Source organism: Nodosilinea sp. E11 (assembly GCF_032813545.1).
Taxonomy (GTDB): domain Bacteria; phylum Cyanobacteriota; class Cyanobacteriia; order Phormidesmidales; family Phormidesmidaceae; genus Nodosilinea.
On sequence record NZ_CP136515.1, the window covers coordinates 1 to 51,505 of the forward strand.

38 protein-coding genes and 2 pseudogenes are annotated in these 51,505 nt (G+C 54.7%); 19 read left to right on the forward strand and 21 right to left on the reverse strand.

Translation table 11 applies throughout. From position 1 onward, the window contains the following. Positions 1-82 precede the first annotated feature (82 nt). From RRF56_RS02035 to RRF56_RS02045, 3 genes and pseudogenes are all read right to left on the reverse strand, one after another. Positions 83-2,224 (reverse strand): annotated as a pseudogene (locus RRF56_RS02035) (protein kinase domain-containing protein); the annotation flags it as partial. Between the two features lie 183 nt (positions 2,225-2,407). Beyond that, a complete protein-coding gene (locus RRF56_RS02040; RefSeq protein WP_317033751.1) occupies positions 2,408-2,767 on the reverse strand; it encodes a hypothetical protein in 360 nt (119 codons plus the stop codon). Then, positions 2,767-3,315, reverse strand: a complete 549-nt coding sequence (locus tag RRF56_RS02045; RefSeq protein ID WP_317033752.1) for a site-specific integrase — start codon at positions 3,313-3,315, stop codon at positions 2,767-2,769. Before RRF56_RS02045 ends, RRF56_RS02040 begins: the two co-directional genes overlap by 1 nt. Before the next feature lie 330 nt (positions 3,316-3,645). Here RRF56_RS02045 and RRF56_RS02050 point away from each other — a divergent pair, with 330 nt between their 5' ends. The 3 genes from RRF56_RS02050 (at position 3,646) to RRF56_RS02060 (ending at position 6,332) form a co-directional block, all read left to right on the forward strand. Further along, complete coding sequence (locus RRF56_RS02050) at positions 3,646-4,245, forward strand: ParA family protein (protein WP_317033753.1); 600 nt, start codon at positions 3,646-3,648, stop codon at positions 4,243-4,245. Next, a complete protein-coding gene (locus RRF56_RS02055) occupies positions 4,242-4,556 on the forward strand; it encodes a plasmid partition protein ParG (RefSeq protein ID WP_317033754.1) in 315 nt (104 codons plus the stop codon). The genes RRF56_RS02050 and RRF56_RS02055 overlap by 4 nt, the downstream gene beginning before the upstream one ends. 705 nt (positions 4,557-5,261) lie before the next feature. Further along, positions 5,262-6,332 (forward strand): YhcG family protein, encoded by a 1,071-nt coding sequence (locus RRF56_RS02060; RefSeq protein ID WP_317033755.1) that lies wholly within the window; start codon positions 5,262-5,264, stop codon positions 6,330-6,332. A gap of 199 nt (positions 6,333-6,531) precedes the next feature. On the opposite strand, the gene RRF56_RS02065 is transcribed toward RRF56_RS02060, so the two are convergent. The 4 genes from RRF56_RS02065 to RRF56_RS02080 form a co-directional block, all read right to left on the reverse strand. After that, entirely contained in the window at positions 6,532-9,807 is a 3,276-nt protein-coding gene (locus tag RRF56_RS02065) for a hypothetical protein (RefSeq protein ID WP_317033756.1), read from the reverse strand. A gap of 721 nt (positions 9,808-10,528) precedes the next feature. Next, positions 10,529-10,867, reverse strand: a complete 339-nt coding sequence (locus RRF56_RS02070) for a hypothetical protein (protein WP_317033757.1) — start codon at positions 10,865-10,867, stop codon at positions 10,529-10,531. Between the two features lie 236 nt (positions 10,868-11,103). Further along, the gene (locus RRF56_RS02075; protein ID WP_317033758.1) at positions 11,104-11,616 is read right to left on the reverse strand and encodes a hypothetical protein; all 513 of its coding nucleotides are present in this window, start codon (positions 11,614-11,616) and stop codon (positions 11,104-11,106) included. Then, entirely contained in the window at positions 11,613-11,831 is a 219-nt protein-coding gene (locus RRF56_RS02080; protein ID WP_317033759.1) for a hypothetical protein, read from the reverse strand. The genes RRF56_RS02075 and RRF56_RS02080 overlap by 4 nt, the downstream gene beginning before the upstream one ends. A 138-nt stretch (positions 11,832-11,969) precedes the next feature. Between RRF56_RS02080 and RRF56_RS02085 the strand changes: the two genes are divergently transcribed. The 5 genes from RRF56_RS02085 to RRF56_RS02105 all read left to right on the forward strand — a co-directional run bounded on the left by RRF56_RS02085 (position 11,970) and on the right by RRF56_RS02105 (position 15,697). Continuing rightward, positions 11,970-12,596: a hypothetical protein gene (locus tag RRF56_RS02085; protein WP_317033760.1), complete on the forward strand. Its 627-nt coding sequence runs from the start codon at positions 11,970-11,972 to the stop codon at positions 12,594-12,596. A 129-nt stretch (positions 12,597-12,725) separates the two neighbouring features. Beyond that, a complete protein-coding gene (locus RRF56_RS02090; RefSeq protein ID WP_317033761.1) occupies positions 12,726-13,196 on the forward strand; it encodes a hypothetical protein in 471 nt (156 codons plus the stop codon). Positions 13,197-13,224: 28 nt separating this feature from the next. Beyond that, positions 13,225-13,890 carry a hypothetical protein gene (locus RRF56_RS02095; RefSeq protein ID WP_317033762.1) on the forward strand — a complete coding sequence of 222 codons (666 nt, stop codon included), beginning with the start codon at positions 13,225-13,227 and terminating at the stop codon, positions 13,888-13,890. Positions 13,891-13,940: 50 nt separating this feature from the next. Next, positions 13,941-15,371: a hypothetical protein gene (locus tag RRF56_RS02100; protein WP_317033763.1), complete on the forward strand. Its 1,431-nt coding sequence runs from the start codon at positions 13,941-13,943 to the stop codon at positions 15,369-15,371. A gap of 185 nt (positions 15,372-15,556) precedes the next feature. Then, positions 15,557-15,697 carry a hypothetical protein gene (locus RRF56_RS02105; RefSeq protein WP_317033764.1) on the forward strand — a complete coding sequence of 47 codons (141 nt, stop codon included), beginning with the start codon at positions 15,557-15,559 and terminating at the stop codon, positions 15,695-15,697. A 552-nt stretch (positions 15,698-16,249) separates the two neighbouring features. Here the strand turns inward: RRF56_RS02105 and RRF56_RS02110 are convergent. Then, positions 16,250-16,591 (reverse strand): metalloregulator ArsR/SmtB family transcription factor, encoded by a 342-nt coding sequence (locus RRF56_RS02110; protein WP_317033765.1) that lies wholly within the window; start codon positions 16,589-16,591, stop codon positions 16,250-16,252. 89 nt (positions 16,592-16,680) lie between these two features. Here RRF56_RS02110 and RRF56_RS02115 point away from each other — a divergent pair, with 89 nt between their 5' ends. The 4 genes from RRF56_RS02115 (at position 16,681) to RRF56_RS02130 (ending at position 20,003) form a co-directional block, all read left to right on the forward strand. Further along, positions 16,681-17,133, forward strand: a complete 453-nt coding sequence (locus tag RRF56_RS02115; RefSeq protein WP_317033766.1) for a protein tyrosine phosphatase family protein — start codon at positions 16,681-16,683, stop codon at positions 17,131-17,133. A 55-nt stretch (positions 17,134-17,188) separates the two neighbouring features. Next, complete coding sequence (locus tag RRF56_RS02120) at positions 17,189-18,604, forward strand: MBL fold metallo-hydrolase (protein ID WP_317033771.1); 1,416 nt, start codon at positions 17,189-17,191, stop codon at positions 18,602-18,604. Between the two features lie 124 nt (positions 18,605-18,728). Continuing rightward, entirely contained in the window at positions 18,729-19,244 is a 516-nt protein-coding gene (locus RRF56_RS02125; protein WP_317033767.1) for a DUF2243 domain-containing protein, read from the forward strand. Between the two features lie 18 nt (positions 19,245-19,262). Next, positions 19,263-20,003, forward strand: coding sequence for an MBL fold metallo-hydrolase (locus RRF56_RS02130; RefSeq protein WP_317033768.1), 741 nt, complete (start codon positions 19,263-19,265; stop codon positions 20,001-20,003). A gap of 259 nt (positions 20,004-20,262) precedes the next feature. Here RRF56_RS02130 and RRF56_RS02135 read toward each other — a convergent pair whose 3' ends face one another. After that, positions 20,263-23,439: an efflux RND transporter permease subunit gene (locus tag RRF56_RS02135; protein WP_317033769.1), complete on the reverse strand. Its 3,177-nt coding sequence runs from the start codon at positions 23,437-23,439 to the stop codon at positions 20,263-20,265. 147 nt (positions 23,440-23,586) lie between these two features. After that, a complete protein-coding gene (locus RRF56_RS02140; RefSeq protein ID WP_410510485.1) occupies positions 23,587-24,258 on the reverse strand; it encodes a cobalt transporter in 672 nt (223 codons plus the stop codon). Positions 24,259-24,385: 127 nt separating this feature from the next. Here RRF56_RS02140 and rppA point away from each other — a divergent pair, with 127 nt between their 5' ends. From rppA to RRF56_RS02165, 5 genes are all read left to right on the forward strand, one after another. Further along, positions 24,386-25,081: a two-component system response regulator RppA gene (rppA, locus tag RRF56_RS02145; RefSeq protein WP_317033773.1), complete on the forward strand. Its 696-nt coding sequence runs from the start codon at positions 24,386-24,388 to the stop codon at positions 25,079-25,081. Between the two features lie 5 nt (positions 25,082-25,086). Continuing rightward, entirely contained in the window at positions 25,087-26,457 is a 1,371-nt protein-coding gene (gene rppB / locus RRF56_RS02150) for a two-component system sensor histidine kinase RppB (RefSeq protein ID WP_317033770.1), read from the forward strand. Between the two features lie 1,827 nt (positions 26,458-28,284). Beyond that, positions 28,285-29,892 (forward strand): fdxN element excision recombinase XisF, encoded by a 1,608-nt coding sequence (gene xisF, locus RRF56_RS02155; protein WP_317033738.1) that lies wholly within the window; start codon positions 28,285-28,287, stop codon positions 29,890-29,892. A 633-nt stretch (positions 29,893-30,525) separates the two neighbouring features. Then, positions 30,526-31,065, forward strand: coding sequence for a site-specific integrase (locus RRF56_RS02160; protein WP_317033739.1), 540 nt, complete (start codon positions 30,526-30,528; stop codon positions 31,063-31,065). 158 nt (positions 31,066-31,223) lie between these two features. Continuing rightward, positions 31,224-32,474, forward strand: a complete 1,251-nt coding sequence (locus RRF56_RS02165) for a hypothetical protein (RefSeq protein ID WP_317033740.1) — start codon at positions 31,224-31,226, stop codon at positions 32,472-32,474. 211 nt (positions 32,475-32,685) lie between these two features. On the opposite strand, the gene pglZ is transcribed toward RRF56_RS02165, so the two are convergent. The 5 genes from pglZ to RRF56_RS02190 form a co-directional block, all read right to left on the reverse strand. Further along, positions 32,686-35,424, reverse strand: coding sequence for a BREX-2 system phosphatase PglZ (gene pglZ / locus RRF56_RS02170; RefSeq protein ID WP_317033741.1), 2,739 nt, complete (start codon positions 35,422-35,424; stop codon positions 32,686-32,688). Continuing rightward, positions 35,424-39,173 carry a hypothetical protein gene (locus RRF56_RS02175; RefSeq protein ID WP_317033742.1) on the reverse strand — a complete coding sequence of 1,250 codons (3,750 nt, stop codon included), beginning with the start codon at positions 39,171-39,173 and terminating at the stop codon, positions 35,424-35,426. Before RRF56_RS02175 ends, pglZ begins: the two co-directional genes overlap by 1 nt. Before the next feature lie 395 nt (positions 39,174-39,568). After that, the gene (locus RRF56_RS02180) at positions 39,569-41,167 is read right to left on the reverse strand and encodes an NfeD family protein (RefSeq protein WP_317033743.1); all 1,599 of its coding nucleotides are present in this window, start codon (positions 41,165-41,167) and stop codon (positions 39,569-39,571) included. Positions 41,168-41,179: 12 nt separating this feature from the next. Continuing rightward, positions 41,180-42,130 (reverse strand): DUF1822 family protein, encoded by a 951-nt coding sequence (locus tag RRF56_RS02185; RefSeq protein WP_317033744.1) that lies wholly within the window; start codon positions 42,128-42,130, stop codon positions 41,180-41,182. A 127-nt stretch (positions 42,131-42,257) separates the two neighbouring features. Continuing rightward, the gene (locus RRF56_RS02190; RefSeq protein ID WP_317033745.1) at positions 42,258-42,740 is read right to left on the reverse strand and encodes a helix-turn-helix transcriptional regulator; all 483 of its coding nucleotides are present in this window, start codon (positions 42,738-42,740) and stop codon (positions 42,258-42,260) included. A 200-nt stretch (positions 42,741-42,940) separates the two neighbouring features. Here RRF56_RS02190 and RRF56_RS02195 point away from each other — a divergent pair, with 200 nt between their 5' ends. Beyond that, positions 42,941-43,153 carry a hypothetical protein gene (locus RRF56_RS02195; protein WP_317033746.1) on the forward strand — a complete coding sequence of 71 codons (213 nt, stop codon included), beginning with the start codon at positions 42,941-42,943 and terminating at the stop codon, positions 43,151-43,153. Positions 43,154-43,281: 128 nt separating this feature from the next. Here the strand turns inward: RRF56_RS02195 and RRF56_RS26280 are convergent. Together RRF56_RS26280 and RRF56_RS02200 are read right to left on the reverse strand one after the other, a co-directional pair. After that, positions 43,282-43,386: pseudogene (locus RRF56_RS26280) on the reverse strand (type II toxin-antitoxin system VapC family toxin); the annotation flags it as partial. Then, positions 43,374-43,592 carry a hypothetical protein gene (locus tag RRF56_RS02200; protein ID WP_317033774.1) on the reverse strand — a complete coding sequence of 73 codons (219 nt, stop codon included), beginning with the start codon at positions 43,590-43,592 and terminating at the stop codon, positions 43,374-43,376. The pseudogene RRF56_RS26280 and the gene RRF56_RS02200, both read right to left, overlap by 13 nt. A 226-nt stretch (positions 43,593-43,818) precedes the next feature. On the opposite strand from RRF56_RS02200, the gene RRF56_RS02205 reads away from it, so the two are divergent. Continuing rightward, positions 43,819-44,793 (forward strand): IS110 family transposase, encoded by a 975-nt coding sequence (locus RRF56_RS02205; RefSeq protein WP_317033747.1) that lies wholly within the window; start codon positions 43,819-43,821, stop codon positions 44,791-44,793. A 115-nt stretch (positions 44,794-44,908) separates the two neighbouring features. On the opposite strand, the gene pglX is transcribed toward RRF56_RS02205, so the two are convergent. The 4 genes from pglX to RRF56_RS02225 form a co-directional block, all read right to left on the reverse strand. After that, on the reverse strand, positions 44,909-48,544 hold the full coding sequence (gene pglX / locus RRF56_RS02210; RefSeq protein WP_317033748.1) for a BREX-2 system adenine-specific DNA-methyltransferase PglX: 3,636 nt from the start codon (positions 48,542-48,544) through the stop codon (positions 44,909-44,911). 137 nt (positions 48,545-48,681) lie between these two features. Next, the gene (locus RRF56_RS02215) at positions 48,682-49,167 is read right to left on the reverse strand and encodes a DUF3368 domain-containing protein (RefSeq protein ID WP_317033749.1); all 486 of its coding nucleotides are present in this window, start codon (positions 49,165-49,167) and stop codon (positions 48,682-48,684) included. Next, the gene (locus RRF56_RS02220; RefSeq protein WP_410510484.1) at positions 49,164-49,433 is read right to left on the reverse strand and encodes a UPF0175 family protein; all 270 of its coding nucleotides are present in this window, start codon (positions 49,431-49,433) and stop codon (positions 49,164-49,166) included. Before RRF56_RS02220 ends, RRF56_RS02215 begins: the two co-directional genes overlap by 4 nt. A gap of 50 nt (positions 49,434-49,483) precedes the next feature. Continuing rightward, a partial coding sequence (locus tag RRF56_RS02225; RefSeq protein WP_317033750.1) for a DNA-directed RNA polymerase subunit alpha C-terminal domain-containing protein occupies positions 49,484-51,505 on the reverse strand: 2,022 nt, incomplete at its 5' end.

A 51,505-nucleotide genomic window follows, 5' to 3' on the forward strand; every position in this document is an offset into this window, starting at 1 on the left:
CACAGTCTAAATAAGTGGGGTCAGAGGCGTCATCGCCCCAGGTGGGCAACACACCAGTGGCCATTTCATAGAGGGTGACGGCGGCAGCATAGCGCTCAGCCTGCAAGTCCCACCGGGGGGGCTGCCGTACCGACAGCAGGGGATCTAGGTAGCCAGTGGTGCCCGCCCGAATGTTGTCCACCGGCGCGCGCGACAGGGAAAAGTCGAACAGCACCAGGTGCAGCTTGTCGGCCCGGCCCAGGTGCCCAATGGCAATGTTGTCGGGCTTGATGTCGCGGTGATTAACCCCCTGTTCCTCTAAATACTTGATGGCATCTAGCAGGTCATCCCCAAACCGCTGGAGCAGGTCAATGTGCAGCTGCCCTTCTCGCCGCAGGCGCTGCCCCAGGGTTTCGATCTGGTCTTCGTCGTTTTTGGTGACCACCACCGGCTTCATCAGCAGGGCCGCACGGTTGCCGATTTCGAGCTGCTCAACAAACTCAACGATGCTAGGATGCCTGAGCTTTTGCAGGATTTCGGCCTCATCCTCAATCTTGCTGTTGTGGTCTGGGTCGTTGGCCACTTTGAGCACGTAGCTCTGATCTTGCCCAGCCTTTTGCACCAGCAGCCCAATGGAAGAAGCCCCCTGCCCCAGGCGCTTCAGCACGGTGTAATGCCCTGGCAGCACATCCCCCTTTTGCGCATCGTTGGGGTTTTCGACGAGCTGAGTTTCGGGGGCGGTCAAGTCTTCTTCAACCAGATCGAGCCCGGCTAAAAAGTCAGCCACTTCCTCAGTGCGGCAGTTCACCACGGGGTGCGTGCTGTCTTTAATCAAGTTTTGCAGACTTTCAGGAGCTCCATTCAGCACCGCGCTAATTTGTAGCCCCTTGGTGTCTCGCAGGGTTTCGGCCAGTTCCAGGCCATTGATAGCGGGGGGTACCCCAGAAAAAACATGGAATGCGATCGCCCCCAGAGAAAAGATATCCAGATGCTCGCCAATAAACGTGGGATCCGTGAGGAACTCAGGGGCCATGTAGGCGGTGCTGCTATCATCCACCAGCTGATCAACGTGGGACGTGGCGGTAACCTCTTGGGTGGCCCCCATCGCCGCAGACCCAGCCCGATAGCCCAGCTGCCAGTTAAAAATCTTGATTTTGGGATGATTAGGGCGCGGCTCTGTTACCAAAATGCTGCGAGGGCTTAGGCCGCAGTGGATGGTGCGCTGCTCGTGAACAAAGCTGATTGCCTCCGCAATCTGCCGCACCAGGCTCAGGCGGACATCGACCCCTAAGGCATCCTGGTTCTGGGCCAGGTAGTGATCTAGGCGAATTGCGTTGGGGTCGTGCTCTAGAATCAGCGCTGGGCCGAGTTCGTGCTCTGTCAGACCAAAGCACCGCAAAATATTCGGGTGTTGCAGCCGGTCTAAGATTTGAAACTCGCGATTAGCCGCTCGCTCCACCACCTCCCGGTCTTGTTGAGAGGCTTCCTGGCGCACGAGATAAAACCGAATCCGCCGAGTGGTCTGGTCAAATTTAGCGTGGGCAGCCCGCCAGTCTTGGTAGCCCGGCCCCTCTTCCCCTTCCATAGGGCCTTCTAATAGGTAGTCACTGACCTTGCGGGAGCTCTGGGAAGGCCGAATCCCAGCTTGATCCATAGCCTGGGCCACAAGCTGACTAATGGGGCGATTGTGCAGATCCCGAACCTGAGGCTCTAGCCCATCGCACTCTCGCCGCAAAATAGCGGCCATGATGCCCGCTCGCCCTGGCTTGTCGCCCACCGGGGTGCGATCGCGCAGACAGACCCGCTGCCGCGCCCCCAAAGACAGTTCCAGCGTTTGCTTGGGGTCAGAGCAGAATACCAACGACTCCACAAACGGCACTTTGCCCTTATTTCTAAAGGCTCGCTGACGCTCTAGCAGAGAGCGCAGTTTTTTGGCCTTGCGATTGGTAAGAATCAGTGGACTATCGTAGGTGCGGCGTTTGCCGTCGTTTTCCCACGTCCAGGTACCCTGATCGCCCACGATTTTGCCAGGACGACTCTTAATTTCAATCAAGAAAAATCCCTGGGGGGTAAAGACCAGCAGGTCTACCTCATTGATCGTGCCGTCCCCAGCGATGAACTCAAAATTTGCCCAGGCTCGGTAGGGTTCTTGCTGAGGAAACTGACGGCGGATGAATTCCAGCGCTTCCCGCTCCCAGGGAAACTGAGATTCAGCAACGGTGATCCAGTTAGACGAGGGAGGCATTGGGGTCTGAGTAGGGTATTTGAGATCCTGCGGAAGCTAAGGCTCAATGTTAAAAGGATGAACTAGCTGGATTCCATGGTACCTGGCCCCATCCCTGTAATGTCCTGAGATATTTATCAAACAACCTAGGCCAAAAGCACTGCCCCTTAAATCTGGTCTAAGGGGTAGTGGTGTTGTATTGGCTCAATCATCAACTTCAGGCAGGTAATCAATCATCGGCTTAGCACCGGGTAAAGCATAAGGCTCTAGCTTTGCCTCCAGGGTGCTAAACTCCATCGGATCTAGTAGCCCGCTCTGGAAGTCTCGCCCCTGGTACATGTCTAGCGCAAAAGCTAGCCACAGACGGAATAGGTTTGGGTCGTCAGAGCCCTCTATGGTCGTACCATCAGGCAGCTTAGCGCTATAGCCAGTTACCGCTACAATCCCATGACGTGTGAGGGTAGGCTTCTTCTCAGCGAGCAGCCTGTGGGTCTTGCCGTCGATGGTCAGCACCAGGAGGGTGTAAGGATGATCGATCTCGACATGGGGGGTTGTGATTTTCATTAGTATGCCAATGCTGCGATCGCAGCCCGCTTCTGCTCAGGGCTCACCTCCAGATACCGCTGCAAGCTGGCCAATGACCGATGCCCGCTAATCTCCTGAATCACCCGCAGCGGTACCCCAGCATTACTCAGGTTAGTTAGAGCCGTGCGCCTAAAGCTGTGGGTGCTAATCCCCAACCCTTCCAGCCCGATATAGGCCAGCGCCTGGTCGAGCAGCCAGTCAGCCGACGATCGCGCCAACCGGCCCCGCCCATGGCGACCCGGAAACAGGTGTTCCGCCCCGCCATGGTCATAGGCCGCCAGCAGCGCCGCCAACTTGGGGTGAATGTCGATCTGTCGGGTGGCCAGCTTGCCCTTTGTGGCCTTCGCAGGTAACACCAACACATCCCCCTTAATGTCGCCGGGCAGGAGGGCAATCGCCTCACTCACCCGCAACCCGCAGTAGAGCATGATGCCGAACAGGGCTTTATCCCTGGAGGAGTCCATCGCCGCGAATAGCTGGGCAATTTCGTCCTGGGTCAATACCTTCGCCTGGCCATTGGTGCTCATCGGATCCGTTATGCTCTCCCCCATCCTACTAGACGTAATTTCTATTCTGTTGAGTAGAAAACAACGGTTTATCAGGGTTTCAGGGCGTTAGGCCATGGGGCAAGCTAGCGTCTCAGGTGAGATAGCCGAAAAGCATTGGTTTTGCGTTGCACTGTCTCAAAACTGGAATGGTGAGACAGAGGGTAAATCGTTGCGAGTCTTACCTGCATCGAAATGAGTTTACTGGATGCTTAAATGTTTGAATGTTTAAGCATCTAGATTTTCAGACATTTAAGCATCCAGGCTCTCAAACATCTGGTATCCTCACGACATAATTTAGGAGTTGAGGCAGTGATCATAACCGTCGTCAGCTTTAAGGGTGGAGTGGGCAAGACCACAACCGCCATTCATCTGGGAGGATACCTGCAAGGGCTAGGAGAAACACTGGTAGTCGATGGCGACAGCAACCGCTCTGCTCTCCAGTGGGCTGCTAGCGATCGCCTACCCTTCACCGTGGCCGATGAGATGCAAGCGCCCAAGCTGCTAATGTCTGGCAAGTTTTCCCACGTCGTCATCGACACCGCCGCTCGGCCATCGTCTGATGAACTGGCCAGCCTTGCCCAGGGGTGTGACCTGCTGATTATTCCATGCAGCCCCGACGCGCTCAGCATGGGGGCTATGCTCCAAATGGTGGAGCCGCTGCAAGGGCTTAAGGCAGAATATCGAGTGCTACTCACCATCATTCCCCCCAAGCCCAACGCAGCTGGGGCAGAGGCTAGGGCGTCGCTGATAGCCTCTGGTCTCCCACTGTTTGATGGAGGCATTCGTAGGCTTAACGCTTTCCAACGGGCTGCGCTTGATGGATGCCTAGTTAAGGATGTAAAAGGCGATAGCTACGCAGGTATCGCCTGGAGCTGCTATACCGCGATCGGAAAGGAGATATTACCGTGAGTGACCAAAACCGATTTGCTAACCTACTCAAAGCAGCCCAGCAGCAGCCTGAAGTAGCAGAACCCACCCAACCTGAGCCTTTGCTAGATGTTCAAACATCTGAACGTCCAGATGTTCAAGCTTTTAAGCAGCCAGACATCTCAACATCCAAAGCCAAGAGCAGCAGCGGCGATTACAAACGCACTACTGTTTATCTGACTCAGGAACTGCATCGCCGATTGAAGCGGGCCAGCCTTGATAAAGGAATGGAGATGAGTGACATTGCCGAGTCTGCGATCGCGGCATGGCTCGAAGAGCATTCAGATATTTAGATGTTTGGACATTTAACATAGGATGAACGGCTTTGGCTTTTGTTCGCTGTTTGACTACTGTGGCGTAGTTTGATTCTGAAATGGCTTGAGAGTAGCGATACAGAAATGCTCACCCCTAAACCTTTTCAGATATCTAAGCACTCAGACATCTAAACGCTTAAGCATCTAAACATTCAGATGCTTAGATGCTTAAGCCCAAGGGCGGCAGCGACTAGGAGAGGACTACCGTTTATTTGGCACAAGAATTACATCCCATGAAAAGGACATGCCTTGACGAGGGAATGGAAGTGTATGGTGGCCAAGGCTACAATCGCAGGGCACTCAGACATTCAAATGTTTAGACGCTTGAATGTCTGAGTGCTTAAATTAGAATTAATGGCTTTGTTTTTGCTCGCTCGCTCGCTATTTTCCCGGTTTGGCATAGTTAGACCTGGGGTAGCCGGAGAGTAACGGCACAGAAACACTAACCCACCCCTGGAATCATCCAGATATCTCAATGCTTAGACATCTGGATGATTAAACATCTAAGCAGCTCGTCATTTAGAGCCAGAAGGAGCAGCGATTGTCAGTGGGGCATGGCACCGATTCATGTAAAAATGGGCCGCATCTCTTGAAACCCTTATAGAACAGTGGTTACAAGATTCAGGATTTCTGCACTGGGCAAGTCTCTCTATTGCGTCTGATCCACCAAATCACTGTTGCTTTATGCCTCAACCTCCTGCCCTGTTTCCCGAAGACGAAAATTACTTTGCCCTGATTAATGGCCTAAAGCAACGCATCCGTAGAGCGCAACTCAAGGCTGCCCTGGCGGTCAACCAGGAGCTGATCATGCTTTATTGGCACATAGGCCAAGAGATTATGGAACGCCAGCTATCGCAGGGTTGGGGCAGCAAGGTCATTGACCGTATCTCCAAAGACCTCCGCCGCGAGTTTCCAGAGATGAAGGGATTCTCTCCCCGAAACCTGCAATACATGAGGGCTTTGGCCGAGGCCTACCCCGATGAGCAAATAGTGCTACAGGTCATAGCACAAATTCCTTGGGGGCATAACCAGTCGCTACTCAACAAACTCAACAGCCCGGAACAACGTCTCTGGTACGCCCGCAAGGTTGTTGAATTTGGCTGGAGCCGAAACATTCTGGAGCTACAGATCGACACCAATCTGTTTGCACGGCAGGGCGGTGCCATTACCAACTTTGAGCGCACCCTGCCACCTGAACAGTCAGACCTAAGCCGCGAGCTGCTGAAAGACCCCTACAATTTCGAGTTTTTAGCCCTTGCTGATGAGGTACAGGAGCGTGACCTAGAGCGGGCTCTAGTAGAGCGCATCCGTGATTTTTTGCTAGAGCTGGGGGTAGGGTTTGCCTTTGTGGGTAGCCAGTATCGGCTTGAGGTAGACGGCGACGAATACTTTATTGACCTACTATTCTACCACCTGAAACTACATCGTTACGTGGTCATAGACCTCAAGGTGACGGAGTTTAAGCCGGAGTACGCAGGCAAGATGAACTTCTACATCAGCGCTGTCAACCACCTGCTATGCGACGAGCGGGACGAAGCCACCATTGGCATCATCTTATGCAAGTCCAAAAAGCGCACCACCGTTGAATTTGCCTTGGACACAGTGCAGAACCCCATTGGCGTGGCCACCTACAAGCTGCGCGAAGAGCTGCCGCCAGCCTTACAGGGATGTCTGCCCACCGCTGAGCAGTTGGAGATGGAACTAGATGCAGCTATTAGGGAAATTGGGGCTGAGCAAGACAACTCGTATCTATGACAGCGATAGGCTAATAGCAAGCAACCACCATCTTTCACAGTAATTTAGGCCACCCTAAAAAGACGGGTGGGTGAGAATTTGGGGTACCTACACGCGCAGACGATAGAGCAGCAATAATCGCGCATCCTCCGTCAGCTCAGACCCGCGCTTGCTCTCCAATCGATTTCCATTACTACTCAACCCCCATGCCACTGGGTGGTCAGGCGGCTGTGGCCAGTGCCTCTCGCCAGAGGTCGGCGTAAACCGGCTTGATTGCCTGCCGCAGCTGGTGGAAAGCAGTAGCCCCTGCTTGCCTGGCCGCTGTAATTAGGTCAGCGAGGTCAAGAATATCTGGAGAAACGTCTAACCGGTTTGGTGGGGCAGTTACAGATTTGTTAAATGGTTTCTCTAACAAATCTGTAACGCGGCCAGAAGCCTTGGTCTGTAAAGCTTCCAGTGCTTTACCCCTGGCCTCTATCAACGCTTGCCACAGCGGCGGGGCGGTGACGGTGTAAGACCATTGCCGCTTGCAGCCCACCTTGCGATAGGTTGAGCGGGTCAAGGTCAGGCCAAACTTGCGCAGAATTTTATGGGCGATTGCCTGGTCGCTGTGGTCGTCGCTGGCAACGATCCGCAAGTAGCGGTAGAGGTCATCGCCTATAGCCCGCGCCATGGCCGCTAGCCGCCGTACAAGGGGGCATCCTGGTGAGGTTTGGCCACTGGCTAGGAGCTGCTCACACAGGGGCCGCATCGGGGCCAGAATCGCCAGCTTGGCTCCGTACTCGGGGAGTAGGCTGATTGAGCGCAGCCGCTGGGCTAAGATAACCATCGCCTCATCGGCTGCTTTGCCCTGGAGGATGTCAGCAGCGCCGCATTCAGCCCAAAGGGATGCCCCAGGGCCGATGGGGCCGTGGGTCTGTTCACCCTCGGCATAATGCCGGGGGGCAAACCAGGCCTGATACCAGATTTCTGAGTTATCCCAGTCGATGCCGGGGAATTTCTCCAGGGTGCTGAGTTTGCGCAGGATGCCGCGATCGCGGTAGGTCGCCTCGGCATCGTCGCGCTTGGCCTTGGCCCACTCGGAGGTGTGTAGTGTGGGATCAATGGCCAGGCCCGCATGGAACTGAGCCCGCTGCTGGGCCAGGGTTTCCCGGTAGGTGGCGCGGATGGCTTGGGTGACCTCATCGGGGGCTAATTCCCACGGGATAACGGTATGACCGGCCCGCTCTAGCATCAGGGTCAATGCCTGGCCGGGGATGACTTTTTGAGCCCAGGCCCGTTCCCACCGTGCCGCCAGATAGTCGTCGATGGCAGCCTGCTCGGGGCCAGCGGGAGCCGGTGCAAACCCATGAGCCGCCCATCGCCCTAGCTCATGGTTGATCTCAGCTAGGACACTCTCCTGGCGGGGCTTTTCCCATCGGCTGGGGGTGATAAAAGCCGGTACCCAGACATAGCGGGGACAGGGACGCCGGTAGCGGCCCAGCATCTGGTAGATGACCTCTACCGGGAAGCCGGGAGCGTAGCCGTAGAGGGCATCGAACCAGTAGCGCTCAACCGATAGACCGGTTTGGGCCGATTGGGTGGTGATGAGCAGCTGCACCTGTTGCCGCTCTAGTTCGGAGTCGGGGTCACTGAAAAAGGCATCAAAGGCCCCGGCTTCGTTGGTTTCGCCGGTGATCAGCATCGTGTTGATGGCGTTGTCCTTGGCCCAGAGCGCCCAGGCGTTGGCCTCATTGAGGGAGGTGGACAGCAACCACACCCGCTCACCCCGTCTAAGCTGGGCCATCATCTGGCTAAACATCGAGTCGGGGCTACCGCCGACGGCCAGGTGAACGTCCCAGGGGGCAACGGCCCCCTGGTGGCGAATGACGGCCAGACGTTTACCAGACTGTCGCTGCACAAAGTCTAAGGTCGCCTGGTCTAAGCCCGATTCTGCAATGTGCAGCGCCCTAGCGCCCTGCATTTTGGCAATGAGTTGGGCCATGGTGTCGGCGTAGCGCCCCTTGAGGGTACCCCCGGTGCAGGCCTCCGTTAGGGTGGCCATAACCTCATCAATGACAACGACGGAGCCCTGGGGGATGTGCTGAGCGGCCCGTGGCAGGGAGTTGGGGCACAGCACCAGGCCGCCCTGATCTCGGGCCATGGCACCGAGAGCCTGGTTGCTGGCTTTGTCGGTGGCAAAGGCATGAATATGAACCAGCTCGTGCTTTTCAGCCGCTTGCTGCCCTAGGGAGTTACGGGGCTCTAGCTCAATGGTGAAGCCGCCCGCTGCCCGAGTCGGTGCCACGATGTCGCGCCCGATGGTGGTGGTTTTGCCCGCTCCTAGTCCCGCGTCAATGGCGTACCCATCGATGCCGGGGGGCAGCGGGGGTAGCTCGGGCAGGTAGCCACCGGAGGTCTCGCGGTGGGCCTGGGGCAGGGGCTGGTTGAGAATGGCGATCGCCCGCGCAACGGTCTGTTGCCGCCGCAAGACTTTGATGTCTTTGGCGCGTTGCCGCTTGATCTTAGCGGGGGTGGCCAGGGCTTGAAATTCGTCCCAGGGGAACAGTATCGCCGCCTGGTAATGTGCTGGGGTGATTTCGTCTACGTCGCCGTGCGCTTTCTCCCACTGTCCCCACCAGCGCACCGATAGGGGAATGCTCCAGGACTCCAGCAGCGCCGCCAGGCGGCTGTAGGCTCCCATCACATGGGGGTTAGCGATCGCCCCGCTGTCGGCATTGAGCACCACTTGCTGGCAACCCAGAGCATCGAGCGCCGCCCTGAGTTGCTGGGGGCTTGATGCCCAATGGCCACCCGCTGCCCCAATCCAGACCCCGCCGTGGCGGGCTGCTGATAGTGCAGGCTTAAAAAACCCCTCGCCCAGGTTGACCACGCCCGCCGCTGGTGAACCGTAGACACCGAGGGGCAGCTCACCGTTGGGTAGTTGTACCGGGGACTGGTCGGCATGGCTGGCCCAGAAATAGCCGCCCTGGGGATTTTTGATCTGAGCCCCAATGATCTCACCGCTGGCGTTGGGAATGGCGATCGCCCAACCTTGCACCCGAGGCCAGAGCTGCCCCGCCACGATGCCGGGTAACCCCGCCGCATTTTCTGGTGCTGTGGCCCCGCCTTGCCAGCTAAATAGCAGGGAAGCAATGTTTGCTATCTCTGCCTCGGTGATGTGGGGTCGTTGGGCCAGGGCCGCCCGGTGCTCGGGCTGTAGCCCGGCCCAGTCTATTAGCGCCCGGTAGCCCTTGTTGCGGGCTGCTGGATCCAGGGTGGCAATTGGGGCTTTAGGGGGAATGACGGTGACCCGCAGGGGGCGATCGGCTGATTCGCCCTCCCCCCAGGCCCACACCCCAAACCCGTGGGCATCGTCCTTGATATAGCGCCACTGGCCGCCGGGGTTGGCCTCGGTGTGGCGACAGAACACAAAGCCGGTGGACAGGGATTCGCGGCAATCTCGCCGAGCCCCCTCACAGATGGGGCAGCTGCCCCTGAGTGACTTGAAGCTCACAGGGCTACCTCCTCTACCTGGGGAGTTAGCGGCTGAGTGATGATGTGCAATTGCGGGTGGGTTAGGGCGTTGGCCTGGGGCGATGATGAATCGGAGTAGGACGGGACATAATCGGAGCCGGTCCAATGTGCAAAGCGTTGGTTGGTACTAAAAATAGGAATCATTGTTTGCTACGGGGGAGTGGCTGCCTCAGCCCGAGCAATCGCTCACATTGATCCCTCTGTTGCCCGCCAGTGCAGGCAAAACCAACGAAAACACGCCACTTCCGGCTAAGCCAGGAGTGAGATGTTTTCTGGAGAGATAGGAAGATGAGTGCTCGCCTGAGGCAACGCAGGTCTAAAGGTTTTGGCCTCAAAGGATTGCCGGAAATCGGCCTCAAATGGCGGATATACGCCTCCAACCGAGCCCCTAATGTGGGGCGGTTTACCGGGTTGGGAGGTTGCAAAGCTGCGATCGCCATCTCAAAGCCAAAAAAAGGCAATAAAATACGTGCCCCTCTGGACAAGAAGATCCAGAGCGATTAGAATGGCGAGAGAAATTTAAATAAACGAATGCCCTTTCACGTCTCACGGCGTGTTTGGTGGTAAGCGGGAAATCGACGTTTTGCTTGGCGGCTTGGTCGATTTTTTGCTTTTAAAGGGTTCGTTTCAAAGGGTCTACATAGGTCATCACCTCCTTGGGGACTAAGTTTACAAGATCTGTCTTTGGGATGGGATGTCGGTCATTCCCTTTCCTCTGGCAGCTCCCACGGCTCAATGCCCGCGTCTCTAAGCTGCTGCTCTAACCTGGCCTCGCGCTCTATCCTGAGGTCTGGCTCTGCTAGGGCGTCAACGGCTGCCGATAGCGCTGTCTCGGTTTGCTGTAGCCGTTGGGCCAGTAAGATCTCGCGATCGCTCTCGCTACGCTCCACACCAAAGGCAGCGTCAAAGCGGCGTTCTAGGGATTCCTCTAATAGGGCATCTACTAAGGCAAAAGCTTGCTTATTCCCTCGGTAGGACTGCCAAAGCCAGTACTTGCTGACCACACTCAGGGGAATAGCACTAATCCGAGTTTGACCCACCTTTTGCTCTGGAGCAGACTCTACCTCTATCTCAAAAATCGAACCCGTAAAACCCTCTCCTAGCAACTGTTTAGCTGCCTTCGAACGCAAAAATTCGAACGCGTTCCGGCGTAATAAGCCGACTGCTTCAGCTGCGCTGTTGAGTGACATCCGATAAGAGCCATCGGGCATCTGGAACCCATCGACCGACAACGAGCCGATCGCAACTGTGGCGCGTTTGGCTTTGTCTCCGGTGGTCATCCGGCCACCCGCTGCCACAGCCGAGCAATTTCGGCCAGCAGCACCTGAATGTTTTGGGTGAACGCCCGGTGCTCTTCAGAATTGGCGGCGATCGCCTGGTCAAAGCGCTGACGGTCTGCCCTGGCATCTTGCAGGAAAACCTCAAAGCGCTGGCTATGCTCTGCATTAAGCTGGTCAGAGCGCTCTCTTGCTGCCTGCTGCTGTCGGCCCAGGTCGGCAATCATTTGCACCGTGTCGGTAATAGCCTCTTCCATGCGCCGGTTGGTATTGGCCGCAGTGGAGCTGCTGACCGCTTCGGCCTCAGCAATGCCGTCTTCAATGCGAGATGACCATGCCTCAATGGCGCGGGCATTACTTTCTGCTACCTGCTCTGCACGGGTTAGCCGATCAGCGGTGGCCGCTAGCACGGATTCCACACGGTCTAAGCGTTGGGTGCTGGCGGCATTGGACTCAGCCACGGTGGCTAGTAGAGCCTCTATCCGGTCTAGGCGATCGCTGCTGTAGGTCATTTTTTATCAACCTCCTCGGCGGTTAATGATATTTCCCCACTGGCGATCGCAGCTTCAACCGCCTCAATAATCAACGTCTCAACATAGTTGCTCATGCTGCGATTCTGAGCTGCTGCAAGCTTGGCCAGCCCCTCTTTATAGGGCTGGTCCATGTAGACCATCAATTTCGCCTTGTCTGTTGCCATGGGCAAATCATAGGCGCTTTCGCTGGGCATGGGCACACCTCAGTAGTAAAAAACAACGAGATACAGCCTTAGTATACACAAAGTATTAACACTATGCTATTACTGTACCAAGACGCGAAACGGTATAGGTACAGGGCTGGGCCTAGTTGGCTCACCGTTTGCCGTGCCATGCCGCGCCCCACCCGTACCCGCAACGGTTCAAAGGAATTTTTAGCTATGACCGAACCCGTCAGCCTTCACTCGTTCTGCAAAGAGAACGGCAACCTGCCCAAAACCTCCGTGCGCCGCTGGCTGAATGACCACGGCTACAGCACTAGCGATGGCCTCAGCCCCGCAGCTGTCGAGGCGGCGCTCGCGCAGTTCTGCCCAGCGCCTGCACCCGCTGCGCCCACTATGGCTGACTTGACCATCCATGCCGGCAACCACTGCACCACCATCGACCTACCCAATTACCAAGGGCTAACTGTTGACCTAGGGCAGTTTCGAAGTTCTGAGGCGCTGGTCATAGATGACCCCTTGGCGGTGGCTGAGCAGTTTTTGCAGGCGGCCGACCTGATTCAAGGTGCCCTGGCCGATGACCTGGCCGCCCGTGAGCAGCGGCTACGGGCCACCAAGCAGGCCCAAGGCGCGATTGCCGCCAAGGCGCAGGAGCTAGCCCTAGAGCAGCGCCTCTACCGCTTACAAACGGCACAGATTGACCAGGCGCAAACCGACGAAACGACCGCCCTAGCCGATGCCCTGGCGCAATTGCAAAGCCTGGGAAAGCCCGCCGCCGAGGCCAATACCACTACCTAATCTTGTTGGCCCTAGCTACAGCTGGAGCGGCGCTCGCGCTGTTCATCGCCCCCTAGAAACCCCCAGCCGGTTGGCAGACCAGGGCTGAGGGCTTGCCCGAAAACCATGACGTAAACGGACACCCACATTATGAAACCGATCCACGGTGTATTTGCCCTGGCCATCATTGGCACCGCGATACCCAGCATGAGTAACCTCGGCAACTTCGCCTCAAACGTCAATACCGCCCGAGCCGAGGCGGGCCGCATTGGTGCCGACATGACCGAGCTAACGCTGAGCCAACAGGAGCAGGCCCAGAAAAACGAGGTAGCGATCGCCCGCTACCAAGCGGGTTGCATCCCGGTCGTCAGTGCCGACCAACAGCGCTACGTCTCCCTGGTGCTCAACCTGCCGGTGCTCGATAGTGCATCGGGGCAACCCATCCCGGTGGGCTCGACCGTCTGCGATGCCCACGGCAATACCGGGGTGATCGTCGATGACGACAGCGACCCCAATACCCCAGGCGTCACCCAAAAGATCGCCTTCACTGGCGATAAAGCGATCGTCGACTGGCGACTCAACCAGTACCAGGGTGCCGCCTACTACATGCCCTCCAACTAAGCCCAGCAACCCCTTAGAGGCTCAACCCATGACCACCTATTCCACTAAAAAACGCTCCACCCGTGCCCAAAACTCAGGGGCCAAGACCGCGCGACAACTGCTCTACTGGCTGGCGATCGGCGTCGCCTGCGTGGTGGCCGCCGCCAACATGTTGCCCTATTGCCGCGCGGTATCCCTAGCCCTGGTCGATATCTTTGACCTGCAAGGCGTCGTTGGCTTTTTTGGCAATCGCGCCCTGGCCCTGATCTCAATCCCCGTTGGGGTGGTGCTGTGGGCCTTCATTCAGACCGCCGAGGCTTACCCGATTCTGCTGAAGCACGACCGCAAGCTAATGCGCTTAATTGCCCTTGAGGCCGATGCCGCCGACCAACTCCAAGTGCATGAGGACGACGATCCTGCCCTCGTGCGGCTGAAGGACTGGTACAACCGCTTCCCGCTGCTCAGCATTCGCACCGCTAACCGAGCCAGCCTGGTTGCCTACCTCGTGGATACCTTCATCTGCTTAACCGTCTTCCCGCCTGTCGATGGCGGGTTTGGGCAGCTGATGTTTGTGATTTTCACTGGCCAATGGGGCCTGATCAACTGGGGCAGCGTGGGGCTGATCGTCACCATGCTGTTCTGCTTTGAAATCATGGTGCGCTTCATTCTCTTTTTGGGCCTCCAGTGGCACTACCTCAAACGTGCCCACAGCTAACAGCCACAGCAACCGGGGGCAACAATGCCCCCTTACTTTTAGGTGAAACCATGACCAACTTAGTAACCCAACCGCTTTGGATCGACACCGCCGAGGATGCCGCCGAGGGCATGCACAACCCCAAGCTCTATATCGGCGGTGGCCTGGCCGGTGGGCTCGTGCTCGGCAGCCTGCTGAATCCGCTCACGGGTCTAGTCGCCCTGGCCTATGGCCTCTACCTAGCCTGGGATGCCAACGAACGCAACAGTGACCAGATCGAGGCCGTATCCGAGGGCCTGGTAGCCCACCTACTGGATAAAAAGCAGCTGCGAGAATACCAAGCCGATGTCGGGGCCGACCAGGTCCAGGCAGAACTAACCCAGGCGATCGCGCGGGAACTGCGCCTCTCTGACGAGGCCGAAACGCTTGCTAAGTCGTTGGGGCTGCTGGGTAAACCAAAGGCACGGCCACAACTGCCCCCAAAGCCGCTGGAGGCAGCAACACCCAGCCCCTCAGCTGAGCACGCAGCGGCTGATGCTGCCCCGGTGCCGTTTGCCCCCATCAAACTTGACCCAGACTGCCCCCACTTCCTGCTGCTGGCCGGTAGCAGGGAGGGCAAAAGCAACGCCCTCCGCTGTCTGCTCAACGGCCACGCTCGCGTCAATTACGTGAGCACCAAGGCCACCGACCAGGTGCCCGCCCATTGGGAGGGCTACGTTCTCTGGGGGACGCCGGAGGAGAAGGGTAAGCAGCTGCAATGGTTACTCGCCCACTGGGGGGCCAAGCTGGCCGCCCATGCCGAGGGCACCGATACCGAGCCCGAGTGGTTCGTCTTCGATGAGGCGATCCAAATTCGGACCTACGCCAAACGTTCAAAGGTTAAAGGCCTGGCTGATGCCATCGCCGGGCTACAGATTGAAATTGCGACCCAGGGTGCAGCGATCGCGGCCTACGGGGTACTGTTGGCCCAGACCAAAAATGCGGGGCCGTTGGGCATTGACCTCGACCTGCTTCAGCAAAATTTCAGGATGGTTCTGCCGCTGAAAAGTAAGCGGCGGTTGGCCCTGTCAGTGATTGAGAAGATGGGCGGGCTACGGCTCACTCTTGAGCAGCGGGAGGACATCCTCAGCAACCCTAACCGCTACTTGCAATTGTGGCTAGGTGAGGATGAGGATATCTACCACGATGTCCTGCCCGAGTTTCAAGGGAAGTTGAAGCCCCTGGTTAAATGCCCTGTAGAAGATGTCGATCCCGTCCCTCAACGGCCCCAGAAAGCAACCGAACCTAAACCCCTGGGCGTGAGGATTTTGGATTACCTGAAGGGGCACGGCGAGGCAAAAACCGCCAGGGAGATTCGCAACTCCTGCACCCGTCCCACTGATAACCCCAGGGCCTCGACAGACGAGGTTAAAGACTTGCTCTGTCTGATGATTTCTGAAGGGCAAATTCAACGACGGGATGAGGGCAGTACCGAGCGCTACCAGGCAATCGGCACAGTGTAGGTGTAGGCATAGGTGGATCATAAAAAGGGCTGTAGGTGCCCTCCCCTACGCCGCCTACACCCACCTACGCCGCCTACGCCTACACCCCCTCACCTACGCTACCTACACTCCAACTGTCACACACCCCGCCGAGCTATTTAGGAATAGCGAATATGCCCTAGCAATGCCCTTACACCCCACTCGAATTGCACCAGTTTAACCCCCACGATTTTGCCTATGGCGATCGCGTTATGTTGCCCAATGGCCGCACTGGAACCGTGTCTAAGGTGGGCTATAAATACGGCCACGTCGATGCTGATTCCGGGGCTGATTGGGAGGCTACCTGAGCGAGCTAAGACCAGCGATACCCGATGAAGTGGGGCAGCCCAGGGTGCAGCAATTGAGCTTGCTGTAGCGCGATTTCGCAGAGGCCAAACAAAAACCCCCACCGGCACCGCTGGCCTGTAGGGGTTTTTAGGGTGCATCTACGATTCAGGACGTCCTGCCCGCTGCTTGCCTAAGGTTCCCTCGCCGGTGGGGGCGGTAGCAGGGGTAAGCTATTTGGCGTAAATGGAATTTCACATCCGTCCCTACTGACGAGGGCTCTGTTTTGCTCTGCCCTTAATCGAAAGTCGCGAATGGGCAACCCAGCTAGCTGCGCGCGCAGGCAACGATTCAACCCACAAGCCTTCAGCAGGTTAAGGCCCTTGAGCACTCAGCTGATCGATGTCACCTCAGCTACCTCCCAGCAGTGTCATTCTGCCCGTTCAAAGTCGATATTTCAGGAAACAGGTTGATTGCAGGGGGTTTAACGGCCCAAATCAGCGGCGGTAGGTAGCCTAAAACTCAGCACTAAGGGCTTTTGACCGTCCGCTGTATTTGAACTGTCATGATGCTCTTTACAGGCGGAGCGATTTGAGTTGCTCAATCTGCTGGGTCTGCTCTTGTAACCGGATCGCTAAACGATCGCACACCAGTTCGCAGAGTTCAAAGATCATGGGGTCTGAGATCTGATAGTAGACATTGATCCCCTCTGGGTGGCGAGTGACCATGCCCGCTTGTACTAAAACTTTCAGGTGCTTGGAGACATTTGCTTGACCTAAGCCAGTCGCTTCAACAATTTCCGTCACATTTTGGGCACCTGGCTTAAGGCAACACAGCACTTGCAGCCGACTTACTTCTGATAACACTTTGAAATAATCAGCAACAGGAGACAGCACTTGAGGTGTGGGGTCAATCATACCGATTTGCGAAAAAACTCTCTCTAAGGTTAGATGCCTATATATTACCACATGGTAATTTAGTAGTGAGCACGTACCCAGGAAAAACAATGGAAAATACTAAGCAGATTAATGACCAGTTGGCAGTTGCGATGGGTCAAGTGACACCAGAGGAATTGCAGCAGGCAGCCCAAGAAGGATTCAAATCGGTGCTGAACTTGCGATCGCCTGAAGAAGAGGGCTTTGTGAGTGACGAGCAGCAACAGGCGGAAAAGACAGGACTCAAATACGTCAATGTTCCGGTTAAGCCAGATGGCATGAGTGATGAACTAGCGGATCAGGTGCTCCAAGAAATTGACCAATTGCCTAAACCTGCTCTCATTCATTGCAAAAGTGGAATGCGTTCTGGAGCGATGACGTTAATGTACGTTGCTACTCAGCAAGGAATGACAGCGGACGAAGCAATGCAAAAAGGGAAACAGATGGGATTTGATTGCGATTCCAGCCCTCAGATGAAGCAGTTTTTTGAGAATTACATTTCAGGACACTCTAAAGCTAGCTGAAGTCTGTCAGAACCACATCATTGCAGTTTTATCGTTTGAGCGAGGAGAAAAATTCGTGGCACTAGTTTTAGAGCAAATTAACGTTGAAGGACTGGCGCAGTTGTCGTACATCGTAGGTGACGATAAGGCAGGAGTGGCAGCTATTATCGATCCTCGTCGAGATATTGATTTTTACTTGCAGCGAGCTAGAGAACTGGGTGTGAGGTTGATTGCCAGTGTGGAAACGCACATTCACGCGGATTTTGTCTCCGGTGCTCACGAACTGAAAGCCCGGATGAACGTTCCGATCTACGGCGGCAAAACAGACGACTATCAGTTTGAATTGCATCAGCTTCAGGAAGGTGACGAGCTAAAAATTGGCAGTGTGACACTGCGTGCTCTGCACACCCCAGGACATACTCCTGAGCACATTTCGCTGCTGATTCATGATTCTAAACAGGGCGAGGAACCATTTGGGCTGTTTACTGGGGATACGCTGTTCAACTTGGATGTAGGTCGTCCTGACTTATTAGGCGGCGGCACCGAGCAACGGCTAGCCGCGCAGCTTTATCACAGTTTGTTTAATAAGGTGTTGCCTTTGGGCGATCGCATTGAGGTTTATCCCTGTCATGGTGCGGGTTCCTCCTGCGGCAAATCCATTGGCGATCGTAGACAAAGCACGATTGGCAACGAACGCATTTTCAACCCCGCGCTTAAAGAGCGTTCAGAGGAAGAGTTTGTGGAGTGGATTATGAGTGAGATGCCAGAACCTCCACGTCATTATGCTCGGCTCAAGAAGGTCAATGCCAAAGGCGCACCGATTATGGGCTGTATTCCCACGCTGCAACCGCTGACACCTAGTGAGTTTCAGCAGAAGATGCAGGACGAAAATACGGTAATTATTGACGCGCGATCGATTCTGGCATTTGGGGGTGGACATATTCCAGGTGCAATAAACATTGCCTTGCGTCCAGAGTTCCCAAGCTGGGTCGGTTGGATGGTTGAACCAGAGCAGTCACTGCTAGTTGTAGTTGAAAGCGAACGGGATGTGAAGCTGGTTACAGAGCAGCTTTTCCGCCTCGGCTACGACAATTTAGCGGGTTACTTGCACGATGGGATGACAAGTTGGCAGAATGCTGGATTACCACTAGAACACCTGGGCGAGTGGACAGTGCAGGAATTGAATCAGCACAAAGATGATTCAAAGGTCACGGTGCTTGACGTGCGCGGTGATGATGAATATCAAAAGGGATTTGTCCCTGGCGCTAAACATCTCTTTGTAGCTCACCTAGAAGAGCATCTCGATGAGTTGGATAAAAACCAGGCGATCGCAACCTACTGTGGCAGTGGCTACCGAGCTTCCATCGCTGCCAGTATCTTACAAAAGCACGGGTTTAAGAACGTGATCAATATCCCTGGTTCTTGGATGGCTTGGAAAGCCGCTAAACTGCCTGTGCAGCAACCAGAGCAATCGGAACCTGTTCCAGCTTAGTTCTGTTTCAAGTTGGTCTTGTGCCCAGTCAACGAGCAAATCATGTCTCGCCAACCCAACGATCGTCGATGTGAACACCAATAGTCTGATTACAGGGCTTAGCTTTAGACAGGGAGACCTACCTATGAAAACAAATCCTACCCAACCGATAGAGGTAAGCCAAAGACAACATCAGGAGCGCAGATCGGTAATTACTGCTGGAGTTCTATTTGGCTTAGGGCTTGGTGGATTCTTTGACGGAGTCGTACTGCATCAAATCCTTCAGTGGCATCACATGCTAACCAGTGCAGGGTATGCTGATTCGACTGTTGCTGGGCTAAAGGTCAATACCCTGGCAGATGGACTCTTTCATACAGTAACCTACTCTTTTACGGTAGGCGGACTGCTGGTATTATGGCGTGCCATAGAGCGTGGCATTCTGTCTTGGTCTTCCAAAATTTTCGGTGGAGCTCTGCTGATTGGTGCAGGAACGTTCAATCTTGTCGAGGGAATCCTCGCTCATCATATCCTTGGCATCCATCATGTTAAGTCGGGACCCAATGAACTTGCCTGGGATCTAGGGTTTTTAGCTGTTTGTGCACTTCTAGTAGTGATTGGCTGGCTGCTGCTTCGCCTTGACCAACAACAAACGAATTCTTGACCTATCGAGCCGAAAAAGATGCTATTTCGTCAATTGTTTGATAAAGAATCCAGCACCTACACTTATTTGATTGCGGACCCAGAAACCAAAGTAGCAATCCTTGTCGATCCAGTGCTAGAGCAAGTCGAGCGAGACCTTAAGTTATTGCACGAGTTGGGATTGAGTTTACGTTACTGCCTAGAGACGCACATTCATGCCGATCATATTACAGGCACTGCTAAAATCCGTCAGGCAACAGGCTGCCTTAGTGTGGTGCCACAGCACGCCCAAGCGGGTTGTGCAGATCGTTATATTCAAGACGGTGAAACACTGCAATTAGATAGTATTTCGGTTAAAGCGATTGCTACGCACGGTCACACTGATAGCCACATGACGTATCAAGTCAATGGTGACCGAATCTTAACAGGCGATGCTTTACTGATTCGAGGTTGTGGACGCACAGACTTCCAGAGCGGTGATGCTGGTATGTTGTTTGATTCCGTCACGCAAAAACTCTTTACCTTGCCAGAAGAAACACTGGTGTATCCAGCCCATGACTACCGAGGGCATACTGTCTCCACCATTTTGGAAGAAAAAAGGCACAATCCTCGGTTTGTCGGGCGAAATCGGGCTGAGTTTATTGAATTCATGGAAAGCCTGAATCTACCCGATCCCAAAAAGATCATGGAAGCTGTGCCAGCTAATGAGCATTGCGGCAATCTTGTTGAGGGAAGAACGAACAAAATATCTAGAGACCCTACCTTAAGCAAGCAAGGCTAATCTTGGGTTCGCTCTTACATCTGACATTCACAAATTTCTAACGTTGCCAATGTATTCAGCGAAGCTGTTGTGCGACAGCGTGCGGGTACGCAGGACCTCCTATGGGTATGGGGGTGTGGTAAGCCAGCTCGGCTAGTTGCTCGCGCAGGCAACTACTCAAACCACCCTGCCCTTAACTCACGGAAGGCCGTGGTGCTAGCGCGATCGCATTCCCGCTAAAGAGAACCCAATCGCGCCTTCAGGTCAGTGAACCGCTGGACTACGACCTGTCAATGATCTGCAAGGGGGGTGCGTTATTGTGAGCCCACGCCGCTTCCAGATCGCTCCGGGCAAGCTTGGGCATCAGCCACTTGCCAAACTTGGCGTAGAGAGCCGGAATCACCAGCAGGGTTAAGGCCGTCGAGGTGAACAATCCCCCTAGCACTACAATCGCCAGCGGTTGCAGAATCTCATTCCCGGCTCCGCTAGCGATCGCCAAGGGTAGCATCCCCAGTGCCGAGGTCAGCGCCGTCATCAAAATGGCGTTGACCCGGTCGAGAGAACCCGTGACGATAACCTCTTTAAGCGGCATACCCTGGGCAAATTTGCTGTTGTAGTTGTCCACCAACAGCAGACCATTGCGCACGGCCACCCCAAACAAGGTAATGAAGCCAATCAGCGAGGCAATCGACATCACGCCCCCAGTCAGCAGGATGGAGATAATGCCCCCCACCAAGGCCAGGGGCAGGTTGATCATGATGGCAACGGTGGCGGGCAGCGACTTGACCGAGAAGAACATCAGCACCGCGATCGCGATCGCTGCCAGAATGCTGTAGACCAGCAGGTTGCTCGTAGCCCGCTGTTCAGACTCAAACTGGCCACCGTACTGGATGAAGTAGCCGCTGGGCAGCTGCACATTCTGCTGAATCTGAGCCTGAATATCGCCCACTACACTGCCCAGGTCGCGCTCGGCCACGTTAGCCGAGACGACAATTAGCCGCGATACATCTTCCCGGTTCACCACGTTGGCCCCCATGCCATAGTCAACGGCGGCCACATCCCCTAAGGAAATGATTTCCCCGGTGGGAGTGCTAATGGGGATAGCGCGAATGGCATCGAGGTTACTGCGGGCGGCTTCTGGCAGAGACACCGCGATGTTGATCAGCTGCTGGTTCTCAGGCACCTGCGAGACGATGCGACCGTTCAGGGCCGTCTCGACGACCTCAGAAACCTGCTCCATTTGCAGGCCATAGGTGGCAGCAGCAGGGCGATCATACTGAATCTGCACCTGGCGAATAGGCAACTGCGGCTCTAGCTGGAGGTCAACAACTCCTTCAATCGGTTCAATGGTGTCGCGCACCTGCTCCCCAATGCGGCGCAGTTCTGCCAGGTCGGGGCCAAAGATTTTGATCGCGATCGCGCTTCTCACCCCCGACAGCACCTCATCCATGCGGTGAGAGATGAACCCGCCAATGTTCGGGGCTACACCGGGCAGCGCCAAAAACGCCTCCCGCAGTTGTTGAATACTGGCCTCCCGATCTTCCAGAGCCAGGTCGCTGAGTTCCACATCCACGTGGGCCATATTCACTCCGGCCCCATCGGCATCACCGGGGGCACGCCCCGCCCGCACCTGCACCCATTCGTACAAGGGGTTGTCTTGCAGCGTTGTGGCCAGTGCTATCCCAGCCCGATTGGTGATATCTAGCGACACACCGGGGAACAGCACCATGGAGTTGACCAGAGATTTCTCCTGAAATTCCGGCAAAAACACCCGCCCTAGCGACGGCACAATCGCCAGGGTTGCCACCAGCGCCGCCAGCGCCAGCGCCAGAATGAGCTGGGGTGCCCGCATCGACAGGTTCAACAGTGGACGGTAGAGCCGCTCGGCCCAGCGCGATACAACCGTCCCCTCCTGTGGCAGGGTTTGGTTGGCCAACAGAATGGCACAGAGGGCCGGTGACAGCGTCATCGCCACCAGGGTAGAGGCCGCAATAGACAGCAGATAGGCCAAACCCATCGGCGCAAAGATCCGCCCTTCCACTCCGGTCAAACTAAAGATCGGCGCAAACACCACCACGATAATCACGGTGGAAAACATCACCGCCAGCCGCACCTGCACCGAGGTGTCATAGACCACCTGAAAGGGGTGCTTGGGGTTGCCCTGGGCCTGGTTGGTGCGCAGACCGCGATAGCAGTTCTCCATATCCACAATCGAGTCATCGACCACCGAGCCAATGGCCACCACTAAGCCCCCCAGGGTCATGGTGTTGATGCCCAGGCCAAAGGCTTTCATAAACATCAGGCCAATCAGCAGCGACAGGGGAATGGCGCTGAGGGTGATGATGGCGGTGCGCCAGTTCATCAAAAACAGCAGCATGATGATCGAGACAATCACGATGCCCTGGATCAGCGATGTGCTGACGTTGCCAATGGCCGAGTCGATAAAGTTCGCCTGGCGGAAGGTGCGGGCCATCTGCACGTCGGGTGGGAAGGTGGGTTGTAAATTGGCGATCGCCGCTTCCACCGACCGGGTGACCGTAGGGGTATCCACATCGGGCTGCTTGTTGATCATCAGCACCACAGCGGAAGCACCGTTAAAGCTGGCCTCGCCTCGCTTTAGAGCGGCCCCGGTCTGCACCTCAGCCACGTCTTGCAGCAGAATGGGTTCGCCATTTTCGACCTTCACCACCGACTGCTGAAGGTCATCAATGGATTGAATTTGACCAATGCCGCGCACCAGCAGCTCTTGGCCACCGCCGATCAAAAAGCCGCCGGGGGCGTTGGAGTTTGCGCCTTGGGCCGCATCGGTGACTTCGTTGAGGGCGACATTGCGATCTCGCAGCTGATCGGGATTCACCAAAATCTGCTCTTGCCGTTCATCACCGCCGTAGACCGTCACCTGCGTCACCCCCGGCACCGACAGAATCTGCTGACTGAGGGCACCGTCTACCAGGCGGCGCAGATCCATCATGGAGGTCTGGCCCTGGCCGCTGTTCTGACTATCGAGCGTAAATGCGTACATCAAAATCGTGCCCAAGGGCGAGGCCAGGGGCGATAGCTCGGGGGTGTGGGCACCGACTGGCAGCTGGCTATTCACCTGTTGCAGTCGTTCGGTGACCGACTGCCGCGCCTGGGCAATATCGGCCTCTTGGTCAAACACCACCTGCACCATCGACAGCCCCACTTTTGAGGATGAGCGCACGGTGGTGACCCCTGGCAGGCCATTCACCGCGCTTTCGATGAGCACGGTGATTTGGGTTTCTACCTCTTCTGGGGCCAGGCCAGGGGCTTCGGTGTGAATATCCACCTGGGGCGGCGCAAACTCAGGAAACACATCCAGCGGCATTTGGGTGACGCTAAACACGCCCCAGATCGTCACGGCAATGGCGGCAGCCACAATGAACCACCGCTGGGCAATGGAATTTTTGAGGGTCTGATTGAGCAGGACGTTAAACATCTAGGTCAGATTTGTGAAAAGACACCAGCTAGCGCACAAGGCTCTGGCTGGCAGCGCAGATTCCTCAGCGGCCAGTGAAGCGCTACGTCAAGGCAACCATCTGAGTCAGTAGCCTTCCCGGTTGCCGAAATGGCTACCCCCAGAGCATTAGCTCTTCTTTCTGCGGCTACTCAAAACGGCCATCGTTCCGGTGCCTGCGGCAGCCACGACCCCTAAGCCAACTAACAGCACCACGGGAAAGCCGCGAGATGGCTGAGCCTCGACATCGGCCTGCTGGACAAATTCATTGGACGCAACGGTTTCGCTAGACTCCACCAGATTGCCGTCGGCATCGTGGCTGTGGGGAATGCCCTCGGCATCGGCCTGGGCATGGGCCTCATCAACGGCGGCTGGGATGGCCTCAGCGGTCTGGGTTTTGCGCGATTCGGCATAGAGGGTAAGGCTCCCCTGGGTTACCAGTTGTTCGCCCACTGACAGCCCATCGGTGACGGCGATCAGATCGCCCTGGGTGCTGCCGATGGTCACATCCACCGGCTCATAGAAGTTTTCGTACTGCACAAACACCAACTGTCGCCCGTTGTCATCCACCAGGGCCGTTACCGGAATTAGCACTGCCCCGCTGCCATCGGCGGCAGCCTCGATGGGGTTGACTTCGATGCCCAGCAGGGAGTCGGTCTCGGCCTTGACCTCAACTCGGTTGACGCCGCCTTCAGCCTGAAATTCATCGCCGTGACCCACGTGGGCTAGGGCGGCAGGAGCACTTAGGGAGAGGCTGAGGGTCAGCAGAACAGAACTGAGCAATGGAGTCGGTTTCATCATGTTTCCTCACGACAACTGAGATGGGGGCGGTCAAAATCCTCCATAGGTTGCCACAGGGGGGGTGAAATCGAGATGAAACCGCCGTCAGTTCTGTAGGATCAACCTCGTGGTCGATGGGGCTAGCGCCATGCGCGTGCTGCTGGTGGAAGATGAAGAGGACTTGGGACTGGCCATCAAGCAGGTTTTGATGGGCGAAAAGTACGTGGTGGATTGGGTCAACGACGGTGCCCAAGCCTGGTATTGCTTGGAAAATCAGTGGGCCGACTACACCGTGGCCATTGTGGACTGGCTGCTGCCGGAGCTATCGGGACTGGAACTGTGTCAACGGCTGCGGGCACAGCAGAATCCCCTACCCGTGCTGATGTTGACGGCCCTGGGGCAGCCAGAAAACCGGGTGGCGGGGTTGGATGCCGGGGCGGATGACTATCTGGTGAAACCCTTTGTGATGGCGGAACTGCTGGCCCGGCTGCGGGCGCTCCAGCGGCGATCGCCCCAGCTGCAACCCCAAACCCTGACGGTGGGTCGCTTTGCCCTCGACGATGCTAATTCGGCTCTCCAAGTGGCGCAGGACGATCAACCCAGCCAACAGATTCCCCTGACGCTGAAGGAGTTTCAGGTATTGGCCTACCTGATGCAGAACTGCGATCGCATTATCCCCGGCAGCAAACTTCGCGCTCAACTGTGGGATCTAGACGACGAGCCCGTGAGCAATGTGGTCGCGGCTCAGATTCGCCTGCTGCGGCGCAAACTGGCTAGCCACAGCTGCGACTGCCCCATCGAAACCATCCCTGGTCAGGGCTACCGCTTTAACTCCTCTTCCTAAGGCCCATGGACAGCCAGTCGCTCTTTCGTCGCAGTCGTACTCGCCTTGCCCTCTGGTACACCGGGGTGATGGCCGTGATTTTGGGTCTCTCGGGCTTTGGCCTCTATCGTGCTCTGGTGCTGGCCAACTGGGTCGCCCTAGAGCGCGAAGTGGAATCGATTGCGGGTACCCTCCACGACAGCATCGAACCGCTGCTGCTGCCCGCCGAGAGCCCCACGGATCTGTTGCAGCAGATTTTCCCTGACCTGTGCATGGCCGGAGAGGTTTGCGATCCACCGACCACCCTGATTCAGCGGCACACCCTTGGCATTAGCGATCGCCGCAGCTACTACATTCGCCTGTTCGACCACCACGGCACCCTACTCGCCTACTCGCCCAACCAGCCCCTGCCCCTGTCCCAAACTCTCAACCCCTCTCCCTGGCAAACCCTCCAGGCCGACAACGGCCCCCGCTATCGCCAGTTCACCACCATTCTGCATGCCGCCCACACCCATCCAGACTCGGGCGAAAGCCACAGCCATGGCTCCTGGGGCTATCTGCAAATTGGCCGCACCCTGGCCCCCTTTGATGCCGAAGTGCAGCGGCTTCAGTGGGTTCTAGCCGTGGGGCTGCCTCTTGCCCTGGTGCTGGTGGCGCTCTCTGGCTGGGGGCTGGCGGGGTTGGCCCTGCGGCCCCTCTACCAGGCCTACCAGCGACAACAACGATTCACCGCCGATGCCGCCCACGAGTTGCGATCGCCCCTGGCCAGTCTACTAGCCACGGTAGAAGCTACCTTGCGATTGCCTACCTCCCAGTCGCAGGATGTGCCCTCTATGCTTCAGACGGTTGAGCGCCAGGGACGCCGCCTCAGCCGATTGATCGCCGACTTGCTGTTGCTAACCAGTCTGGAGCAAGACATCTCCCCCCCATCGTTTAAGCCCTGCTGTCTAAATGATTTGGTTACTGACTTAACTGAAGAACTCTCCGAACTGGCCACCGCCTCGGATATTCATCTAGCCCATCACCTGCCCGATAGTGAAATATGGGTTTTGGGTCACGAGTCTCAACTCTATCGGCTCGTCTCTAATTTGATGGCCAACGCCATTCAGTACACGCCCCCAGGGGGATCGGTGCTGGTGAGTTTGGAGGCTCACGACCACAGGGCTGTCATTGCCGTCAAAGATACGGGCATCGGCATTCCACCAGCTGAACAAAGCCGCATTTTTGAACGCTTTTACCGGGTGGATAGCGATCGCTCTCGCAAAACTGGTGGCACCGGGTTGGGGTTGGCAATTGCGCAGGCAATTGTGCAACGGCACCAGGGGCAACTTTCCGTCGACAGTGAGATCGGGCAAGGTAGCCTATTCACCGTTTCACTTCCCTGTACACCCGCTTGAAGTCAGTGCAGCCCCCTTTTTGGGTAGTCGATCAGGCTAGTTGCCCGCGCCGCAACCATGCCGCGGCCGCATCTCCTGCCCAAACCCTCTCTACACAAGGCATCTAAGTTAATCGAGAGGTTTGGATGCGACTTTTAGATAGAACGGCGAAACTAGGCTTTGAGACAACTGGCACAAGCCATTACAGGCCAAATTCAATTAATTTTTCAGCGTTACTGGCACAGAGTATATTTGCTTATGGCTTATGAAGTGGGGTACCGAAGCGCACTGGTCTTCCCACCTAGCTGGTCCTCTGCTTGAAAATGCTCGGCAGAGTTCTGCCAGAAAGTAGGTATATCTCGGCAGGATCCTGCCGGAGCAAGGCCATTCTCGGCAGAGTTCTGCCGAAGAGATCGCTGAAAGCCTTATACATCAATACATTTGAAGCGCTACAAACAGTATTCAAACAAGATCTTTAAAGCAACAAACAGCTGTGTTTTTTTTAAAGGAAAATTTGGACATTTCCCTATCAGCTTGGGATTGCCATCTCCGCTCATCTGCAAATATGCATCATCTTCAGGTCGGCAAGAGCAGCCACACTTAAGCTGCGGAGTTAAGGGTATGCGCCATAGATCTACTAAATTCTTTTTTCGTGCGTGTCGTCCAAAATTTGTGTTTTAAACTTCAACTTTTCTTTCGAATATATTATCCAAAATTGCGTTTTTGCATCTGAAAATTTTCGTGCGTGTTGTCCAAGATTTGTGTTTCAAAACTTGATTTTTTTCGTGCGTGTTGTCCAAGATTTGTGAAAAGACGGATCATAAAGATTTGTTAAGTTAAAAAAATGCGCTTTTCTTCTACTACAATCAAAGTGCCGAGGACAAAATCACGCCTTTTACTTCGCCCTAGACATCTGCTCAGGGACAATCAAAAGCAACCAGCCGTTCATGGCTACTAAACCAGGATGTGTCTCAAGCCCAAAATAATGAAGTGACAATTGACAGCTACTCCAAACCACTTCATCACTATGTTCGCTACGGCTGGAATAGCCGTTAGGAACGAGCAGGTAGCGGTGCAGTGGGGAAAGTGGCTCTCGACCTAGTTATGAATAGGAGAGAAACATAAAGATGAATCGCCCAAGAAACAACAAACCCTAAAACCCCTTCACAGCAAGGCTTTCAGGAGCAATAGCCTATGAGTAAACTAAGCTCATTTTGCCCGACGTATAAAATCCTGCCCTCTTATAAGACGTCTTACAGCTATATGACGCTCTTATAAGACGCCTGTATTGAATACTGTCACATAAAATCCCTTTTGCTAATCAAGCTCAAGGTTGAGCTGTTGTGCTGCAATGGCTTCTAGTTTGTCATGCCCTGACTTTTTGTATCCTTCTTGAAGTTCTTCCTTGCCTATCGCATTCTCCTCAAATTCGTCGCCAAAAAATGCTTCTCCAACCTCTCCTTCAACGGGTGGTAACCCAACCCTGGCGCGGATTTCATTACGTGTGCTGAGGCCGCCCTGGAATATCTGGACAGCGGTATTAGCTTCCTCTTGCTCACCCCTGGGTTCGGTGTCGCTGATCTTACAAATAAAGCCGGGTTCGTAGTAGTCAACGACCTCGGTTGACCAGTGTTCTTCCAGTGTTAAAGAGTAGGGAAGGATGGCGTCTTGAAAAGAGGCATCCGCCGCAACTCCAGCGGTCGCCCTATTATCTGGTTCCGCAACATTCTTTTAACCCAAGTTGTGCGAAACCTGCACCTAGGGGATTCGCACAACTTAGTTTAAGATTGGATTCAGAGAAAGAGGTTAAACCAATACCTCATTAATTAAATTAACTAATGGAATAGTATGAACGAAAGATTCTCGATTGAAAGACTTGAAGATGTTTCTCACGGTGAGGATTCAGCGGGTTACCTTCGGCTGTCAAAAATGGAGCAAGCTGTCAATACAAACGCTTTGAAGAATCAAAAACAAAGAGTTAAAGAGGCAGGCGTTTCTGTCATTATTACTGATATTCAAAGCGGGAGAAGAGACGATCGGCCTGGCTTAACCGAGCTCATCAGTATGGTGAAGCAGGGACAAATCAAAAGAGTTACAGTTACTCGGCTTGATAGACTAGGCCGAACTGTGCCCATTATTCGTGACAATATTGCCATTCTTCAGGAATATAAGGTCGACCTTAAGGTCATAGACCAAAACATTGAGCTGAATACCCCTGAAGGCATGTTCATGGTCAACCTTTTGGCTAGCCTAGCCGAAATGGAAATTGACCAAGTATCCAGTCGAATTAGTGCAGTGAAAGCATATCGGCGCAACAAAAAGATTGCCTGTGATGTTGCTCCGTTTGCTTATACTACTCGGGAAGGAAAATATCAAATCAATAGGTCTCCGTATCTCTGCTTATTAAATCAACGACCTGATAACTTTGAGGATTTAGGCCAGCAAAACACCGTTGAAGATTTGCTAGGGATGACAGTTGAAGATATTGCACTAGACTGTATCGAAATCTTCAAGCAGGAAAAAGGGCTAACTCCGACAGTAAGAGCAATTGCTGAAAAGTACGGATTGGGTTACACCGTTGCTAAGCTTTACAGCAATAATTCTGTTTTGTACTGGAGCGGATCTGGCCTTAAAAAATGGCTATTAAATCCAGTGTTGAGAGGAAATACCGTTTACAACAAACGAAAGCAATTGGCTAACGGCAAACGTGAGACTCTACCGTCTGAAGATTGGCAGGTAATTCCAAATACGCATCCTGACCAACGACTGCTCTCAGATTCTGAGTTTCATGAAATTAAAGAAATCCTAGATTTTAACGCTGTTCGCGGCGGGTATCGCCTATATAATCGTAATCCTTTTGAGCATGACGCCTACAGTGATTACGCTTATCAACGGCGTTTAGTCTTCTGTGATGATTGCGGAACAATGTGCCGAGCGACTTCTCGACACAGCAAAGACGGAAATACGATCTATCACTACTACTACTGTCAAAATCGTCACCGTGGATGCAATAACAAGAAAGGAACTCGCAGAGACTTAATAGAACGTCGTTTGATAGATGATTTATTGAAACAGTCTCAGACTCTTAACAAACCAGATTTGAACGGAAGGCAGAGTGACGATACGCCAACGGCTGTACCTTATAATGCCAAGTTGGATAGGCTTGAGGAAAAACTAGCTAAACTGGATTCTTTTGATGGTTTTGATACTTATATTGAGGCATCCAAGGAAGAGACACGGAAGCAGATTGAGCAGGAGAAGCAGCCTTTATCTAAAGAAAACTTACCAAATAAAACCGCTGAAGAAATTATCCTTGCTGGAAATAATCTGTTACTCTGGCATACGTTTTCGCACGACGAAAAGGTTGAAATCTATCCACGGTTGATTGATCGGATACTGGTTTCTAACGGAAAGGTCAATTCGGTTAAGTTCAAAAAATCTGACAGTTCGATTTAATTCATTGAGACTAATAAATTCCGGAAAGAGCATCTATCATGACTTTACAGGACGTATTTCAGATCAGTCAATTGCGTTACGAGGTAGCGACTGCGCGAGCAATAAAGCATTGGCAACCTGGGCATAAAGAATACGGCTACAGTTGTCCATTCTGTGGTGCTAAAAACTATAAAAAGCATTCAGTGGAAAACGGCCTTCAGCGCTATCGCTGTGAGGAGTGCCAGCGTCGCTTTAACCAGAGGCCAAAGTTTAAATGCGACTGCGAGGTTCCAGGGAAGCTGTCCAAGTGCCACGACTGCCCAGCGATGGAGGCGTTTCTTAAGGTCCTCAAAACCCACACCGAGGAATTACGTCCGCTAGGGCGATCGGAGCTGGAGCAACTGCGAGCTGAGCAGGAAGCTTAGCTATGCGATCTATCGAGCCGTCATTGATACGATTCTGGATCCAGTATTTTGACGGCTCCTTATTCTCAACAAGCGACCTCTATTCTCAACAAGCCCTGCTGTTTTGGTCGCTTTGCGTTCTCGAATAGCTGAAACCCTTGCTATTCCGATAAACTGAACTTGCTGAAATTAAAAAAAGAGCAAGTCAAGATTTGCAAGGCTAGTTTGGATCCAATTCTGAGGTAAACCGGTGCCGAAGCAAAATCGCCACGACCAGGCGGAGATTTGGTCGGCGGATCAGTTCGAGCAGGTGATGGGGGAGTTGAATCCAAAAATGCGATCGCTGTTCTCCATCTGCTACTACACCGGCTGCCGGGTCAGTGAGGCGCGACAGCTGCGGGCGGAGGATGTGGTGGGGGAGACGCTGGTGCTGCGCAAGGCGACGACGAAAACGAAGCGGACGCGGGCGGTGCCGATTCACCCGAAGCTCAAAGCTATTTTGGGGGAGTCGGGTTTACCGGATCGGGGGTATCTGTTTCCGGGACGGAGTGGAGAACAGCCTATTACTCGGCAGGCTTGTGATTTGGCGTTGCGGAAGGCATGCGACCGCCTGGGTCTACGCGGCTACAGCACCCACAGTAACCGGCGCACCTGGGCGACCCGGTTGGATAAGGCGGGGGTGCGGTTGAAGGCGATTCAAGACCTGGGCGGGTGGTCGTCGATGGCGGCACTCCAGCGATACCTCGATGTGTCGGAGGAGGAAAAGGTGGAGGCGATCGCAACCCTATGACCACCCAAGTAGCTCCCTTATTCCCTCTGTTTGTGAGGACTCTGCAAAGGGTTTGGCAATAGCGGAATCCCGCTGATCTTCAAGGGCAGTCTAGTGGCAGGGAAGCTATCCCACCTAGACAACACTCTTTTGTCACCTGCGCTTGGGGAGATAACTCAATGAACCTTTGGGACCACGCTAAACAGCTTGCAGACGCGGCAGCAGAGACAAATCAGCAGATCGGCAGCCAAATTGATAAAGCCGTTGCTGCAACCAAGCAGGCCACTGAAGAGCTAGTGACTACCAGTGCACAGGCCTTACAGCAGGCCCAGCAGGTTGCCCAAAAAACGGTTGAGCAAGGGGCAGAGGGGATAGACAGTGCGCTTGGATACGTCAAGACGGTTGGCGAAGGCGCTCAGCAAACCGCTCAAACGCTGACCGTGCCCAGCCTGGCCACGGTTCATGAGTTACAGAAGACGGGGCAGCAGCAGTCTCAGCAAAGCCTGGAGGCGATGGGTAAGGCGCTAGAAGAGTGGCAGGGGACGATCGCAGCCCTTGGCACCTCTGGCATGGTGACGGCCAATGCGCTTAAAGACCTGCCCCGCACGGCTCAGGAGCTGGCCCAGGAAATGCCTGCCCTGGCGCGGCGATTGCAACGGGCGGGCACCCGGTTGGGCGATGCGCCGCGATCGGAGGCTGACATGATGGGGCTATTCGACAAAATTCCGGGTACGTCTAAACTCGGGGCCAGCGAGCGCGATATTCGGGTCTTTTTGTCAGATAAGCATGGCAGCCACATTCACGCTCACTCTAAGGGGGGCAGCAATGGAGCTGAGAATATTGTGTGGGAGCTGGGCGCAGACAATATTCGACGCGGCGCGGCCACGATGACGGGGGGCGAGCAGACCTACATTCGCTTCTACAATGCAGTGGATTCGGTGCTGAAGAACTCGACGACAATCGCGCGGTTGGGTCTAACGGCTACGGGCACGGCGGTGCTGACTCAGGCGCTGGTGACGGCGCTGGCCTATACTCTCGACCTCTACCGGGGCGACATTACGGCGGATGAGTTTCGCGACAAAATTGTGGCGGCGGCGGTTAGTGCTGGCATTGCTACGCCGATCTTTTTTCTGATTTTGGTGGGGGTGATGGCGCTATTCCCAGAGGTGGTGGTGGTTTTGTCGGCTCCTGCGGTGATTGTGGGCTTCAATGCGTTATTTGGGGTGGGCATTGCGCTGCCGATTGTGCAGTCGATGGTTCGCCATGTGGAGGCGGGGGGCTGTGGGGATGAGGCCCAGGCTCAGTATGCGGAGGCGATCGCCCAGGGGAATGCGCTGCTAGCCACCTCGTCACAGGAGGTGCAGCGGTGGTGGAACCAGTTGTTTACCGCCGCCCCTGAGTTGAATGCATCTGATATGAAGTCCGTTTAATTAACCAACAGAAAACGGCTTACCTGTCATTCCCGCAGAGGCGGGAATCCATTTTGGAGTAACTCATCAACCATGGATTCCCACTTCCGTGGAAATGACAGATTAGGAGCATTTAAGCGGACTTGATATGAGGCTGTGTAGCTCGTGTAGGTGGGTCGGTATAAACAGCGGCGAGGTTTCGCCGTAGTGCCACTTTTTGGATTCAAGGCACCTACGTCGACAGGCCAAATTGCTGCAACAACAGGTCGTGGTTCAGGGTTACGGTTGAGGAGTTGTGATGGTCAAGGGCCTGCACTAAATGGCCGTTGCAAGTCAGCAAAGCATAGCCATCGATATTGATAATTCTTTGGAGAGATGGCATGAGCTGCTGAAGCTGAGCAGGCGATTGGTTTAGCCTACGGGCTAATGATGCTAGGGGAATGGTGTGCCTCTGACGATCAAAGCTGGCTAGAAAATGAGTCAACACCACTTCATCGGGGGCAAGACGTCCTGCCAGCTGTTTTTGGGCTTGGTAACTGGACGATTCTAGAAAACTGATGACCCAGATAGGCAACTCTAGATCAGCTTTGGTAGGAGCTACTTGCTCAGGCTCAATCAGGCTAAACAATGGCCCCAGATAGGCTTGATCACTCTCTATGGGTGCGCTAGGCATAGCAGCCGGTGCTTCTAAGACTGGTAGCTCTGGTGCGTAGGGGTGCCACCATAGCGGTGTATCCAAGGGCGCTTCAACCCAGCCTTTGGGGCCGGGGGCTGAGGAGGGACTAAGCACCGCAACGGGCACCACCATTTCTTGAGGGTTGATGCCCCCGTGGTAACCCGTTTTTTTGGGCTTGTAGCGTAGTTTTTCAGACCATGGAGCAATGAGCTGATGAGACTCTGGAATCACCACCCGTTGGCCCTGAATTTTTAGTTCTTGGTCAGTGAGTGCGCTATTGGCGTTACGCCAGCGCTCGCCTTCACTGGCGGCGGTGTAGGTCATACCAGAGTCAAGCACGTGGCCATGATCGCTGAGGAGAATCACCCAGCGACCGGCCATTTTGGCTTCGTGGAGCAGCCCAGGCAGTACTTTAATCTCTTGGGGAGTCCAGCGCACATCAATTTGCTCCCCTTTAGCAAGGTAGTCATCTACCGCATTGATCACGACGCCAATCACGCGGTTTTGCAGGTTGTTAATGGCCTCTCGAATGGAGGCTGTGAGCCCAGCATCATCGCCATCTTGCAAGGCCCCTTTGTGGAACAACAGGGGTGGATGTCTGGTACGACAGGCCTTGAGCAAGGCGCTGTGGGCCGTAAATTGCCTTTTCTCTAGGGCTTGGTCGCCGGTGGTGAGGTGGCCACAGAGTAAGCTAGTGCGTGAGGTTTCGGTAAGGGAAGGAATAGTCGCTAGCCCGGCCATAATGGCAGCGGTCTGCCCAGGGGGAGTGATGGCGACCCAGTCGGCGGCCTGGAGGCTAGCCATGAGTTCTCGCCCAACGGCAATACTCATACCGTCCAGCACGATCGCCAGTACAGGCCCCTGGCTGGCGAGGGGAGCAACGACGGTATCTAAGATGGTTTCAATGGGGAGAAACCCATTGTGCCCTGAACCCAGCTCGACCCAGTTTTGCAGTAGCTTGGCGAAATGATGACTTTGGGTCTCTCGGGCGGTGGTAACCCGGCCAAACAGCTTTTGATAGGCCGCTGATAGCTCGCCAATGGGGTCACCCGATCGCAGCGATAGTCTGGCCCAGTCGAGAAACCCGCCTTCCAGCAGATGGTGCTGAACCGCCTGCTCTAAATCTTGGGGTAAAGGCGCTGGGGTAGTGGTTTCTTGTACTAGCCAGCGAGCTAGCCGCATCGCCATAGCGGCCTTTTCCAGCCGCCGTTGGTGCTGAGCTTGCCCTGCTTGCCGGTGGGTTTGAATCGACTTATAGGCGGTGGTTAAGGTCTCTATAGTGCTGGCAGTGGGGGAGGCAAGAAGCTGGATCAGACCTTGCCCAAACTGGGCTAGTCGTTGGGCAAAACCCATTTCTGAAGTCGTGCTTAGGTGAGCCAAGGGCTCTGCCCCGAATTCTGTCAAAATCTCGTCTGCCCGCTGCACCAGGTGAACTTGTTGCGCAGCGGGGATGACGGCTGATCGCACCAGCTGCACGGCGGCTTGACTCCACTGCTCTAGGTTGGCCGGTGGGGGAGAAGTGCCCTTGAGGAAACGTTCTTCTAGTTTGCCTTTGGCCTTATCGAGCTGATGACCTAGGGCAGGGTTGAAAATGACCTCAGCGGCCAGACCCACGGGCACGGTATCGGCGCGATCGCAGGCTTCTACACAGGTCAGCAGAGTCTTGGCTGTTGCACCAGCCACCTCACCCAGCCAATCGACAGCAGCGACCCTAAACTCGGGGCTAGCGCTCTGGTATTGGGCTACATTATCGGGGTTTGTAGACCATTCCAGTAGGGCCAGCAAGTCAGGCCGGGGAGTCGCCAGGCCAATGCCTTGGCGCAGTAAGATAGGCCATACCGTTTCGGCGTCTAAAAACCCACCGTTGACGATGGGGTAGTCTCCGGCAGGCATCCATTCCAAGAGCGTGTCGGCCATCCAGCGGTGCTGGAGCAACCGTGGATCAACGGTGGTGGCCCCAAACAGAGACTTGGCAATCTGCCAGCTATTAATGGGAAAAAGCGTAGATTTAGCCAATCGAAGCAGGATGTCTTGATCGAGGCTTTGCTCGTCCAGGCTGGTGATTAGGACTTTGACCGCCGTCTCCTCGACAGGGTCACGCAGAGCCAGGCGAAAAGCCAGGGGAGAGTCACACTGGTAAATCAGATATCGATGGCCGTTGTCTTCTTGCTGGTGTGCCCCTGTCCATCGCCCCAAAGCATGAATGCCAATGGCGGCATAGGAGGATGAAGCTTTTTGCTGAATCGCCGCCACCTGGGCTTTGATTTGGCTGAATGTGGGGACAGGGGTAGTCACTAATCGGCTTTGCCTTCTTCGATAATCCAGCTCAGGCTCAGGCTCAGGGTTTGCCCTGCACTGAGTGCTTTGCTCAACTCTACGATACGGTCTTGAGCCGATTTAACGTCCAGGTTGGCCGCTGAACCTTGATCGATCACCTGCTTACCTTTGTGGCGATTAAGCTCTGGAGGATCAGCAAAGGGATCTGAAGGCAACGGCGACGGTATTTCAGGCGGCCTGGGCGGTGGTGCTACGGGCCGAGACAGGAGCTGCACCGCTGCCGCTTGAGCTTGCTTCAAAGCACTGCCTAGGGCAAGCACATGTTCATCGCGGGTAAGGGCTTGCCTGACCTCGGCCAAGATAGCTTGGGCAGGGCTATGGCGGTCATCGGTGAGGGCCTGAATGGCCATATAAATATCCCAGCTAGCTTGATCTAGGATGCTGACCAAACTGTTGGCTTTGCTCAAACATTCGCCCATGGCTGTCGCGGTAGTGGCAATCTCGGCCTGGGCCAGGGTAGCAATGATCTCGTCGGTGGGCTTGGCGTGGAGACGTTCTACTAGGGCCGCTGTGGCTTTGGCGGTGGTGAGGCGATCGCCCTCGGCAGGCAGCTCAAACTGGCTCAATGCCGCTTGCAGCTTGGTGGCATAGTCTCGACAACTCTCTACCGTTTTGTCGGTTTCAGCCTTCACCTTACTCACCAGTTCATCCACGGTGCTGGCTTTGCAGAGGGGAGAAATAGAGAGGTGAAAGATATCCCTGGCCAGGTCAACGGCTGTTTTCCACTGGGTCGCATCAGGGAGCTTTTGTTCGCGCAGTTCGCAGTCGTCTGGCAGCGCTTTGAGGCTGGGGTCAATGGCAACATGGTGGCGGTAGAATGATCGCCCCGTCTGCTGGGCATAGACCAAAATCACCAGGTTCTGCACCTCGGTTGGTAGCCCCATGGGCTTGGGTTCGTTGATCCAACGCCGCAGTTGCCCCACCTGAATGGCCCCGCCCGCTTCTGCACTCTTGCGCAGAAAATGGTTTTTCCAATGTTGGCCCAAGACAAAATGGGTGGCGTCTGCCCCCATTTCCCCCAGCAGGAGGGGGTTGGCAATTTGCCGCACCAGACCGCGTAGCGCCCGGTCTACTTCGGCTCGGCCCTGGGGGTCTTGGGCGGCCTGGCTAGCCACAGACAAGACCTTTTCTAAGTTGCCGAGGCGGTTAACGTCGGCCTCAAAGGCAGGCGCAGCCGGAAATTCGTACCCTAGGGCTTGGTCTAGCAGGGCAGTTAGGGCCGTCCCTAGGTTGGCGGCGGTGGGGGGCCTGAGCTCAAAGCCAGGTTTGAGCGAAACAAACTGCTGGCTAGCCTCTAGGCTGTGGGTTTGGTCGATGGTGTTGGGGAAGCTGTTGCTGATGCCATAGACCGCGTATAAGTGATTTTGGAACTGCTGCCGCAGGATGCTGCGCTGGTTTTCGAGCAGGGTTTTGGCGGTTTGGCGGTCTTGGGGAGAGAGCTGAGCAGTGTAATCGGCAATGCGATCGCCCGTCAAAATGTGCTCTAGAATCACCAGTTTACCCAGGTCATTTTTGACATCAGCGCTAAAGAATTGCGGAATCCAGCACAGGGTTTGGGTGCCTTCGGGGTAGGCGCTGAGATAGTTCTGGATGCAGGCCCAATCACTGCTGGGGCCGTGGTTGCCCTCATCAAAGGGGAAGTCAATAATCAGCTTCCAGCGGTCTTCTAGCAGATTGGGTAGATAGGCCTCTGACTCACGGATATTCATGAACAGCACCACGCAGGAGCGTTTGGTGTTTTTCCAAACAAAGTCGTAGGTGCATTCGGTTTCATCGCCGCTGATGCCGATCTGGGCAAACACCATCGATCGCACTAGACGAATGCGGTTGCCGCGATTGTCGATGCCCTCGGCCTGGCGCAAAATGCTGTCGGTATCGACCCCAGTAAGCTGCACCGTGATCGTGGGGTTGGTGCTGTTTTCCTCGCCCACCCGAATTTCGCCTACGCTACCAGCCCAGGCGCGGCAGCGGCGCAGCACTTCACCCGCTTCACGACCAGGGATGGGCGTGCGAATGGTGCCATGGTTGAGGGCTGCTAACCGCTCGGCGTTGAGCCCCCGGAGCGACTCGACCTCGGGCACTAGGGCCGACAGCAGAAGGGTTTTGACCAGGCGGTCGTCGTTGCGAAAACCGACTCGTTTGGGGTCATTGAGGGGCATCTGGGCTAGGTCGTCTCGGTTGCCGTACTCTCTTTCCAGCAGGGGCAGCAGCTTGAGGTGGTAGAGGCGTTTGGCGTTGTCGAAGTGGAGGGCCATGTCGGGGCTAAAGGCTTCGTCGCCGTGGGCCACCTCGTCGAATAGGTCGCCGACGGGGATAATATCGCCCAGGGACAGGGTCTCGCGATGGGTGACCAGCAACTGCATCATCAGCTTGAGTGCGGTGCGCTCGCGCTGAAGCACGCTGGAGACAGCAATTAGGGTTTGCACCAGGGCCGGGCTAAAGGGGTAGACCTGGCGAAACATCTCGCGATCGCCCTCGCGGGTGAGCAGCACGTTCATCACGGCTTCGCGCACCTGGGTGGCCTGCTCAAAGGAAGCGTCAAGCTGCTCGCGGGCAGCGGGAGTTTTGCACTTGAGCACTCGCTTTTCGGCGATCGCAGGCAGGTTGCGGTCTTCTAGGGTAATGCGGTGAAAGCGGCCTTCCCAGTGGCGCAGGGCGTCGCTAAAGTTGAGCCGTTCGGCACCGGGAATGCCGTCGCCAATCAGCTCACTGAGGTCGCGCTGGCGGGCGACAAAGCTAATGATGGGGATGGGGCGGTCGGCCATCTGGGCTTCGACCAGTTTGGCTAGCTTTTGCCCCTCGCGGTGGATGAAGTTGATGTCGGTAGCACGGCTGGCCAACCACAGGATCAGCTCGTCTAAGAACAAAATCAGCGCATCGTAGCCCAGGTTATGGGCGTGGCGACTGATGATAGACAGTCCCTGATCGAGAGAGACAAAGTTCTCTTGCTCTCCAACCGCAACATTTTGATAGGTTGAAAAAAAGCTGCCAACTAGAGACCCGACTAATCGTTGTCGCTCTTGCAGTTTTATCTTTTCATCAAGGGTAATCCTGGATCGCTCCCCCTCATCCGTAGGCATTGGTGGAGTTGCAATTGCTGCTTGGAAGCGCTGAGCATCCCAACTCCCTTCCAATTTACCCCAGCCAGTACCACCATCAGGATCGGCCTGACTCAAGGCTTGAAAAAACGCATCATCGCCCATGCTAGCGCGCAGCTTTTGGGCATCCTCAAACAAACCTTCGGCCTGATACACCCCAGGAATCGGCGCGTCGGGGTGGGTGCGCCGCACGTAGTCTACATAGCCCCCCAAGATGCCTGACTCCATGCTGGTGGCCCCAATCATGTGGTAGGGCACCAGCAGAAATTTTTTACCGGCGATCCATTCGTTGTGTTTGGCGATCGCGGGGGCCAGCTCTTTGATGCCTCTAGCCTCTGGAATACCTTGGAGAATGAGGTTGAGCACCGCCATAAAGTGGCTTTTGCCGCTGCCAAAGCTGCCGTGCAGGTAGCTGGCTTTGCTGCTGTTGCTTTGCAGGGCACTGCGGATAAAGCTGAGGGCGTTGTCGAAGCAGTCTTTCAGCTCGGGGGTGACCACGTACTGAGCCAGGGTTTGCTCAACCTGGTTGACCCCTTCGGTGAGGCGCAGGACAAAGTCACCCGTTTGAATGCGATCGGGGATGTCGATCAGGTCTTTGATCAAGGTCATAGGGGTGTCTCGCCGGGCTCTAGAACAGCTTCCCCCTTAAATATGCCTCTCTCTAGAGAAAACGTAACCTTTTGAGGCTTTAGGGTGCTGGGCTTGAGCATGAACAGACATACAGCATAGCTAGCCAATGTAAAAGGGTCACAGGGGATTACGGTAAAGGTTGATTGAAGTTGCAGAATAGCCAAAATACAGCAGCAAAGATTTGACAATCCCTGTGCGCACCAGCATTGAGCAAATGGCTGAGGCTGGTATGGATTTTAGGTCTTTTGCTATGGCTGGGCTTGAGTAGAGTCAGATACATTACCTTGTGCAAGCTCTGAAGAGTTGTTTAAAGCTGCCTCACATAGAGAATTTGAACCCTCAAAATTGAGGTGAGCATTTCTACCACACTTAAGTCACTGAAATAATCTAAAAACGTTAGAAAGAGACTTTAAAGTACCTGCAAAGTGCTTAAATCTAGATATTTTATGATTTTTCACCTGCTCTCTTTTGATGCCTAATTCTATTTCCTTCTTACTCTTATTAAATAAATCCGAATGAGCTAGATGCTTGGGAAGAACTAGGCAGACGCCGCCTTCTCGGGCAACTACGCAGACTTCATCTCCAGGAAATATTGGCCCAATTTTACCATAACTTACAAGTGGGAAGACTCTTGCTTTCCATAGCACACCCTTATATTTAATTTTGCCAACTGAACTTTCACCCAAGGGATCAATAACGGTAACTTTGAATTCTTTATCACGGTTAATATTCTCACCAAATTGAATTTCGGGAGTAATGCCGATTTTTTCGTATAAACTTATTTTATTATCAATGCTCGACTGAGAAATTGGTCTTTCCACCATCCCTCTAACTGGGGAAATGTCCTTATGATTTTGAAATATTACAGGCAACCAATCAGCACAGGGAAGACTGTGCTTAATTTTGTCTCTGGCATACCTTTCCGCAAGGTATAGAGGAGAATCGCTGTTAAGGTTCTGAATACCTTCAACATAAGCTGACAGAAAATCATGCGCCACCTTGTCTGGGACGAGCTCACGCATAACAATAGCTTGAGGAATTTGCAAGTCTTGGACACTTTTTGCAATCCCTATACCATCGCAGGAGTTAAAGATAGCTAGTTTAAGGCCTTTTGATATTGCCTCACTAAAACTAGATGCCAATCCAGATAAATAAACAGACTCACCATTTCTTAGATAGATGACTCCCTCGCCATTGAGTGTCTCGCTGTGGCCTGAGAAAAATAGCATATCCCATGAACCATTTTTCAGCTCTTTTTTCAGTTCTTCTGAAGAAGGCTGTAACACCTGTAAAAATACACTAAATTTTTCGAAAAGTTGATTCTCTAAAATCTGCCTATCCCGATCTAAATCAAGACCTTCATTGTCACCCATAACAGCTAGTATTTTCAAACCCTCTAAATGACTAAACTGCCTTGAGGGAGTGCTTTTATAACTCTCACTGGCAAGACTAAAAGAAATCTCTGAGTTTGAATTTTTCGCCAAAAATTCCCAACAATTCCACGGTAATCTGCATATTGATGCGTCATCCGCGCGAATAATTATTTGCAGATTCTCATTAAATTTTAATTCTTGCTGAATTTTTTCTTTTATTCTGCAAAAACCTTGCGAGTTGAGCCATGCATTCATTTCGCTGCTTAATTTTGAAGCTAGATCTTCACATGTTTCATTCCAGGAGACTTTCTGACTGCTTATATTTACATATGGTTGAATATATTGATATGAGGGAACTTTCCCCACAGAGACCTTCTTTACTTTGAGTCTCTTTTTGAGGTCTAGATTACTGAAGGCTATTCTCCAGTCTTCAAGCATTTTGAGAAAGTGATTGGATAAGGCAGGTAGCCAGCCCTGAATTTCAACGGAGGGAGATTCTCCTTCGTTGCCAATTTCTGCAACTGCTAGGTATCTATTCTCAATCAACTGGTAGTTTAGTCTTAAAACAACTCGCTTGTTCATTTGAATACCTGCAATCACTGAAGTAATAAGCTAGAGCAAGAAGTTTTCCTGATGTACAAAGTTTTTGTAGCTAATCTGAATGCTAAAGGGCTCAGATTCTGCGCCTTCTATTTCCATAAAAATCGCAGAATCACGATTTGAAATCTCTTGTTCAACGCATTTGCCGTCAGCATCTAAAACCTCTAGCTTAAGGAAGTCTGGTAGGATATCACCGACATTTGTTGAGATGAGCTCTATCGTGACATTAAACTCTCTTAAGGGGTTGCTCACTGCGACTATTAAAGCAACTGAATCAAGCCCTTGTTGCTCTGATGAGCCTAAAGAAATTATTTTACCTCGGCGGACATTTCTAAACCTATAGGCAGGCTTGACACACGATTCAATATTGAGTTCCTCAACTGGGCACCAGCCATGCTCAAATCTATTACCCTGAAACCATTGTTTAAGGTTAACTGACGATAGATTGCTATTTGAGCCTACATAACTAGCTAGAAACCAGATGTTTGATAGGTCACCAATCAAGAGGACAGGTAAGGAGTTTGGAGCTCTATAATTCCGCAAAAAGGATAGGTCGGAGTTTTGACTTAAAGGTATCTCCGTTAAGTCAAAAGAGCGGAAGGCCTGAGGAGAGCTAGAGAGAATACATTGAGCTGATATTAAAAAGGCGCTGTAAATTTCTAGCGCCTCTTCATAGCTATTCCCACCATAGCGGTGAGCAAAGTCTCTCACCTGCTGAAGGCTGACCGGAGGGCAGATCCGCAAGGCATCCTCAATATTAGCTCTGACTCTGTTGGCAACATCTATGCCACTGTGGCTAGAGACTTCTCGCCAAATAGTGTCTAGCCCTCGGCTAGAGATATAAACCTCTAACCCACTAGTTCTTATGTTTTCCCAAAGCCTGTCCATAAGCTCTAAAGGCTGTCTAGTGCCAAAGCGAAACACGCTATTGAGAATATTTTGATAGTGAACCAGAGCTTTCATAGGTACTCCTGGCTTGGGTAAATGCTGATCTTATGTGACACCCTGAGCACGTTTGTGACGTTTGCGTAACTGGATGACCAGTTATCAGCAAGCGTTTTGCTAGTTGTTTAACCAGGAGAGAACTGCACTACGGCTTAGATACACCCCTTATACCAGCTTTATTTTTGGATGACCCTGTTGCCGGGGCAGGTATGGCATGCCATATCGACCGCTGGGCCTGTGCTTGGTGTCCGGCCTCAATTAGCTTCACGATGTCAGAAAATTTCCCTCCTTCTGTTGAGATTTGATCGATCGCCTCTGGGCTAAGGTCTTGAGACCCGTCGCTAGAGGATTGTCTTTGACGCTGGTGCCCCTCTTCTATCAGTCGCACCATTTCGCTGAAAGCCCCTTCGTCTTGGGTTTGGGGAATGTAGCTCAGCAAATCTTCTGGGGTGCATTCGAGGGCGGCACATAGGCGAATTAACCGATCAAGCCACTCTGTGCCGCTCCTGCCTTTTTCCCAGTTAGCGATGGTGGTTTCAGTGACTCCTACTATCTGAGCTAGCTCTAACTGAGTGAGTTTCTTGGCTTCTCGCAGACTCGCAATTTTCGGCCTGTACTCCCAATTCATTGAAAACCTCGCACACTTTGGATCCTGCAAGAGAATACTAACATCTCTTACCTAAAGGATCTTCCATAAATCATAAAGCCTAAATCAATAAGTGTAAAGAAATGAGCACAAGAAATTTACCCTAAAGAATTTTAGGGAAACTATGTTAGGGTTGTTTTGTGAGGGTATTAGCTGTCTACGTCTACTAAAGGAGACTTTGTATGGTGCTATCTGAGTATCGTCTTCGTCCTGAAGAGGGATTGGTCTGCCCCCGATGCGGCAAAAAGTCTATTGTTTTACATGGCGATAGTACTTATGTCTGTATTGACCATCAATGTGGTTTTCGCAATGATGTGTCAGAGGGCGGTGTTGGATCCGCCGGGGGCGTTTTTGCTGGTTTTCTTACGGTTGCAGCTCTGCTGGCCTTGCTGTAGAACTGCTCATTTAACCAAGCTAAGGGCTCAAGCCGTTATGGTTTGAGCCTTTTTTGTATGGGTAGGATGCCTTGTTATGACGCAACCAGGGCGATTTCGTAACAAGATACGGGGGAGATACCGACTTAGTCTGTTGTTTCGATGGCATCGCGCCAGGGGGCTGGAAAGCGTTCAAAGTCTTGGTTGATGAACCAAAACCAGATATGGGTGTCGAGTACGATCACCTCAAACACTCCCAGTCGTCTTCGGTCACGATGGGGCTAACCAAGTCGCCTAGGGTTTTGGCTTTGCCCGCAATGGTGGCGGGGGCGCTGCGGCGGGGGCGAGCGAGGGGTTCTTCTATAACGGTGACGATGATGCGGGCGGTGGTGAGGTTGGGCTGGTCAGTCAGCCATGTGACCTGGCCGTTTTCGTAGATGGCTTCGTAGCTTTTTAGGATGGTGATGGGTTGGTAGTTGGGGCAAGGGTAGATGGTGGGCAGTGCCCACCCTTGTATCTTTAGAGGTGTGTGGCAGACCGTCCCACCCTAGGTTGTCCAAAACCGAACGTAGCATGGGTCGCTGCACACCTCTGAAGTTAACTCGCAAAATCGCCAGGAGCTTAGACTCCGTATCGAGCAAGGACGAGTGATGTCAGATTAACCTCCTACACGGGTGGATACAACCATGACTGAACTATCACAAGCGCATCAATGGGTTGGCATTGACGTATCCAAGCGCACCTTAGATGTGTACGTCCGTCCACTTGGATTAAGCGTTCAGGTGGCCAACAGTGACTCTGGTTTAAGAGAGTTGCTACAGGCGTTAACGGCGTTTCGTCGCGAGACGAGTCTGATTGTGCTGGAAGCGACCGGGGGCTATCAAGCCCTGGCGGCGCGAACGTTGATGGCGGAGGGCTGGCCCGCCGTTGTGGTGAATCCACGTCAAGTGCGTGATTTTGCCCGGGCCACGGGGCGCATGGCTAAAACAGACAAAATTGATGCCGAGGTGTTGGCTCACTTTGCCGATGCCATCCGTCCAGAGGTACGGGCGATGGCGAGTGAGGCCAGTCAACACCTTCAAGACCTCGTCACGCGACGGCAGCAACTCGTCGAGATGATGAGTGCCGAAAAAGCCCGGCAACGCTCAGCACGAGCCAGGACGGGTCAGAGCATTGAGCAGCATATTGACTGGCTCAAGCAACAGATCCAAGACCTCGATACCCAGATTGAGCAGCTCATCGCCCAGAGCGATCAGTGGCAGCGCACCCGCGAGATCCTCACCAGTGTGCCGGGTATTGGGGCTGTGACGACGGGGCTCCTCTTGGCCTCACTCCCCGAGTTAGGACAGATCTCAGCGAAGCGCCTAGCCAGCTTGTGTGGCCTCGCCCCGTTCAACCGCGATAGCGGCCAGATGCGGGGTAAGCGGATGATTAGCGGCGGTCGAGCCACCGTGCGCACAGGCCTCTACATGGCCGCGTTAGTCGCCACTCGCCATAATCCGGTCATTCGCGATTACTACCAGCGCCTGCTGCAGCGGGGAAAACTCAAAAAGGTTGCCCTGGTGGCCTGCATGCACAAACTGGTGATTATTCTCAATGCCATGGTAGAACATGACACCCTCTGGCAGGCTCCGGCTTGCTCCCTGCCCGCCGCCACATAAGGAACAGCAAGACTCTGTCTGATGCAGGCAGGGCTCCTGGCTTGATTTCCGCTGCCATCCCGCCGAGGCTAATCGCATAGCAGGATGAGCTTGACAAAGAAGATAATCGCTACGGTTATTTTCGGCGGCGGGTGGGGGTTTTGGGGGGTTGCCAGGCGGTGAGGTCGTCGGGGGTAAGGTTGAGTTGGCGGGCTTCGTCTTGAATAAAGCTTTCGATGTAGTCGCCCATTTTGAGGCCGTAGGCGGGGTCGAGGTCGTTGTGCCACTGGTGCAGCCAGGGCAGGAGTTCGATCAGGCCTGCGAGGAGGGGAATGAGGCGGGGGTCTTCGTGGCCGCCGACGTCTTCTTTGATATAGACGAAGTAGGCGCTGAGGGCGAGGGCGAGTTGGAGGTGGTTGTAGCCAGCCCAGGCGATGACGGGTTGACCATCGGGGCCGGCGCAGTGGGGAAAGCTGACCCAGCGCTCTTTGGGCACGTCGAGTTTGCCGCGCAGTTTCCAGTAGTGGGGTTTGAGGAAGTCGGTGCTGGTGTACTTGGGGGGGACGGGGATGTCGCCGATTTGCTGGGCTTTGAGGCGGTTGGCGGCGGTGGTGTCGAGGTAGTCGGGGTGGTCTTTGGGGTGTTGGGTGCGGGCATCTATGGCATCTTCTTGGCGCTGTAAGGCCCAGGTCTGTTGCCAGTCTTGGCGTTTGCGCTGGCCGGTGGCTTTGTAGCGCAGCACGGGCAGCAGGGGGACGGATTCGGATTCGACCAGGGTGTTGACGAGGGTGAGCACGTCAAAGGCGGGGTTGTGGGTGTAGAGTTCGCCGACTTGGATGAAGTCGGGGTCTTGGCGGGCGAAGTCGGCGAGTTTGGCGGTGGAGATGAGAGCGGGTTCGGGGAGTTTGGCGGTGGGGGTGCCAGCGTCGTTCATGCGGCCATCGAGGTCGAAGTAGCTCTCTAGCCGGTTGAGCAGCCAGTTCTGCAAGGCCCGCTCTAGCTGCGACTCCCAGGGTTCGGTATTCCAGCGGCGTTTGTATTCGGGCTGTTCGATGAGGCCGATGTTTTTGTCGGTTTCGATGAGGTGAATGCGGCGCTCGATCAGTTGTTTGTAGTCATCGGGCCAGTGGGCGGGGAGTTCGGTAATGGGGGTGGAGCGATGGCGCTCAAACCAGGCAATTTGGAGTTTCCCCGCTGCGATTTTACGAGCTAGGATGATTTCAAAAGCTCTTTGACCTAGATCAAGTGGTAGAACTGCTTGCTCATAGGTTAATGGCTTATCTACAAGTTTATATAGTGAGTAACATTCCCAATCTAATTCTTCTTGCAGGGCAATCATTTGACTCAGGGTTTTCTCCCAGGTCTTACGGCTAGTCTCTAATGTTTGCTCTAAATCTTTGATCTTACCTTGCAGGATAGAAGCAGGAGAATGCTGGGTGAGTTGTGCGGCAAGCTGATCAAGTTTTTTTGCTTTATCTAACGGCTTTTGCGACACAACCGGAAAATCTTGTAAGCCAGTCCCCGCAAACTCGTATCGCTCATCCCATAAAGTTTTGCGAATACGTGCGCCTTCGCTACCAACCTGATCACCACCTTTTGGAAAGAAAACCTGTTTCATCCAGAAGCAGGCGGTGGAACTATTGAGCAACCCCAGCAGGGCGAGGTGGTCGTCTTCGGTGGCGGTGGCAGGCAGCTTTATGACAGGGGCTGAACGGTTGAAGACTTTGCCGCCGCGATCTAGAACAAAGTGATTATGGGTGGCGACAAAGGCAAATGCAATCGATAGAGGTGTTTGAAATCTCTTTGTGAAAAACATGGAGTACTCAAACCAAGCCAGACCTCTTTCAAGTTGGCTTAAGCCATAAGCAACACGACTTGATAACTGCCTTTTCCATAGCCAAAGAAATCGACTTAAAGTCTGAGATTCTTTGACAGTAAGAGAAGATTTTTCATACGGCCATAATGCCCCTGTCGTTTCAGGAATAGCCCAGTCTCGAATTTCCTCTCCGGCAACCAACGGACGAATATATTGAGGCGCGACTTCTTTTCGGAGGGCAGAATCCTGTCCTACTAAAAACACATCATCTTCACGGGTAACAGCGCCAAAACCTACTTCTTGTATTACCTCAGAGAGTGCTTTAGTTTTACTCTGATCTAGCCATTCCTTCAATTCACTTGCCCCACCACCACCAATCGACCAAGGATGCTGATGAAATAAATCTCTCTGTGAATCTGCCACACTGACAAACTCACTCTCAGAATCCTTAACATCCACTTGGTCTAAAATTGCCGTCCACACCAACCCCTGAGTCGGGTCTTCTGGCGTGCTTGGCTCTCCCCGAATGCCCATAACTGTGCGAATCGTCTTTGCCACGGGTGCCCGGTTGCGGCCAAACAAGATCACCGTTGGCGTACCGTGACCCGGTATATACGCCCCACTGGTATCAATCACATGGGTCAAATCTACCTGCGGAAAAAACACCTCAATTAACTTCTTGCCAAACTCCCGCTTCATAAAGCTGTTGGCCGTAATTTGCCCCGTGTAGCTCCCCGGCACCGCCAACTGAAAAATGCGCTCCATAAACGGCACTGCCAGCGAGTATTGCCGATGGCAAGCCCTGTAGCGCCTGCGATATTCCCCATTTAGCGCACTATCCCTCGGCACAATATACGGCGGGTTCGCCACCACCGCATGGTAATGCCCCGCCCGCAAAATCTGATTCAGCGCCGCAATATCCTCACTGGCAAAATGGTGCGCCATCGGTGCCCAATCCCCCAGCACCAGTTGGCTCCCCTCCCCATGCAGCAGCGAATCCCCACAGGCCACATGCAGCGGAAACGCCCGCGCATTTCTCAACTCCTTCTGGTTCGTCGCCTTCATCGCCGCCAGCAACAGCCGAAACCGAGCAATGGCCACCGCATAGGGGTTCACATCCACCCCATGCACCGCCTCCAGCGCCCTACGCGCCAGCTCCTCCACATTCGTCCCCGGCTCCTTACGCAGCCAGCGATCGAGCAACCGCTCAAACGAACCCAGCAAAAAGTGACCACTGCCACAGGCCGGGTCAATCATCCGCACCGCATCCAACCCAAACTCATCAATAGCCGGGTCTAGCGTGCGGTCTAAAACAAACTGCTCCACAAAAATCGGCGTTTGCAGCAGTGCATACTTCTTGCGCGCTGCCTCCGATAGGTCTTGGTACAGATCGCCCAAAAAGCGCGTATCCCAGCCTGGGTCAGCAAAATCGTGCACCATTGACCCCGTACCAGGGTCAATGGTTTGAAAAAACGCCAGGATTGCCTTCGCCCCATCGCCACTCAGCCAGGTGGGGTGCTGCCACAGCAAATTGCCCTCGCCAAACACCTCCTTGGCCCCCGGCAGCTTGGCCAACTCGCCAAACACCCCCAGCAGATACTCGCGATCGGTCTCGGTGGGGTGCAAGCTAAAGTACAACTCGTACTCATCCCGAGCCCGTTGCAGGTCATCCCCCAGACCCGACAGCCGGGGCGGGCTGACTAGGCCGTTGTCTTCTAAAAAGCGGGCAAACGTGGCGCTCAGCACCCAGGCCACCGCCACCTGGGTTTTGTAATCCTCGGCCCATTGGTTAAAGGTTTGGGCTGTGCGATCGGCCCGTTTGGCCTGGTCGTATTCGCCCCGCAACCGCTGCCCCACCTCTGGCACCTCTGTAGAGTCGATCCGCTCTTGCAGATCAGCTTCGAGCTTGCGTACCAGGGATTGCAGGTCGGCCAGCAGTCGGGGGCGGTTAATCATGGGGTAGCGGTGTCGTGTGAGTTAGAGCCCTCACCCCTGCCCCTCTCCCTGGGGAGAGGGGCAGGGGTGAGGGCATTGTGGCTCCATGCTAGGCGCGATCGGTTCGCCAGGGCCAGAGTGTAAGGTTTTGGCAACGTTTAATCGAGTTGCTGCTTAAACCAGGCCAGTAAGCGAGGGCTAAGGCGAATAGAGCTACGGCTTAACCTGTCTACAATTTGCGCGGCCTCTTGCCTAGTCAGCAGCCCAACCTGGCAGGCCAACAAGAGTAGCCCCAGCGTTCCTTTCACCTGAAAGCCCATAGCCTGGGCAATTTTTCGCCCCAGGCGCTCGTCGATAATGAGCCAATCGGCCTTCAGCTCTTGCCCCAGCAAAATCACATCCTGCTCGCCGATATCCAGACCCATCAAGGCTACAGGGATGGGAGACGTGAGGACAGGCTGCTGAATGACCAGCCAATCAGCCTTGCGAACAGCGTCGCTGCCGGGGCGCTGCCGACCTTGGATCACAACTTCCTCGTAAACCGACTTAGGGACGTAAACCTCGACAAAAAGCTGGTTGAGTAGCTGAAGGTGATCTGTTAGCGATAGGGCAATTAGGGGCGTAGCATTGATAATGGCCTTCATTCAACCTGGGGAGGTAAAGGCCAATCTGCTATCTCAGCCTCAGCCATCAGCTCATCTTCGGGGTAGTCGATGACGGCAAACCCGTTTTCAGACAGCAGGCGGTAAAATTCCCAGCGATCGCAGCCCAAGATTTGCGCCCCAAACCCGCCCGATATGCGGCCCATTTCGTAGAGCTTGCCCAGGGTATAGATCAAAACTTTTTGGCGAAAGCCCTCGGGTTCTTCCCGTAGGGCAACCAACAATTCGTTGGGAAACGCGACTTCCATAGGTATGAGCCGATTGGTTCTTTGCCCCATCGTAACCAATTGGCGCAAGCCTACAAAGCCGCTGGGGGAGACGCCGAGGGCGTGGCCACCGAGCGATGGCCGTTGCGCAGCCACTTCTCAGGAATGCGGGCGCGCTGGCCGGGGCTGAGCAGCGGCACCGCCTGCCCTTCTACCATGGCTTGCTGGTCGTTGGGCACCAGCACCCACAGCCCTGGAATGCCACCTGGGCGGCCAATGCTTTCGCGCAGGCGCTCTAGCAAAGTCATCTGCTGATAACGGGCCAACAGCGCCGGATAGATCAGCAAAATGGTGCGATCGGCCTTCAGCAGCTCCGCCTCCACCAGGGGCATAGCTCGCCCTACCAGCAGCATCAGCTTATTCCAGCTGCCCTCGTTAGGGGTGGCGTCGGCCTCTAGCACATTGCTCCACACCACCTCGGCCTTGTCGGCCACCTGGCGCAGACAGTCTAAAAACAGCCCCTCATAGTCCACCACCTGCACCGGAAACCGCTCAGCTAGCTCAGTCTTGGCCCGCTGGTAGCGCTGGGGGCTGACCAACAACGCCAAAAACGAACCCGACTGAATGCCCCGCTGCAAGCGCTCCTCAAACTGGCGGGCATCGGCCAGCTCGGGGGTCATCTCTTGGGGGCCGGGGGCACCAGGGGTGGTAGACAGGCGGCTCAGGATCGTACTGCTGGCAATGCTGCTGCCCTCTCGGGTAGGGCTTTCGTAGCCGCCCTGGCCGCTGTAGGCCCTAGGGTTCCACACCAGGGTGGGGGCGATCGCCTGCATCAGATCATCCAGGCGGGGGCGATCGGGCAGGGGCTGGGCCTCAGGGTAGCGGCTGCTCACCCGCTCGCGCAGCTGGCGCTCTGAGAGCACCTTAACGCCGTAGAGCGCCCCCTGAGCCAGGCGCAGAGCCCGCTCGGCTTCCATACCCCGAGGGTAAAACTCTTGCCGACTAGAGAGGGCCGCTCGGTGGCTAGCCGCCGCCGCTAGCCGTAGCAGGCGACTGTCGGGCAGAAGCAGGCTGCCCACCGGCGGCGGCACCGCCTGGAGCTGCGCCAGCGATCGCTCGGGGGAAACCAGCGGGTCAGCGGCAGCAAGTTGATCAGCCTCATCGCCCAACTGCCGCCCATAGCTCAGCAGATCTGGGGTGATGGCCAGCAAAATGCGATCGCCATCGCGCCGCAGAAAGAAACGGGGGCTAGCCAGCGATCGCTCGACCTCCACCGCCGCCCGCAGCACTGCGATCGCCCGCTGGGTACGAATGGGGTCATCTTGCACCGAGCCCCGAGCCACCAGCAGTGCCGCCGCTAGTTCCTCCAGAGCCATCACGCCGCTGGCCCGCCGCAGCAGATCGGCTAGGTCGCGCCGCAACTGGGTGATGGCCGGTTCCTTCGCCCAGCGCTTTTGAAACTTGCTAACCACCTGGCTCACCCGAGCGCGAGACAGGTTGAGGTGTCGGGCCAGATCCGCTTGGCTGGGCCAGGAGTCGGCCAAATCGCCCTCCAGTCCTAGCATCGCCCCTAGCAGTCGCTGCACCGACTCGCCCTCCCGGGGGCTGATTTTGGTCAGCCGCTGCACCAGCAGGTCAACGCTGAGCTGGCCCACGGCAGCATTGTTCTCAACGACTTCATCGTCCACTCCCGCATCGCTCGGTAGCCCCAGGCGACGGCGCAAAATCTTAACCGCCGCCAAGATTTCGCGTCGGGTCAGGTGACCAACGCCGCGCAATCGGGCCAGCCGCCGAGGTGGCGCTATCAATAGGTCTTCTACCGTGAGCAGGTTGGCCAGGTCGAGAGCATTGGTAGCGCGGGGGCCGAGACCCAGATCGGCCACGGGGGTGGCGAAGGTAGCTTCCGCCAGCAGGTCTTCTAAGAAAGACTCATCATCGGTATCCAACAGCGAGCCCGGTTCGTCGATGCCCTCAAAGCAGCGCCGCCAGCGCCGCAGCATCTCTTCGGCATTATCAAAGCGCTCTTCAGGCTGCCGCCGAAAGGCCTGGGTAAAAAACTCCACCAGGCGATCGCGCAGGGTTCTGTCTAACCGCTCAGGCTCCAGGGTAATTTC

Bases quoted from the DNA above. Each gene is read 5' to 3' on its own strand.
- RRF56_RS02100 (WP_317033763.1), top strand. From the start codon at position 13,941: ATGACCAACTTAGTAACCCAACCGCTTTGGATCGACACCGCCGAGGAT.
- RRF56_RS02195 (WP_317033746.1), top strand. From the start codon at position 42,941: ATGGTGCTATCTGAGTATCGTCTTCGTCCTGAAGAGGGATTGGTCTGC.
- RRF56_RS02190 (WP_317033745.1), bottom strand. From the start codon at position 42,740: ATGAATTGGGAGTACAGGCCGAAAATTGCGAGTCTGCGAGAAGCCAAG.
- RRF56_RS02045 (WP_317033752.1), bottom strand. From the start codon at position 3,315: ATGAGCACCAATGGCCAGGCGAAGGTATTGACCCAGGACGAAATTGCC.
- RRF56_RS02130 (WP_317033768.1), top strand. From the start codon at position 19,263: ATGCTATTTCGTCAATTGTTTGATAAAGAATCCAGCACCTACACTTAT.
- RRF56_RS02090 (WP_317033761.1), top strand. From the start codon at position 12,726: ATGAAACCGATCCACGGTGTATTTGCCCTGGCCATCATTGGCACCGCG.
- RRF56_RS02110 (WP_317033765.1), bottom strand. From the start codon at position 16,591: ATGATTGACCCCACACCTCAAGTGCTGTCTCCTGTTGCTGATTATTTC.
- xisF (WP_317033738.1), top strand. From the start codon at position 28,285: ATGAACGAAAGATTCTCGATTGAAAGACTTGAAGATGTTTCTCACGGT.
- RRF56_RS02220 (WP_410510484.1), bottom strand. From the start codon at position 49,433: ATGGAAGTCGCGTTTCCCAACGAATTGTTGGTTGCCCTACGGGAAGAA.
- RRF56_RS02175 (WP_317033742.1), bottom strand. From the start codon at position 39,173: ATGACCTTGATCAAAGACCTGATCGACATCCCCGATCGCATTCAAACG.
- RRF56_RS02060 (WP_317033755.1), top strand. From the start codon at position 5,262: ATGCCTCAACCTCCTGCCCTGTTTCCCGAAGACGAAAATTACTTTGCC.
- RRF56_RS02095 (WP_317033762.1), top strand. From the start codon at position 13,225: ATGACCACCTATTCCACTAAAAAACGCTCCACCCGTGCCCAAAACTCA.
- rppA (WP_317033773.1), top strand. From the start codon at position 24,386: ATGCGCGTGCTGCTGGTGGAAGATGAAGAGGACTTGGGACTGGCCATC.
- RRF56_RS02135 (WP_317033769.1), bottom strand. From the start codon at position 23,439: ATGTTTAACGTCCTGCTCAATCAGACCCTCAAAAATTCCATTGCCCAG.
- RRF56_RS02040 (WP_317033751.1), bottom strand. From the start codon at position 2,767: ATGAAAATCACAACCCCCCATGTCGAGATCGATCATCCTTACACCCTC.
- RRF56_RS02185 (WP_317033744.1), bottom strand. From the start codon at position 42,130: ATGAAAGCTCTGGTTCACTATCAAAATATTCTCAATAGCGTGTTTCGC.
- RRF56_RS02165 (WP_317033740.1), top strand. From the start codon at position 31,224: ATGAACCTTTGGGACCACGCTAAACAGCTTGCAGACGCGGCAGCAGAG.
- RRF56_RS02125 (WP_317033767.1), top strand. From the start codon at position 18,729: ATGAAAACAAATCCTACCCAACCGATAGAGGTAAGCCAAAGACAACAT.
- RRF56_RS02075 (WP_317033758.1), bottom strand. From the start codon at position 11,616: ATGACCTACAGCAGCGATCGCCTAGACCGGATAGAGGCTCTACTAGCC.
- RRF56_RS02080 (WP_317033759.1), bottom strand. From the start codon at position 11,831: ATGCCCAGCGAAAGCGCCTATGATTTGCCCATGGCAACAGACAAGGCG.
- RRF56_RS02115 (WP_317033766.1), top strand. From the start codon at position 16,681: ATGGAAAATACTAAGCAGATTAATGACCAGTTGGCAGTTGCGATGGGT.
- rppB (WP_317033770.1), top strand. From the start codon at position 25,087: ATGGACAGCCAGTCGCTCTTTCGTCGCAGTCGTACTCGCCTTGCCCTC.
- RRF56_RS02215 (WP_317033749.1), bottom strand. From the start codon at position 49,167: ATGAAGGCCATTATCAATGCTACGCCCCTAATTGCCCTATCGCTAACA.
- RRF56_RS02140 (WP_410510485.1), bottom strand. From the start codon at position 24,258: ATGATGAAACCGACTCCATTGCTCAGTTCTGTTCTGCTGACCCTCAGC.
- RRF56_RS02085 (WP_317033760.1), top strand. From the start codon at position 11,970: ATGCCGCGCCCCACCCGTACCCGCAACGGTTCAAAGGAATTTTTAGCT.
- pglX (WP_317033748.1), bottom strand. From the start codon at position 48,544: ATGATTAACCGCCCCCGACTGCTGGCCGACCTGCAATCCCTGGTACGC.
- RRF56_RS02205 (WP_317033747.1), top strand. From the start codon at position 43,819: ATGACTGAACTATCACAAGCGCATCAATGGGTTGGCATTGACGTATCC.